Raw genomic sequence first — 57,671 nt, forward strand, 5'->3', positions numbered from 1 at the left:
GATTTTGCCATCAAGAGCGCAAGCGCTTTGATGGGCGGGTGACCACGTACCTTTTGTATAATGGGTCAGCGACTTAGTGTGACGAGCAAGCTTAAACCGGTAGGTGTAGGCGCAGCGAAAGCGAGTCTGAACAGGGCGTTCAGTTCGTCGCATTAGACCCGAAACCGAGTGATCTAGCCATGAGCAGGCTGAAGGTAAGGTAACACTTACTGGAGGGCCGAACCCATAACTGTTGCAATAGTTCGGGATGACTTGTGGCTAGGGGTGAAAGGCCAATCAAACTCGGAAATAGCTGGTTCTCCGCGAAATCTATTTAGGTAGAGCGTCGACCGAATACCCCAGGGGGTAGAGCACTGGATGGGCTAGGGGTCCTCACCGGATTACCAAACCTAACCAAACTCCGAATACCTGGGAGTACTAGTCGGCAGACACACGGCGGGTGCTAACGTCCGTCGTGAAAAGGGAAACAACCCTGACCTACAGCTAAGGTCCCCAAGTTATGGCTAAGTGGGAAAGGATGTGAGGATCCCAAAACAACCAGGATGTTGGCTTAGAAGCAGCCATCATTTAAAGAAAGCGTAACAGCTCACTGGTCTAAATAAGGGTCTTTGCGCCGAAAATGTAACGGGGCTAAAGCCATACACCGAAGCTTAGGGTTCGTGAGCAATCACGAGCGGTAGCGGAGCGTTCTGTAAGCTGATGAAGCCGTACCCGTGAGGGGCGGTGGAGGTATCAGAAGTGCGAATGCTGACATGAGTAACGTAAGGGGAGTGAGAGACTCCCCCGCCGAAAGACCAAGGGTTCCTGCTTAAAGTTAATCTGAGCAGGGTTAGCCGGCCCCTAAGACGAGGCGGAAACGCGTAGTCGATGGGAACCACGTTAATATTCGTGGGCCTGGAGGTAGTGACGGATCACACAAGTTGTCCAATCTTATCGGATTGAAAGGGCAGCGGAGTGGTTCCAGGAAATAGCTCCTCCTTATAGACCGTACCCGAAACCGACACTGGTGGTCTGGTAGAGTATACCAAGGCGCTTGAGAGAACTATGCTGAAGGAACTCGGCAAATTGCACGCGTAACTTCGGAAGAAGCGTGACCCTTTTCTGCGCAAGCAGAGGAGGGTGGCACAGACCAGGGGGTAGCGACTGTTTATCAAAAACACAGGGCTCTGCGAAGCCGCAAGGCGACGTATAGGGTCTGACGCCTGCCCGGTGCTGGAAGGTTAAGAGGAGGGGTGCAAGCTCTGAATCGAAGCCCCAGTAAACGGCGGCCGTAACTATAACGGTCCTAAGGTAGCGAAATTCCTTGTCGGGTAAGTTCCGACCTGCACGAATGGCGTAACGACTTCCCCGCTGTCTCCAGCATAGACTCAGTGAAATTGAATTCCCCGTGAAGATGCGGGGTTCCTGCGGTTAGACGGAAAGACCCCGTGCACCTTTACTATAGCTTTACATTGGCATTCGTAGTGGCATGTGTAGGATAGGTGGTAGGCTTTGAAGCCTGGGCGCCAGCTCAGGTGGAGCCACCCTTGAAATACCACCCTTATTACTATGGATGTCTAACCGCGGCCCGTTATCCGGGTCCGGGACAATGTATGGTGGGTAGTTTGACTGGGGCGGTCGCCTCCTAAAGAGTAACGGAGGCGCGCGATGGTGGGCTCAGAACGGTCGGAAATCGTTCGCTGAGTGCAATGGCATAAGCCTGCCTGACTGCGAGACTGACAAGTCGAGCAGAGACGAAAGTCGGTCATAGTGATCCGGTGGTCCCGCGTGGAAGGGCCATCGCTCAACGGATAAAAGGTACGCCGGGGATAACAGGCTGATGACCCCCAAGAGTCCATATCGACGGGGTTGTTTGGCACCTCGATGTCGACTCATCGCATCCTGGGGCTGGAGCAGGTCCCAAGGGTATGGCTGTTCGCCATTTAAAGCGGTACGTGAGTTGGGTTCAGAACGTCGTGAGACAGTTCGGTCCCTATCTGCCGTGGGTGTAGGAATATTGAAAGGATCTGTCCCTAGTACGAGAGGACCGGGATGGACGGATCTCTGGTGGACCTGTTGTGGCGCCAGCCGCATTGCAGGGTAGCTATATCCGGACGGGATAACCGCTGAAGGCATCTAAGCGGGAAACCCACCTTGAAACGAGTATTCCCTGAGAACCGTGGAAGACGACCACGTTGATAGGCCGGGTGTGGAAGAGCGGCAACGCTTGAAGCTTACCGGTACTAATAGTTCGATCGGCTTGATCGTTCTCATTCCTAATATCCATCTTGTTCTCACTCACGCTTGTTCCGCCCTTCGGGCGGCGCTACGTGGGTGCGGCGCATCGGCGCCGACGGCCGGTCGACCTTGCGAAGCTTCGCTTCGAAGGGCGCCAGACCGAAAGAACAACCAAGGCACAAAGGCGACGATCCTCGGATCGCGCTGCGACGATCCTTTGGATCGCGCTGCGACGATCCTTTGGATCGCGCTTGAACAGCTTCTCGATTTGAACGTGCGTTTTGCCGACCTGGTGGTTATGGCGGAGCGGCTGCACCCGATCCCATTCCGAACTCGGCCGTGAAACGCTCCAGCGCTGATGGTACTTCGTCTCAAGACGCGGGAGAGTAGGTCGCTGCCAGGTCTGCCAAGCGCACGTTCATCTCACATCCGGATCAAGCGGATCCGGATGGAAATCTTCTCCCTACGATTATTGTGATGCATGTCGTAGTCCCAAAACCGCCAGGCACTTTTGGGCGACATGCATAAGGCCCGCCAAACGGGATCATGGGCCGCGCAAGCGGCCCTTTCATTTGGCGGTCTCTTGAAATCGGTAAGCTCAAGCTTACCTCTATCGTTGACGCGGGGTGGAGCAGCCCGGTAGCTCGTCAGGCTCATAACCTGAAGGTCACAGGTTCAAATCCTGTCCCCGCAACCAATTTTGTCATAAATCAATTACCGCCTCGGTCTAACCGGGGCGGTTTTTTGCGTTTAAAAGGACCGTCGCCTGGGGTGTCTAATTAGTCTGGGGTTCTTGGAAGCTTTTCGAACTTTCTGGGTCGCGCCTCAGCCCGAATTGCGGGTGATTATGGATAAAGCGGAACGGTAGATTCGGCTTTATGAGAAGTTGGGAGGCATTGAGCTGTGGAGGCAGCTTCGCGCACTAATCTCGGCCGTAGAGCTCGACTTCGTAGGTTCCTGAAAGCAGACCTTGCCGGCGATCACGCTGGGTCTCGTGGCTGAACAGCCGGGCTCCTGACGCAGTGGTCAGGTTTGGGTCCCAAAGTGCCGCTCGCCTCTGTGAACGGGGATCGAGTTTCACAGCCTTGGCTGCGACTGTGCCGCAAGCGCCGGCTCGCGTGATGGCAGGTTTGTTCGGCGCCTGGCTTGCGCTGGCTCTGTATGCCGCGACCCGCTGGAGCTGCAATCCAGACGCCGATTACCTTCCCGCCGTCACGTGGCAAGCGGGCCCGCCCGGCACCGCCATCAAAGTCATCAATACCGGCATTCTCACAATGAATTGGCCGCTTTTGGAAAGGCAACGAAAATAAACGAAACAAAGTGATGACTGCGAGGAATGAATGGCGGCGGAAACGACAACAAAGGACATGCAATGGATACAGGCGATCCGCGTTGACAGCCTTCCCGTCGGTGACGCGACGCGCATAGAGCACAGCGGAGCGTGCATCGCCATCTTCAATCTCGGCGGCAGATTTACGCGACCGCCGGCGTCTGCACGCACGCACATGCCTTTCTTTCAGAGGGCTACATCGATGGCCAGACGATCGAATGCCCGCTGCATCAGGGACTGTTCCATATCCCAACGGGCACGCCGCTTTCGCCGCCGGTCACCGAGCGGCTGAAGACTTACGAAACCAAGGTGGCGGACGGCTACGTCCACATCCTGGTGCAAGGAGGAGACTACTCTAGAGCAGCGCTCGAAAAAGTGGTCACCGGCTTTTCGAACAAAGCGATGCGCAAACAAGAAGCCTACAGCGGTGCGCGTGATCTCGTTTTCACCCGCACCGCTGTAGGCGCCGGATCAGATCACGAAAAAATCGTCGGCGAGCAGCGTCGGCCAGTTCGTCAGCGTCGCGAGCTGTGTCACGCCACCTGCTGCAATTCCGTTGGAATCGTAGGACAACTCACCCGTAACCTTGTTATAGATGATGTGGTCGTCGGCGTCGTGGGCGCTGGTTCCAGCGAAGAAGTACTCTGGGTCGAGGGCTCCGGTGGCTCCAAGCGCCTGCATTACCGAATTCTGGAGCATGAATGTATCGGCCGTATGGTTGAAATCCGTGATAATGTCGCGGTTGGCCACTGAGAGCGGCGCGCTGAAAACGAAGGAATCGTTGCCGGCGCCACCAGTAAGCTGGTCAATACCCAGGCCGCCCGTTAGTGCATCGTTGCCACCCCGCCCAAGCACGGTATCATTGCCTCGGCCGCCGTCCAGTTTATTGTCGCTGTCGTTGCCGTCGAGCACGTTGTCGAGGGAATTTCCCGTGGCTCCGACGTTGGCGTTTCCGGTCAGACGCAGATTTTCTACCAGCCGGCCGTCGGCCGCCAGTGAGTACGTGACCGAGCTGAAAATCTGGTCGAGGCCCGCTTCGTCGACGACGTTGTCCAGTACATTGTCCACATAATAGGTATCGTTGCCGGAACCGCCATTCAACAGGTCGGCCCCGGTCCCGCCATCGAGCCGGTCCGCCCCATCATAGCCAAATAACCGGTTGTTCCCATTGTTTCCGGTCAGCTCGTTGTCGGAAGAATTGCCTTGGGCGTTGATGTTGGCGAGGTCCATGAGAGTCAGATTTTCGACATGGCTGGGCAGTGAATAGGTGATCGAGCTGAATACCTGGTCGCTGCCCGCCGCGTCGCCCTCGACCACGCGGTCGAGCGCATTGTCAACATAGTAGGTATCGTTGCCGGCGCCGCCCTCCATCTTGTCGATTCCGACTCCGCCGTCGAGCCGATCGGCTCCGGCGCCGCCCAGCAGGGCGTCGTCGCCAGACAAACCGGAGAGCAGGTTCCTGCCGGCGTTGCCGACCAGCGCGTTGTCGAGTTCGTTACCCATCGCGTCGATGTCGGCAACGCCGGTGAGCGTGAGCTGCTCTATTTGCTGGCTGGACAGCGAATACGTCATCGAGGTGATGACCAGATCGATGCCGGCGCCGGCAGACTCAATGACTACGTCGAATGCGTTGTCGACGCGGTAGGTATCGTTGCCGAGACCGCCGGACATTTTGTCGGCACCAGCTCCCCCGTCCAGAACGTCATCAAAATTGCCGCCGTTCAGGACATCCGCCGCATCCGTCCCGGTCAGGTGCTGCTCCATCACGTCCGGCGCGGCATAGGCGCGCACGTAGTCGACGACCATCTTGTACGTGCCGGACGCCTGCTCGACCTCTTTGGGATTCATGGCCAGCGAGACCAGCATATAAAGTGGCGTGCGGAAGGACTCGCTCATTGGAAAGCGACTCAGCTCCTTGCCGTCATAGTACACAGTGATCCAGTCCGTCGTGATCCTCGCGCCGTAGGTGTGAAACGCCCCGTCAAACATCGAACCGGCGAGGCCCGTATAGTTGCCTTTCGAAGCGTGGCTTTCCTTATTGCTCAAATGCACCGCCTGGTGATGACCATCGGGATCGCCGCCATACGCTTCAACGATGTCGACCTCGACGCGTGGCACAGTCTGATCGGGCGACAGCATCCAGAAAGCCGGCCAGGCTCCCGCCCCGCCGTCAAAGGCGGCGCGCATCTCGAAGTACCCGTACTCTTGCGCGAAACCTTGGCCGGCGCTGTTGACCGTTTGCATCGTTCCCGACTGCCAGCCGCCGTCCACCTGCTTCATGGTAATGGTCAGCTGCCCGTCAGAGACGGAGAACGGGTTCGTTGCTCCCTCCGGCGACATGAACGTGGCGGCCCCATAGGGGGCATGCACAGGCGCGAACCACTTGCCGGTGCCGTTGTTCGGCACGACATCCATTGTGTTGAACTCGTCGGAAAAGGAGAGCTTGAAACTGGAGAGGTTCAGCTCCGATCCTTTGTACTGTCCGGTCCAATCGCCAGGAAGAGCAATCGCAGCCATTGATGGGGTCCTCGTTCTCGCAACATTTTCGCGGTTGACCCCCCACCAAGGCTTAATCGTGTAGTGGACACCCATTCCGCCGCAAATGGGGTCAGTACGTCATAGGACTCCTCCAAGGATATTCCCAGGACTTGCAATGTTCGTCCTAAGGCGACCTTCACCGTAGGCATACGTTTGTCAACATTTGTTTAATTCGATATTCGACTGTGGCGGAGGCGGCCTTCAGTCGGGGTATCAAGAGGCTCACGGGCGTCTCGCCAATGGGGTGGCGCGACGGTCGGCGCAGATAGCATGGCCGAACGTCCGTTTTCTCAATCCGATTCGGACCTGCAATCTCGCCTCCGGAATGACCATTAGGGGTCAGGTCACGACGATGCCCCAGCCGGCCTGAATGTCGGCTCTTGAAGATCCACAGTTCAAAACTGCCGGTCAGCTTCCGGCCCCAAAGGCGACATCCGACATTTGCTCTGCAAAGTCCGTTTCTGGCGCCTCTGCGATGTTCGCTGGCACCCCAAGGTGGCAGGCTCCATCGCGCTGTCCGCAGCAGTCGACAACCAAAACAACAGGGAATGCGCGCACGCAGCAGACATCGCGTTTCAGAAACGTTCCGACAAAGATGTCGACGCTGCGGGCCGGGGCTGATCGGCCGCGTGGCGAGGAAGACTTACGGCACGCGTGACTGCAGGGCCGAAAGTCTTGATTGCACTGCGCACAAAAGTAGGCGTCTATGGGCCGTCAAGGAAAGAAGGACGCGCCACCGCAGTGTTGGTACCGACAGACCTGCAACCTGCAGCTGTTGAGACAGTGATCGATCCGTCCCGCAGGCGGCGGCTGATCGACCCTTCCGAGCTTTGGCGATATCGGGAGGTTGTGTTCTTCCTGGCCTGGCGCGATTTCAAGGTTAAATACCGCCAGACTTATCTGGGTGTGCTTTGGGCAATGTTGCAGCCGCTCGTTGCCATGTCGGTCTTTAGCGTCTTCTTTGGCCGACTCGTAGGCATCTCATCAAATGGCGCGCCATACCCACTGTTTGTACTGTGTGGGCTCGTGCCATGGAATTTTTTTTCGCGAGCGGTTGGCAGCATGACGGTCAGTCTTGTCAGCAACCAGGAACTGGTTAGCCGCGTCTATTTCCCGCGTCTGATCATCCCCATGTCCGCTATGGCCACGTGCCTGACTGATATGATAGTCGGCCTCGCTCTTTTGTTCGCCGCGCTGCTTGCATTTGGAAGCTGGCCGGCACCGCAGGTGTTCTTCCTGCCATTGTTCGTGCTCGTCATGGCAGCGTCGGCGACGGGGCTTGGAGTGGCACTATCTGCGATCAATGTCCGCTTTCGCGATGTGGCGTATCTCGTGCCATTCAGCCTCCAGATCGTTCTGTTCATGACCCCTGTTGTCTATCCGGGCAATCTCGTGCCCCAATTCTGGCGGCCGCTCTACAGCCTGAACCCTATGGTCGGGATAGTCGAAGCCGTGCGCTGGAGCGTGCTGGGCACGCCCGCCGATTGGGTAATGATCTCGATATCGACCCTCTCCTCACTGGCCCTTCTCGTTGCCGGACTGGCTATTTTCTCAAAGTCCGAACGCGCGTTTCCGGATCTGATCTAAGCAATGACCGACACAGTGATTCAAGCCACCAATATCTCCAAGGCCTATAGACTGGGCGTGGCGAACGACAGCTTCCCTACCCTGCGGGACGCGCTGGCCAGCGGCGCGAGGCGAGGCCTTCGCTGGAGGCCCGATTTGGCCCGGCGCAACGGTGGAGACGAACGGTTCTGGGCCTTGAGGGACGTCTCCTTCGAGGTGCGCGCAGGCGAAGTCCTTGCCGTGATCGGACCCAACGGCGCGGGAAAGAGCACCATCCTCAAGATACTGGCCCGGATTGTGGAGCCGACTTCCGGTCGCGTCACAATACGCGGACGGCTGGGAGCTTTGCTGGAAGTCGGCACGGGGTTCCATGCGGAGTTGACCGGCCGCGAGAACATCTATCTTAACGGAGCGATACTCGGCATGCGGCGCGCCGAGATTGCCGCCAAACTCCACGAAATCGTGGACTTCTCCGGCGTGGAGCAGTTTCTCGACACGCCTGTGAAGCGCTATTCCAGCGGCATGTACTTGCGGCTCGCCTTTGCCGTGGCGGCGCATGTCGAGCCCGACATCCTTGTCGTAGACGAGGTGTTGGCGGTCGGCGATGCGGCATTCCAGAAGAAGTGCATCGGCAAGGTGGGGCAGATCGCGCGGACTGGCCGCACGGTCGTCTTCGTCAGCCACCAGTTGTCCGTGGTCCAGAAACTCTGCAACCGGGCGATCCTTATCGGCGACGGCACGATCAAGGCAGACGGCCCCACTGCAAAAGTGATCGAAACTTACCTTGGGATGATCACGGACCAGGCCGTAGAGGATCTCGCCATCCGCGCGGTCCGCTCCGGTCGCGGGCAGGTTCGTTTGACTGCGATCGAGATCGAAGGCGATGCGGGCGCCTTGACCTCCGGCCAGCGCGCTTGGTTTCGCTTTCGTGCCGCTGGCGACCAGTCGCTGGTCGATTGTTCTTTCACAATCTACGACGAGTTCGGTGTTGCCGTAACCTCATTCGACTCAGCCGAGCATTCTGACGGCGAGCTCGTCGGCGACAGTTTTGTCTGCGAGTTCCAATCCTTCCTGCTGCGTCCCGGCCGCTATCGCATCAATGCCGCGCTGACATCGCGGGAGGGTGTGCTTGAGGATCACGTCGAGGGTGCGGCGACTTTCGATGTGCAGTCGGGCGTCCTCGGCGGGCGACTGGTCAATGCAGAACCAGGGTACGGTAGCATGACGATGCCCCACCACTGGACCAGGGGAGCGTAGACCGGGATATCGATGAAGATACTGGTGGCCGGCTGGTTCAGTTTCGCACGCGGGCATGCAACGGCCGGTGACCTGTTGTCGCGCGACGTTCTTTGCCGATGGCTCGACGAACGATCCATCGCCTACAATCTGGCGACCGATCCGCCCTTTGCCGGGGGCTTGAACTGGCGACTGGTCGATCCTGGCGACTATTCCCACGTGATCTTCGTTTGCGGTCCGTTTGGCCGCGGCGAATTTGAAGCGGAATTTCTCGGGCATTTCGCGAGATGCCGGCTTATCGGGCTGAACTTGTCGATGGACCTCCCGTTGGATGAATGGAACCCGTTCGATCTGCTGATCGAGCGTGACAGTTCAGCTGGAACCAATCCGGATATAGTCTTCGCCGCGCGGCAGGAACTCCCTCCGGTCGTCGGCGTCTGCTTCGTCGAGGAGCATCCGGGCGCCGAAGTCGCTCGCGCCAACGCGGCGATCGCGAAACTGATCGCAGTTCGCGAACTCGCTGTCGTTGGCATCGACACGCGTCTCGATGTCAATGAGGGTGGTCTGCGCACCCCCGGAGAAGTCGAAGCGCTGATCGCGCGGGTAGACGTCCTTATTACGACGCGCCTGCACGGCCTCGTCCTTGCCCTGAAGAACGGGGTGCCCGCACTTGCAATCGATACGGTGCCGGGCAGTGGCAAGATCACCAAGCAATGCACACGGGTAGGGTGGCCAAGCGTGCTCACGCTGGACCAGATCGACGAGCGGCAATTAGCGCAGGCGCTGGATTTCGCCTTGAGCCCCGAGGCAAGGCGGTTGGCCCGAGCGTGCGCGTCGGGCACCGAGAATCTCCTGCTTCAAACCCGCGAGCGGCTGTTGAACAGCTTGGCTTCTGACCAGGTCGAGGCCTCGTTCCGCTCCCGTCAATTGCCCCAGCAAATGGAAGCGTTCAGGGCCGGCCTTCAGCCAGTCGGCGATTTGCCAGCCGAACGGAACGATGTAGAGACGCCGAGCATGGCCAAGTCGTGGAGAAGCAGGGTTGTCCGGGGAGCTTTCACCATGCTTCGTCGTGGATGAATGAGCCTCGGGGCGATCGCTGACGCACTCACCACTTGGCGGTCACGATCTGCTTGCGGTCCCGTTCATCAACCGGTAGAGGCGAGCAAGTTTTCGTGCAAAGCGATGACGAAGCCGTGCGAGCCGCATTGCGGCTTTCAATGACAACCGATCGGCCTTGTTTCGAAGGGTCGGCTCGCGGGTGTAAGGCGATCGCGCGAGGCGAATTGCGCGATCGAGCTTCGGGTTCCTTATGCCGCTTTTGACAACGTATTCGGCGAGCCAGTCGAGAAAGGGTGCGCGGGCCGGATGCGAGCCCATGCCGTCATAAAGGCCACGCTTGGCCGCATCCGCCGACACCGAGCCGGAGTGCTGCCGGTAACTTGAAAGACAGATTGGTGTGACATAGGCCGGGTAGCGCAAAAGCAGCTTAACCCACAGCACCTGGTCCTCGTAGAGTCGGAACTGTTCCTCAAAGCCGGCGACAAGTTCGATGGCACTCCGGCGCACCAACACGGAACAGGTACAGGGGACGTGGCCGTCCTGCATCAGCAGGAGTCGGCTCAATAGGTGCGGGGGTTGATGCAAACGTCCGGCGAGCCCGTCCGTCGGCTCGATCCAGTCGGGGCGCTCACCGTCTGGATACCACCATCTGGTTGGCCCGAAGATCATTGCGGCTTCCGGGTTGGCATCAGCAGCGGCCAGGACCGTCTCGAGCATCCGCGGTTCGTACAGATCGTCTGCATCCAGGAAGGCGAGCATATCTCCGCTGCCGGCCGCTATTCCGGCATTCCTCGCTGCCGCCGCGCCACGCTTGGATCCGGGAGGCCTGTTCAATACCTTGATCCGAGGATCGGTTGCTACAACGTCATTGGCGATCCTTACACTGTCATCCGTCGAGCCATCGTCGACCAGCAAAAGTTCCCAGTCCGCAACTGTCTGGGCTTGGACGCTAGAGATCGCTTCGCCCAGAAATGCCTCCGCATTGAGGAAGGGGGTTATGATCGTCACTCGCGGCAGGGAAGCCATTGCCGAAGCCATCTCTTGATACTTCGCTCGCTCACCTTGCGGGTCTCGCGCGCAAGCGCTTTCCAGATTGCTGCACGAATGCGGAAAGAGGCGCCCCTATCCGCCATCGTGCGATTTAGCCATTTGAGAAACGTGATACGCGCGGCCCCCTCGGTGCCTGCCTCTGCGCAAGCAACAGAGCAACTTTCAGAATGCTGGCGGTATTTTGCCCAGGCCCGGCCGGACACATACGCGGGCGCGAATGCGAGCGCCTTGGCAAAGAACGTCTGGTCCTCGAACATCAAGCGAAAGCTGTTCTCGAACGCCCCAAGCGTTTCGAATAAGCTTGCACGCATCAGGGCATTGCAAGTTGTCGGTGTCTGGACCTCGTTCTGAAGCAGCAGCTCAAACAGCAGGGGCGGCTCGTATCGGGCGTCTGGTTCGACGCCGAGCGGGTAGTAAAAGTCCGCGCGGTCGGCAGCCTCTTGCCAGCTATGCCAGATCAGAGTCCGGCCATAGATCATGCCTAGCGCCGGATCGCTTTCCATAATGGAGACTTGTTCGGAAAGCTTTTCGGGCAGCCATGTATCGTCTGCGTCGAGAAACGCGACATAGGTGCCGCGCGCCTCCGCCAGCCCACGGTTGCGCGAGGCACTGATACCATGATTGCGGTTGTCGTGATGAGACAATAGCCGCACCTTGCCCGGCAGGCGCTGCTCATAGTCGCGTATGATGACGGCTGACTGGTCGGTCGAACCGTCGTCGACAACGAGAAGTTCCCAGTCGGTCAGGCTTTGGCCTATAATGCTGTCAGCCGCTTCCCGGAGGTATCTCTCGCCGTTGAACACGACGATGATTGCCGTGACGCGCGGCTGTCCGGGTGCATTGTCAGCCATGGCACAGTACCCTACGCCGGAAATCAACCTCTCCCCAATCAGCAACCATGAGGCGCGGCAATCGGAAAGGGTCGACTTTGGACCCAACTTCGCGCGGCAGGGTGGTTACCGCATAGTCCATGCCAGCAGATCTTACCGCATTGGCGGTGCTGTCATCAAAGTCTCCAAAGGGGTACGCAAATCCCACCACCCGCCGTCCTGTAATCTCCTCGCATTGTTTGCGGCTGCCAGAGATCTCGCGTTCAAGATCGTCCTGTTTCAGCAGCGGCAAAGATGGATGCGTGCAGGTGTGAGCGCCGATCGAAACGCCATCGGTGTCGGTGAGCTGGCGCAACTCCTGATGCGTCATGGCGCGATCGCTCTTTCGGGGACCGGCGTCGGTTCGGGCCCATCTTGCCAGCCGCTCCAGCGCCTTCTCGCGTTCCTGCACCTGCAACGGCTTCAGCAGTGCGTGCAAGTCGAAATGGAGCCTCGTGCGGTTGACCGCGTTGCCGGATTGCGCGTGCATAGCGTCCCCCGTTACCCGCCAATCATAGTTTCGGCCTGCGAATTCGATTGCCAGACTGTCCGGGAGGGCAGTCGTCTCCAAAATGATGCGAGATAGAATATCCCACCAGAATACCGCCGGATCGGTAATCGCAGTCGTGGTGACGAAGACGGTGGCAAGACAGTTCATCCGTCGCATGATCGGCACCGCATTTTGAAGGACATCCGCATAGCCGTCGTCGAAGGTGATTGCCGCGGCATTTCTCGGCGGCCGTCCGTCGCAAAGCCGTTGCACCAGCCATTGCAGAGGAACGATATCGCGCGTCTCTCCCAGGATTTCGATCTGGCGCGCAAAATTTTGCGGCGAGACTGAAAGTTCCCAAGGGTCGACGAGCGGTTCTCTGATGCGGTGGTACATCAACACCACTGGCCGATTGAAATGGGCAATTAATCGGCTCCACTGCAGGAATTTGCTGGCAGTTTGACGCATCGCGATGGCGCCGCTCATCGCCTGAAAGCTCGCGCGGCGGCTATCACCGGACAATTGGGGTCATGCACGTCGAGCATGGCCGAATCCAGCTCATGTTCTGCCAAGCCGTAGAGAAAGCCCGTAGCCGAATACGGGTTTCCGTAGTGGCTGACTTCGACGTTCTTGGCTCCGAACCTGTCCGACAGAAGCCGGCGCAGCGCGGCAGGCGTTATCGACCAGAACCAACTGTCGCCCCATTCTCCCCGGTCAATCGGACTGACCCAGGGCACTGTGACCAGGAGCACACCCCCCGGCTTCAATATCCGCCACAGGGTTGCAACCGCAGCAGGCATATCGAAAAGGAGGTGCAGGGTCTGGGTGAGCACGATGCAGTCAAAGGCTTCGGACGGCAGACCGTCGCCTTTCGCCAGATCGCCCACGAAGGTGGTCGACGGGTGGCCGTCATAACGGTTCAGAACTTCACTTGTGGTAACCCGGCTGCCTCCAAAACGTATCGTATAGGCATTGTCGCCGATTTCCAGAACCCTTCCGGATATGTTCGACGAACAGGAGGCGAGGAATGTCTCGATATAGCGGCGGTCGACTGGCCTGCCGCGATCAAAACCGAACTCGGAGCTGAAGGGTGCTGTGCGCTGGAGATCACCGAACCAGACAATCGAGCGGTGCCGACTTGACCAGCGCCTGAAGCGACGCCGAAGCATCATGGCGGTCTGCAATGGCGCTACAAGCGAAACGGCAATCGTGTTGCCGAGTTGATCGGCGAGTGAAGAACGCAACCGAAGCGCGGTTGCGACCTGTCTCAATTGCATGTCCGTATAATAGCACTTCCATTTTTCGACACCCTGACGGTGGGCGGCCGCCCAATCCGGATTGGTCTGCGCGATGTCCCGCTGCCGGCGAAGAACCTTCAGCGCCGCGCGCAACATCATCGGATTGTTGTTCGACATATTCGTTGCGTGCCGACGGTAATCCGCCAGGCATTCCGGAGTGCAGGCCACCTTGTTCGCCCGAGATAGCCGAAGGTAAACGTCGTAGTCCTCGCAAGCCCGAAGTGACCGGTCAAATCCGCCGGCAGCTTCCAATGTCCTGCGGCGATAGAGTACCGTCGCGTGCATTCCAATCAGGTTGTCGGTCAGGAACCCCGCATAGGGGTCCTGGCCCGCCGGCCTCAGCGGCACATTATTCCTGATTGCACCGGTCTCGTCGATGTCGCGGAAGGCGCCGTAGACAAACGCGTAATTCGGATTGTCGCGAAACAAGGCAAGATTGGTGGCGAGCGCCATCGGGCGCAGCCTGTCGTCGGCATCCAGGAAGGCAATGAATTCGCCGCAGGCTGCCGTCATCCCCGTGTTACGTGCAGCGGCCAAACCTTGGTTTTTTTGGCGGATGTAGCGGACGTCGTCATATTGACGAACAACACTTTCGGGATTGTCCGACGACCCATCGTCCACAACGATGATCTCATCCGGCTTTACGGTCTGATTGCGGACGCTGTCGATGGCTTCGGCAAGGAACCGCGCATGATTGTAGGTTGTGATGACAACTGAAACGCTGACTGCAGCCGGGCTGGTGGTCATCTCTCGCCGACTCCGTTTCGACAGGTCGGGTAGCCGGCAAAGGTCAACCAGCCGACCGAACGCCGACATGCTTCCTCGAAGCTGACAGCCGGCTGATATCCGAGTTCATGTTCAGCCTTGCGCCATGGAAGTTTCGTCCGGCACTGGTGCAAAAGCGCACGCTCCTGCGATACCAGGATCGCTGGGCCCATGATCGTGCCGGTCGCATTTTGTCCTGCCTTCTGCCACTCGGCAAAGCCTGCCTTCAGTCCGCTGCGAACAGGTCTTGGCAGGCTTCGGACAAGCCGCCGATATCCTTGGCTTTCCTTCAGCCTTTGTTTCCAGCTCGGAGCAAATGACAATGGCGCCGATGCCGAAATCGCGGTCAGGTCGAACCCCAGCGCCTCGGCGATCGGTCGGCAAAGATCTGCCCAACTGATCTCCTCCCGGTCTCCGATCAGATAGGTTCGCCCAGACGCCTCGGGCACTTCAATGGCAAGCTTGATCGCCTGAATGACATTGTCGACATAGGCGCTGTTGCAAACACCACGACCACCATCCACCAGGTAGGCGGAACCGTTGATGAGCTCGTCGGCAAAACCACCGGTCCAACTGGAACGTGGACCAAAGACAATTCCGGGCCGCAGCACCACCACCTGCACCGCGCCGTCGCGTGATAGTTGCCCGAGATGGCGTTCGGCATGAACCTTCGCATTGTTGTATTCAATCGGCTGATCGCCATGCAGCGCGCTCATTTCGTCCGTCCCAGGTGCGGGCGATTGGCCATGAACGGAAGCGCTGCTGAGATAGACCAGACGAAGCACGCCGGCAGCGGCGGCTGCACGATAGACGGGCTCGATAGCATCGACGATCGTGCGTGTGTCGCCGGCAACTGCATGTACGACGTACTGACAACCCGCAAAAGCTGCGGTGAGAGCCTGGATATCACGCGCATCCGCCAGCATAGCGTCAATCGCAAAGCGAGACAGACTGGCGAAAGCATCCGGCCTGCGAACGATCGGCCTCACATTCGCCCAGCCGGAAAGATACAGCAACTCTACGGTGCGGCAACCTATGAAGCCGTTGGCGCCAAGCACTGCAACGGTGTTGGTCATTGCTTGGTCCCGGCGCGAGCAGCGACGTTGAGCAATTCTTCCGGACCGAGCCAGGGCATGTCCATCAGTTTCCTTCTGGCATAGCATCCTTCGACCAGATCTAGCACATTGCGGCCAGCACTGGCCGGCACGGAGAGCGGAGCCCCATTTCGGACCGCATCCACCAAGCCCGAGATCTGATCGCAAAATGCATCGACAAAATCGCGCGACGGGCCGTCGGCATTGGTGAAGGAAACGACGCCTGTGGTGCGACTTCCATTCAAGGCGACGTTCACAATCTCGGTCTCATTGACTGTCCATGAAATCGAGCCACGTTCGCCCTCAAGCCGGTACAGATTCGGGCGAGCCCAATCGCGGCTCAACCTGACCGTCGCTTCGAAGCCGCCAAAACGGAGCCGGACAAGGCAGTTCGCCTCGACGCCGCCCATTGCGTCATCGGCGTAGTGGATTTCGTCGGGTTCTCCGAACCACCAGGTCAGGAGGTCAAGGCAATGCGTGCCGATATCTTGAAGGACGCCACCACCGGATTCCGCGCAGCTGAAGTAGGTCGTCGAAGCCACCGGCCACTGGAAGGGGCCGCCCTCAAAACAACTGACGCTTCGTAGGCGTCCGATCAATCCGCCCTCCAGCATCGCCTTTATCGACCGCGTCGCCGGGAACTGCCTTCTGACGAGCCCCGTTGCCACATGAAGATCATTGGCCGCCGCTGCCGCGAGGATGCGATCCGCCTCGGAGCTGCTCGCGGCCAGCGGTTTTTCGCACAGAACATTGACCCCGGCTTTTAACGCCTGTGTCGACTGATCAGCGTGATAAGCAGTTGGCGAAGCGATGATCGCAATATCGGCGTGCATAGCCAAAAGGCCGTCGAAACTGCCTGCAACCTTGGCCGAAGGCAGTCGCGCCTGAAGGAGTGCGGCCTGCTTTGCATCTGGATCGAATATTCCCGCGACGGCAATCTGGCCTCTGCTTTGAAGCCGCGAAAGCGCTTCCGCATAGTAAAGCTTTGTGACGGCGCCGCATCCGGCCAAAACGAGCCGGACCGGTTCATCTTCCCGCATTCCTTCAGGCCGCTGCTCGGTTTCAACTAGGATGGACAATCTTGCCTCTCCGCAACGAGCCGCAGCATACGACCAATTGTCTTGAGTGATGGATCGAAGCGGAACGCTTCGCTCATCTGCGCCAAGCATCCAGCCCAGTCGCCGGCGCCGAACAGTCGCCGCGCAGTTTCGAGGGCGCTTAGCGCATAGGTCCGCCGAGCCGATGCTGCGACATCGTCCGCAAGCTCGGTTGGAAGATAGGTCTTGAAAATATCGATCGCCATTCGCGTGTAGGCCATGTCCTCGGCACTTCGGATATGGCGTCCTGTGTTCGATTGGGGATGCATCCGATAAAGTGCAAGGGCCTGCGGTTCGTACCAGACAGGAAACTGAGAAGCGATGCGGACCCACATCTCCCAGTCTTCACTGCATTTTAGCCGCCGGTCGAACGCGCCGAGTTCTTCGTAGACCGCGCGCCGCACCACGATTGATGGCGTCATGATGTGCTGTTCCAGCGCCAGTCGAATCGCCGCATTCTCGAGCCGTCCGGGGCTTGACTGCATTACGGGCGGGATCGACAGCTCCTGCCCCTGGGCGTCTATGAAGATCGCCCGGCAGAATGCGGCGCCCGTACTCGGGTCCGCATCGAAGCCTCGTCCGAGCAATTCGTAGAAGCCGGGGCGGATGGCGTCGTCGCCGTGCAGGAGATGTACAAGTTCGCCCTGGGCACGATCCAAGCAGGTATGGAAGTTGCCGATATGCCCTAGATTTTGCGGCTGGTGGAAAAAACCAACGCGGTTCCCCCCGATTTCGTTCAAGACCCTCTGCGGGTCATCGGAGGAACAGTCGTCAACCACCTCGATTTGCATTTGAGCCGGGCCGGGGTCCTGCGCCAGCACACTTTCCAGCGTTGCGGCAAGAAAGCTGGCGCAGTTATAGGCGGGGATCATCACCGACCATTTCGGGCGAGCGGCCTCCCGTGGCAACGGCGAGATCGGATCGCGATATTCGAAGTCGCGGACCCTCGTCATCTCTTGTGCACCGAGGACTTGAGCAGATGCAGCCCCAAACTGGCAATGTCGCGTTTGGGCATGCCACGTCCGATGCCACCGCCGCGAAGGCTCCGCAGGAAGCACGATCTGGCGGATGGCAAATCTCCTTCTGCCAGATACCGCATTGACCATTCATAGAAGTAGCGGGAGCAACCGCCACGCGCAGAATTTGCCCCTTGCGTATCCATGACCTGCGCCATGCGACGGTAGAATCCTTCGATCGCATCCAGTTTAAGTCGGCTTGGCAGTGCCGACACCAGTCCGCCCGGATGCAGCCGGTAGACACCTGCTACCTCGTCAACAAAAGCGATATCGGCTGTCTTTGCGCAAAGCACATAGAGCGGCCAGTCAGTAATCGGAAAGAAGTCAGCATACCACGACGGCACGTTTCGAACGCACGCGGTTCGCATCATGCCAGCACAAGTTGCGAAAGGATTGCCTTCCCAGATATCCCGTTGCGAGACGATGGGTTTCTGGTCCGCCGGCGTCCACCGTGTCGATGTGACCTCATCGCCGTCTGCTACGACTGCATTATAGAATATTGCGGAGAGTTCCGGGTGCACGTCGAGATGGGCCGCCTGATCTTTCAGCTTGGTCCTGGATGTCCACAGATCGTCGCCGTCGAGAATCGAGACGTAGCGCCCACGCGCCACCCGGAGTCCTCTTGCGACGACTTCGTTCGATCTCACATTACTGGTGGAAAAGATCGCCGCCAGCCTTTCAGGATGGTCGGAAACATATCGCTCGACAATCTCCCGGGTACCGTCGGTCGAAAAGTCTTCACTGATCAGAATCTCGACACCGAAATCGGCCTCTTGCATGAGAGCGCTGTCGATTGCGGCCGCCACGTAGCGTGCGTGATTGTAAGTGACAATAAGGACAGTCACGCGAGCCGTTGATTCATTCACCTTCCGCTCCGCAATGCAGGCCGCCCGCCTTCTCAATGACGCCGACAATTGCCAGCTCTAGACTGCACGGGTTGCCCTCATTTCCGCAATTCCACCGTTGACCTCAAACCAGCGCAAGGTGCGTACGACACCCTCTTCATAGGGCACTTTGCACGACCATCCCGGCAGGATTCTTCGGCACAGGGTCAGATCAGGACACCGGTTGGTCGGATCCTGCGGAGCCAAATCGCCATGAACAATTGTCGTGCCGGGAATCAGGCCTGCAACATACCGCGCGATCTCAAGCACCGAAATCTCCCGGTCGTTTCCTACGTTGACTGCTCCCACATGATTGAAGTTCTCCAGCCAGAACAGCCGTTCGAGTCCATCGACAATATCGTCGACATAACCCCAACTGCGGGTTTGGCGACCATCGCCATGAACGACGATTGGCTTGCCGGCCAACGCATTGGCGATAAAGTTGGAAATAGCACGCCCATCATCGGCCCGGGTACGGGGACCGTAGACGTTAAAGAGTCTGGCAACCCGCACGTCGACACCACGAACGCGGTTGCTCTCGAAGAGGAGCGCCTCGGTGCAGCGCTTGCCTTCGTCGTAGGAAGAGCGCGGGCCCGTACAGTCCACTGACCCCCGATACGTCTCCGGCAGCGGGTTGACCAACGGATTTCCATAAACTTCCGAGGACGACGCAAAGCAAATCCGCCCACCCTTTTTGAGCAGCTTCAAGAGCCGCATAGCGCCAACCAGATTTGCTGAGACAGTACGCTCGGGCTCCTGCATATAGACCGGCGGCGACGCGGGCGACGCAAGATGAAAGATCTCGTCGAATTTGAGATCGGATTGGAAATGCTCCACCTCGGAGCGGACCAGCACTAGGCGTTGATCTCGGATATGGCCAACGTTTTCTGTCCTGCCGGTCCATAGGTTGTCGACCACAACCAGCAGGTCCAAATCGTTTCTTTTGAGAAGCCGGTCGACCAGGTGCGACCCGATGAATCCTGCTCCTCCAGCCAGCAACAGCTTCTTCATCTCATTTCTCGAAGGGGATGTAGGCTGTGCGAATTCGTGTCCTCGTTGGGCGTTGCAAGGGTCCCTTCTTCGGGATGCCGCGTCAAATAGCCTCCGCTTGGTCCAAGCTTCTCGTCCATTGCAGCAAGATTGCTGAGCATCGCGCGGTAGCCGGCTTTCGCGGTGGTGCTCGCAAACTCATCGATAGGGTAGTTCCAAAAATTTCCCCTGATCTCCGAGCTGCGGTCCTCGCTTTCCGGAAGGGGAAGCGCTCGCTTCGCATAGCGCAGGAAAATGGCTGCGAATGCAGCAACGAGTTTCGCGAACTGCACAGGTGACATTCCGGCGCAGTTCCTGGCGACCGCAGCAAACCGACGCGTCATGAGCCCAAGCTTGGCTATCTCGACATCGGTACGGAACATGGCATCCAGCAGGGCAGGCCTCACCGCCTCTGTGCAGCGGGCGAGGACGCTCTCGAGCACCATCCGACGCGAGATGAGCATTCGCACAAAATCTGCCGACATGTTCCCCGGCGTTCGGCGATATCCGACAAGATGCTCCTCAACAACGCCGAAACGGTATTTCGAGGCAATGCTCTGTTGGATGAAGAAGTCCTCGCAACCCTCTGCACCGCCCTCGCGAAGTCGCGAGGAATAGCCACCCATTTCGAAGAGAACGTTGCGCCGAAACATCGCCGAACTGCCGTTGCCGACGAAATTTTGTCCGAGATGCTGCATGAACACCCACCCACTCGGGTGCGTCTGCTTCGACGTGATGATCACCATATCATCGGCGTCAATCGTTCGGTAAAGTGTATAGACAAGCCCAAGATCATTGCCAGCCGCAGCGAAAACACGCAGCTGCTTTTCGAGCTTGGTCGGGTGCCAGAGGTCATCGGCGTCCACAGGTGCTATGAAGACGCCTTTGCTTGCCCTCACCCCCGCGTTCCGCGCCGATGCGACGCCACCATTGTTCTGCCGGAGCAACCTGATGCGCCAGTCGCCATCCGCCAGTCGTCGAACGATCGATGCTGTCCGGTCGGTCGAACCATCGTCAACGATTATTATTTCCATATTCCTATGCGTTTGGGCGAGCACGGACGCCAAGGTACGCTCGATGAATGGTTCTGCGTTGTAGGCAGGGATGATAACCGACACCAGCACATCGGCAGAGTGGTGTGAATTGCCGAACAAATCCCCCATCTCTAGTCGCGCCCGAGCGCACAGAACTGCGATCGCCCTAAGATTGGCCAGTACTGATTTTTGGACGATATCTTGAAAAGATAATCAAGCAGCCCGAAGTTCGCAAAGACCTGAGGGGAGAGTGACGGACTAAGTGTCATCTGAACGCTTCTCCGCTGGTGGGTGCGGGCGCAGGCAAAAACAAAAACGCTTTGCTTTTCAGCATTCTTCGTTTGCTGCTATCCCGCCGCAACGCTAGGCACGGGTGGCCGGGATGGTCGTTCACGGCATATATTAGCCGAAACTACTGTTCGCGCCAAGGAGTTGAAACTGAGGCGGCCATCCACTTCAAGGGCTCTGGCGCGGTCCGACTCCGCAAGGAAGCCAGTCTTGGCTGCTTTCGTCAGAAGACATGAGGGCAGCAGCTTGCTGGCTTTGTCCGGACGCCGAAGCGGGTGATCCAAACCATGCCATCGTTAGTTCGCGACCGCCGGCCCTGGCGGGGCCAGCAGCGTAATTGTGATGGTGTCGCCCGGAGCGAGCAGAGTATCTTCAGTCGCTTCTGTCGTCGCTGCCTTTCCGTCATTGGAATGGGTTATACCGATCGCAACCCGCCGGCCCCCTTCGGCCAAAAGGTCCTCGCGCAGTTGCCTCACGTAGGCGAGTTGTTTGGCCAACGAATCCATCTCAGCTCGCATTTGCGCCATTGCCGCGCGTTCAGTCTGCAAGTCAGCCAACTGGTCAATTCGGCTCTGGTCAGTAAGCTTCTCAAGGCTGCGCTGTAATTGCCCTTGGTCGCGCTCAAGTCGAGCGATCTCAGCGTTGGTTTGCAAAGCGCGGGTCGCTGACAAAAGCAATGCGCGTTGAGCATCGTTGACCCTGTCGATCTGGACCAGACCTTTTTCGAAGAGCTTCTTGAGGCGATCAAGTTCCACCGCATCCGCTGCCGCGCCCGCTTGATCCGTCTTCTGCTGCTCGTTCAGGTAACCCATCCGTTCTGCCCCCTTGGTGATGGCCAACTTGATTGATGCACGCTCCTTCTCCTGATCCGCATAAAGAGCTTCCATTTGCTTCTGCTCCTGCTCCAAGGCTTCGTCGTGACGACGTTCGAGGCTCGGGTCACGTTCTGAACCTGGCACCTCGATCGCCCTGGCGCCGCTCAACTGCGCTTCTATGCGAGCAGCTTTGATTTCGCTTTCTTGATACTTGATACGCACAACGTCGAGGCGGCCGCCAAGGTCCGCTGCTGTCAGTTCAGGGTTTTCGAGCTCACCACGACCGAGCTTATAGCCGCCGCCGGCCGCCACAGCTTGTCGGACAGTCATTCCTGGCCTGAAGACCTGAGTCCCAGGAGTGGCAATGTCCCCGTCGATATAGACGGGCCGGTATTCTTCAATATCAATTATAATCTGATCTGGGTAGAAATTAGTCCAACTCTCAGTGCCGTCGGCGGATCGCTGCGGCAGGGACTTCGGTTTTAGGACATCGATTACCTCCTTGCGGACATCCTCTATTGTCTTGCCAAGAACGTTTAGGGAACCCAGCACCGGCAACACAATAATACCGCTTTGGTCGATCACAGCTCGCTTTTGCATTTCGGGATTGCCTATGACCGCGAAACCGATCACGTCGCCGGTCTGCAGACGATACCCACCGACATTATATTCCCCTCCTAGAGCAAGGCCATTCGACAGATTTGCCCATGCGAACAACAAAAAAATACTTATAGGCCCGGCACAACTGTCGGCCCGCATCCGCTGTTCCTGAACTCGGAATCGACCCCTCAAAGCTTTGTCACTCATGCTCCGTTGCCTGCTAACTGTTCTCAACTACACCGGCCACAGATCGGCAACGATCGCGTTTCGAAACGGCTGGCAGTGATAGACATAACAAACCTACTTCCAACCCTTGCCGCAACCCATTGAATGGATCGAGGTGCGGGAATGAAACGGCAGATCTGCTACTCCATCCTGTCATGAAAATATCGCGTGCGCTGTGCCCATGGTCACAGTGCCTGTCGCCGATATGCCTCAGTTATTCTAATTAAAGCTCGGTACGACGTCGTGCCGACGGAAGAGTTGGACGGGAACCAACCGTTCACCGAGGTTTCGGACAATGGTCGAAACGCGAGCTACATCCGCGAGCGCAAGAAAGGCCTAAGCGGCATTGATCCCCGGGGCGCGGCCGCCATGTCCGCCGAAAGCGTTCTTGGCAAAGGTTGGCGCATATTCGCATCTGCTAACATTTGACCACTCTAGCCGTTCCGATATGTTATGATGGTTAATGGGCTAAGGGTTGGATGGCCAGGAGCGCATCACGCGAGCGACTGCAAGTGGGAAGCGATGTCCTTTTTGCTTTTTTTGCGTGGCTTTATCATAGTACTGTTGGCATTCGCTATCAGTACATATTTGCTTACCGCCTCGCTCTGGAGCACGTTTGTTCAAACGGCAATTTGTGGGATCTTGATACAGATTGGGTATTTTGTTGCGGTCATGCTGATGGTGTGGCGCTCGGTTTCCAAGGAATCCGTGATTGAGAAGGCAGACATCCAGCGGGATGAGTCCGAAAGGGAGCAACTGCGGAGCCACTTAGCGCATAAGGCGGACCAATAGACTTTGGGTGTTTAGTGCAGGACTATCAGCAGGATGACACCCCACACTACGATACAAAATGTGACTGCGGCCTGTCTTATTCGGACACTGGAGAGGCGTTCCGCGAAGCGCCAAAGGCGCCCAGCACTCTTACGGTGCGCCTGTGATCGACGAGGCATTCCAATCGAGATCCCTGTGTCCGGGGATCTCTTGCCCAGATGTTTTGCCATTTGGCAATACGACTCCACTTCTTCGCTTGGTAGGATCGCACGACGCAGCGGAATTGTGGCCAGTCGGAGCACGGCAGGAATTCGCGCCCTTGGGCAAGGGTGGGCTGATGCCCCGTGCTCGGCAGGCGGCGATGCTGAATTTGAAGACATTTGGTCAGATAACGTGGTATTGGTCACTCCCTAGCCGCTGCCAGTCTCATCCCACGGGTTTGAAGGCTTATGCTCCGCGAAGTTGAAAATCGACACCCGGATCCTGCCTTCATATTCGGCGATCCTCAGGCGGGAACGATTGATCTCGAAACACTCGTGGCGGCAGCGCGACGGCAGTTGGGGTTCGTCCTCGCATGCGCGCTCGCAGGCCTTGTGCTGGGGCTGGTTTATCTTCGGGTCGAAGTGCCCTTGTACGAGTCGACGGCCAGAATCCTAATCGACAAGGACCAGCCAGCCGTCGTAACCCAGTTAACAGAAAGCGGAAGCTCCACACAGCTTGACCCGATGATGCTGAGCCAGGTCGAATTGTTGCGTTCCGATCGCATCGGGCTAAAGGTCGTTGACAGCCTCGGTCTTGCTACCGATCGCTCTTTCTTGTCAGCGCCGTATTCGGTGCGCGATATTCTTACAGGATTGGTCGCCCGGGTGGTGCGGTCATTCGTCGGCAGTTCCCAAGAAGATGGGGCGCCAGCAACGGTGAAATCGAGTGCGGCGCCAGCACCCGATCCTCGATGGCAGGCATTTGGCATTCTGGCTGAGAATACAACGGTTGATCGTGTAAGCGGTACTTACATTCTGCAAGTCCAATTTTGGTCGCCTAGAGCCGAAATGGCGCAAAAAATAGCCAGTAAGTATGCCGAAATCTATATCTCTGACCAAGTCGAAGCCAAAGACGAGTCGATTGTCCGAGCCCGCGGGGCATTGGCGGAAGAGCTCGAGACGGTGCGCAAGCGATCGGTCGACGCCGAGCTCGCAGTCCAAAAGTTCCGAACAGACAACACGCTGACCAAGGAAACGCTGGTTACCTTGAGCCAGCTCGAACTTGAGGCGTCCTCTCTCAAGGCGCAATATGAACAGGTCCTGCAGCAGCACCAAGCGAGCCTACAGAACTTGTCGATGGCGTTGACAGAGGCGCGGATTATCTCGGAGGCACCATACCCCAGCAGCCCGAGTTCTCCGAACCGTAGTCTTGTGTTGGCGATCTGCGTCATGCTCGGCGGCATGATTGGCGCCGGCTTGGGCGGAATTCGGGAATACCGGGAGCGCTTTTTCCGTACGACGGCCCAAGTGCGCGATGAGCTCGGACTTGACACGCTCGGAATGATCCCATTGCTGGACGGGAAGCCAATTAGTCGGAACAAGCGTGATCCTGCGGACGGAGAGCCGTCATTCATCGAGGTGGGGAACAGCGCTTTCAGTTGGGTAGAGCAACATCCGCACTCGGAATTCGCCGAAGCGATGCGATCGGTGAAAGTCGCTGTTGATGTCGAGTTACCAAGGAAGAGCACCAAGGCGATTGGCATTGTTTCCTGCCTCCCGGGAGAAGGGAAATCGCTGGTCGCGGCTAATCTTGCATTGGTTCTTGCTATACAGCGTTGTAGGACGCTGTTGATCGATGCTGACATCCACAATCCGGGCTTGTCGCCGATGTTAGCCAATGGTTGGGAACGAGGCCTGGCCAACTTGTTGGCTGGAGACTTCAATGCGAGAGATTTGCTGGCCCATCGATCATTGCCATTGCGGTTCCTGCCCGGAGTGAACCAGAGCCAACAAAAGCTCGCAAAAACGATGCAGCCTATCGAGAAAATGGGCGACTTTCTGCTCAAGGCAGGCTCTACGTTCAATTACGTCGTCGTTGATTTGCCCCCGTCGGCTCCAGTCGCGGATGTGAGGTCGCTTGTCCAGCACCTCGACGGACTTGTCCTAGTTGTTGAATGGGGTGGGACCGCTCGTACATTCGTGCGAGAATGCCTCAACAAAAATCCGATCCTTGCGGAAAAGTGTATAGGCGTTCTGCTTAACAAGGTCGATACGAAAAGAGTCAGGATGTATCAAAAGTTCGGTAGTGCGGAATTTTATAGAGAGCGCTATAGTAAGTATTACAAGATTTAGTTGTGGTGCAAGCAACTAATGATGTTCCCCCCTGCGAGATGCAAGGGAAGGGTGTTGTACGTGCTGGACCAGGCCATCGCAGACGATGTTCGTCGACAGGGATTCGGCAATACATTGTCCATCAGGCTGGAGAAAGTCAGGTCGAGAACCCACGTCGGACGGAGTTCACGTTCAGCGTGGCTTATGCCGGCCCTTAAATTCCGCCACCCAACACCGCCGAAGCGCGGACACGCAAAGCACCCGGCGAATAGGCCTGCAGCATATCCTGTCGTGCCTGTATTCCGATTTTCTTGCGGAGCGTTTCATCGCCCATAAGCATCAGTGCCTGCGTCAGCGCCATCTCGGCTGAGGGAACAGCAAGCTTCAGCATATTCTCTCCATCGATCCCGTAATCCCGGATACCGCCGACGTCGGTCGCGATCACCGGAAGGCCGGCAAGCATCGCCTCGGCGACGGCGATGCAAAACCCTTCCGTATCGGACAGGCTGATGAAGATGTCACGATCACCGGCTAGCTCGTACCAGCGCGCGACATACCCATGGAAGTGCACGCGATCTCCAATGCCGAACTCATCCGCCAAGCGCGAAAGCGCCTGCCGTTCCGGCCCGTCGCCGTAAAGATCGAGGCTTGCAGAAACGCTGCGATCTTGGAGCATTCGGATAGCCTCGATCAGGCGGTCAAAGTTCTTCAGCGGGATAAGCCGTCCGGCAGTAGCAAGGCGCAAGGGTGTGTGAAGCGCGTAATCGCGCTTGTGGCTGGAAGCCTCATGGGAGCAAAACAGAGGCACGATATGCGACCGGCGCTTGCGCGGCAGGAAGTATGCTTGCGTCTCCTGCAGCGTACTTTCGCAGTCAGCCCAGATTTCATCGACGCGCCAGGACAACGCCTTGAGCACAGGGCCATAAACGGCTGCGGCGCGTCGGGAGCGGTAGCGGTAGCGGCTGGTGTGTTCGAATGAAACGCAGTGCACCCAGGGAGCAAACATCGCGGCGAGCCGTCCCAGGAGATTGGCCTGTTTGAGCGACAACGCAACCATATCCGGCCGCCACTCGCGGATGAGGCGCAAAGTTACAAAGAACGTGCCCACGTAGGTGCGAAAGGAAGCCTCTTCACGCTGCGAAGTTAGGATAAGATTGTGCTGTCCGATTTGTGCGGCGATTTCATCGGCAAGTGCCCCCCCACGACCGCGGCAACAGGCGAGAATCTTCAGCTGGTGGCCGTTGAAAAATCCCGCTTGCAGCAACGTGAGCAGCCCGTGCTCGGCGCCACCTGGATCGAATCCGTAGATAAAGTAAAGAATTCGCATGTGATTGTGGATTATCTTGTACCCTCAATAATGCCCGATCGTGTGTAAGGAAACCTCCAACGCTTGTGGTGAGACCGATGATGCGGGTCGGGAGATCTCTCTCAGTTCGTGCAACCGGGTTACAGCAGAAATAGTAGACCACAAATAATCATTCCGATGTGCCCGGGGTAACAGCGACATGTCTCTGAGGCATTTAAATTAAATAAGCTCAATCTGACCGACTGGGATGACTCCCTCCTTCCAAACAAGGAGAAGAGACATAACAGGATTCCGGTGTTCGGCATGCGGCATGCACGCGCCGATGTGTTGGTTGGGCATGGGAACGAACCTAGCAATCTGCTGGGTCCAGCGCGATCGGTGCGGCGATATGAAAGCGCGGGATGCGGAAGCAAAGATCGACATGAGGCACCGGCTGCGGATCGTCCATGTCATTACCCGTCTCATCAATGGCGGTGCTGATGAGAATACAGTCCAATCCTGCAATTGGGCCGCGCAACGAGGACATGATGTTGTCCTGCTGCATGGCGAGGCGGTCCATCCGGAAATCATGGCTAAAGTTGATCCGCGGGTGAAACTCATTGCTGTCCCGGCCTTGACCCGGTCCATTTCGCCCGCCTCCGATCTGAGGGCGTTGTTGGCGCTTACCCGGACAATCCGGGCCCTGAATGCTGACATCGTGCATACGCACACCAGTAAGGCAGGCATTCTCGGACGTTTCGCGGCATGGGCGGCGGGAGTTTCAGCAATCGTTCATGGCGTGCATATCGTGCCTTTTGTCAATGTCGGCTTTGCCGAGCGGTTTGCCTATCTCGCCTTGGAAAAGCTGGCAGCGCCAGTCACCAGTGCGTTCATTAGCGTGAGCGCTGGCATCCGTGACCTGTGCTTGAATGCAGGAATGGGGCGTCCGGACAAACATTATGTCGTCCATTCCGGATTCGATCTCGATCGTTTTCGCCACGCCGGTCCGCCCGATGATTGGCGCGATTTGTTGCGCTTGACACCAGGCGCCCCGCGGCCGCCGGTGCTCTTGATGATAGCAGCATTCGAGCCACGCAAGCGACACACGGAATTTCTGGATGCTTTCAAGAAGGCCGAGGCCCGCTTGCCCGACGCGGTGCTTGTGCTCGCGGGCGACGGCCCGCTTCACTCGGAAGTCGAATCGCGGGCCAAATCGCTCGGGCTAGAGCGCCGAGTTGTCTTTACCGGTTATCGAAGCGACCCCGAGCGGCTGATCGCACTGGCGGATCTCTGCCTGCTCTGCTCCATGCGGGAGGGATTGCCCCGCGTGGTCATGCAATATCTCGCCGGCGGCAAGCCTTGTGTTGTTTGCGATCTGCCGGGTCTTCGCGAAGTGTTGCGTTCTGGGATCAACGGTGTGATTACACCCGCGCACGATTTGGCAGCCATGGCCGACGCCATTGCGGCCCTGCTGGAGGATCGTGAAACGCTGTCTTGCCTCGCCCAAGGTGCCGCGGCGACCGATCTTTCGAACTGGGGCGCCAAGCTGATGGGCAAGCGGATCGATGCCATTTACCGCAAAGTTCTTGACCAGCATCGGGCAAGCAAGGGAGTGTCGACAAGCCGTCCTGCTCGAAATATAGCGCTTCCGCGATGAAGGGGTGAGATATTCCGCTTTACTGCGATCGGTAGGTTATCGGATGGATAGCATTTAAGGCACCGTGCGTTGTTCTAGACAATAAGAGGTTCGGTGCCCTGAAAGGCGATAAAAGAGTGGCACCTTCTCTTTTGCAAGTGGGATGAGTTGTAATCTTGGTGGCCGCCATCGTCTCGAGGAACGTTGTTCGGCGGATGGATATGATTGTAAGAGAAAACTTCCCGCCAGCCGAAGCTCGGGTTCTGCTGGTGCTCCCAACCTATTTTCCTGAGTCATATGGCGGCGCCGAGCATCAGACGCGGCGATTTGCCCGGGTCCTGGTTGAAAGGGGGGTTGCCGTAACCATCATGGCACCCAGATTGTCGCGATCGACGCCGAAGAGGTCCTTCATCGACGGTGTGCCCATCCAGCGCCTTCGCCTGCGCGCGGCGCCCAATCTAGGCGGGCGGCGTATGCTGTCGTTCCTGTCGTGGTGCGGGCAGGTTGCAATTTGGATGCTGCGCCATCGCGGTGAATTCGATGTCGTATACATCATCCATGCCCGACTTCACGCCGTTCCGGCGGCATTGGCAGGAGCCCTCCTGCGCAAACCGGTTATCGCAAAATTGGGCCGGGGCGGACGGTGTTTCGATCTCGACGTTGTGCGGGAAAAGAAAATCATCGGTCGTTGGGCCTCTGCACTGATCAAGCGTCGCGTCACGGCCTTCATCGCCAATAGTCGCCAAATCGCTGCTGATCTGAAGAGACATGGCATCGACGCGCATCGCATTTATATGATCCCCAATGGGATTGAGCTGCCCCGCGAGCAGCGCTGGGAGCCGAGCGCCGATGGCAGCCGACGCTTTATCTGCCTTGGGCGCCTCGACCCCGAAAAATGCCTTGAGCACATGATCGATGCGTTCGCGACACTTCCAGCCGAGGCAAAGGCGCAACTCACTATCCTGGGCGACGGCCAGTGCCGTGCCACTCTTGAGAAACAGGCGGCCCGGCTGGGCCTTTCAGGCAGGGTTATATTCGCCGGCGCGATCGAAGATGTCTTTCCCTTTCTGTGGGAGGCTGACTTCTATCTTTCCACCTCCGCCTCGGAAGGCATGTCAAACGCGCTGCTCGAGGCTATGAGCTGCGGCGTAGTGCCGATCATCACCGATGTTAGCGGTGCGTCCGACATTGTGGAGCATGAGCGCAGCGGCTTTTTGGCTCGCTCGCATGCGGAGTTTTGCGGACTACTCCTTCGCGCGCTTGGCCTGTCGGAAACCAAGCGCGATGAAATGGGACGGCAAGCCGTGAACACCATCACAATGCGCTTCAGCATGGAGAGGGTCGCCCGAGAGCAAATGAGTCTCCACGCCACGCTTATGCAGAGACCATTGCCATGAGCCCGCTTAAGTTTGCCTGCGGGCCGACGTGGCGGACTCTCAAGGCTGATGCCAGCTTTGCTGGCTTTCGTTTTGCTCAAACGAGCGGGTAGAAGATCACATGAGGCTCATCCTTCATATTGGCACGCATAAAACGGGAAGCACTGCGTTACAGCATTTCCTGTCCGCAAATGGAAAAGGGCTGGGCGATCATGGTATATGCTACGCCTCGCCAATTCATGAGTTTAATTTCAACAGCATTGCCAATACGTTTCTAAACGATGGATCGGAGAAATTCCGATATTTCCTTCTCAAGAACCTGGGAAAGGCAGAGCGAAACGGAGCACACACAATCATCGCAAGCTCCGAAAATCTTTATGCTATGGTTCGGTATCTGCGGCGCTTTAAAACCGAGGAAACGAGCGCGGAGGTCCTTGCAAAAGAGCGCCATCTCATCGAGCGGTTGCGCGCCGCAATCCCTGGCCATGTAGAATGCCACGTACTATGCTACGTACGTAGACCCGATCATTATCTCGAATCTCTGTACAATCAAAACGTGAAGCGGGGAGATCTTCTTACCGGCGATGTTATCGACTTTCTCAACGCAATTAATGATATTCTGGACTACCATAGCTATCTATCCATCTGGCGCGACGTCTTTGGGAGCCGCGCCTGTTCGGTACGCACATACGAAGCGGCGCTGCCAAATCTGATCGATGATTTCGTGAGACATGTTCTTGGTATTGGGGATATCTCCGCTTTCACGCAGCCGCATCTTCGTGCAAACGAGCGGCTTAGCCGAGATGTTCTGGAATATAAGCGCGCTAGAAATGAGCATATTCCTTATTCAGAGAGCAAATTGGAGCGTAGGGTATACGCAATGGTAGACAAGAGAATAACAGACACCAACAATAATCACCAATATCTCGCTCCCGACGAAAGGGCCGCTCTTCTTTCCAGGCTGGAACCGTGCATGGAGCGGCTACGAAGGGAATTCGCTCTGCCGCCCTTTCCGCCGTTCAACCTCGAAGCGGCCAAGGCGTCCTGGCAGCCTTATCCGGGACTTTCGCCCGAGAAGAGACGAGAGATCGAATTCCACTATAATGCAGTCCAACGCCTCATCGGCTTCCGTCTGGAACGCCTTCTCATGCGGGGGGCGGCCTTGACGCGCAGGCGGTTGCCATTTCTCTCATGGCTTCTCGATTTTGCGCGCGGCAGCGGAATACGCAGATTGCTACTGGAGGCAACAAGTCGGTTTCAGTGAACCAGTGCTGCCGTGATTGCTTTTCGTTCCCTTGAGCCGTCTGCAGTCAAGTGCATTGTTCTTAGAGTCGAAGCCCGTGAACGAACACCGGAATTTGACACGCGAGGCTGCCCGGGGACTTTCCTGGTCGGGGAGCGCACTGCTGACCCGAACCTTGTTGAATGTCCTGGTCACGGCGGTTCTCGCGCGCCTGCTCTCCCCGCGAGAATACGGCGTTGTCGGCGCTGCGCTGATCGTCGTGGCCATCGCCAATAACATTGCCAATCTTGGTATGTCGCAAGTCGTGATCCAGCGGAGCGATCTCGAAAAGCGCCATATGGGAACAGTGGCATTCCTCTCGCTGCTCATCGCCGCAGGCCTGGCTGTGCTTCAATGGGTGTTCGCAGGCGCGATCGCCGATTTCTTTCGTGTGCCGGAGCTCGAGCTTGTCAGCCGGGTGCTGGCGTTCAGCATGTTCGCAAACGCATTCAATCTCGTGGCCGAGGCGGCTCTCTCTCGGAACTTGAAGTTCAAATTGTCTTCGACTGCGAATTTGGCGGCTTGGATCATCGCCAATGTCGGCTTGGCTATTCCGCTCGCCTATCTTGGACTGAGCTATTGGGCGTTGGTGATCGCCTGCATCGCCCAAGCATTCATCCTTGCAGGAATCTATATGTTTGCGGCTCGACAATACCTCGTCAGGCCAGGCTTCGACTTGCAGTCTTATCGCGATATCCGCAGCCAGAGCCTGGGTTTTTCGCTGACTGGCATATCGACCTTCACCGCAAAATATATCGACAATGTAATTGTCGCTCGGTTGATCGGTACTACAGAGCTTGGCATTTATTCACGATCGTATTATCTGATCGCGATGCCGGCAAATCTGTTCGGAAATCTGAACAAGAGCGTAGTTTTCCCAATCCTTGCGAAGGTTCAGCATGATAAGGCACGGCTACGCAGCGCTCAGCTCAAGGGGTATGCGTTGACTGCTGCGCTCTCTATACCGACTAGCGCGTTTCTGTGCTGTTTTGCAAAAGAGCTTGTTCTGACAGTCCTCGGCCCGAAATGGATGGATGCCGTCGTTCCCATAACGATATTCTCCGCAGCAATTTATTTTCGCTTGGGTTACAGAGTGTGCGGAGCCGTGACGCTCGCGACTGGCCAAAGTTATCGAACGGCCTCCATGGCCCTCATCTACATGGCTTTGGTCGCCTCATTTGCGTTCTTTTCGGCGCCTTACGGCGTTAATGCGGTGGCGTTTGCAGTGTCTGGTGCCATTGCGATTAGCTTCTTTCTGTATGCGGCAATCACTTGTCGGATGACGGGATTGTCAGCTCTGGATTTCGCGCTCGTCCATGTACCGCCCGTCGCGTTCGCCGCTGTCGTGTTCGCCATCGGCTCTTCGGTCAAAATGCTACTCGCCGGATGGCCCGATTATCTTGTGCTCGCGACCGGGCTTTTCGTCACAGGTACATTGTCCGTTGCCATTCTCTATCTGAGAGCGTCGCTCCTCCTCGGGAAATATGGTGTGAAGGTCCTGCAATCCCTGACACCCAGGAAAGCGAAATGGATCAGATTTGCGTAGTCCACGCGACCCGCATTTTTACCGGGTCCCCTACCATCTGGGCGGTCAGCATCTGGTTTCCATCAGGCGCGTTTTGCCGCCTGTCGTCGAGACGACGAAGCGCGGCTCTATGATATGCCGCGGGCAGGCGAGGAGAGAAGCGCAATAGCGGGTAACGGGGGTCCACGGTGGACTCTCGCCCCGAAACCAGAGGCTATTGGCACACGACAATGACCAACCGCATTTCTCGCCGGGATCTGGCGCGGGCCGCATGCGCCGCGCTTGTGCTGACTGCAACCGGTCGCCCGGGACGAGACGCTCGCGCCGCCGGTTCGGAGCCAGGCTCGCAGCCGAAAGCTGATTCCTGGCACCTCGATCTGCCTCCGGAAATGATCGTGAAATCGTGGGTTCAGGAGGATCTAGCCGACGGCGAAGTCGCCTCGTGGCAATCCGGCGGCGTGAAGCCGGTGGCTGCGGTGCAAGCCGAGCCCAGTCTGCGCCCAACAAAGCTTCCGAATAATGGCGGCGTTCTCTTCGAGAAGGGCACGAAACAGGCATTAGCATGGGCGGTCGATAACGATGCCCCGTACCTTCACCGCTGGTGGGTCGTGATTGCCCGGTGCAATTCGGCGGTAAACGCCGATGCCAATAATATTTCCGTTCTTTGCGTCAATGGAGCAGAGGGCGGCTCGCTGCACCGCCAGCCTCGGGTTTGTTTTAAGCCCAGGGCAGCGACATTCGTTTCGCAGCTCCATGACGGCAAGCTCAAGAGCGAGGAAGGACAATGCTCGACGGATTTTGGCGACTGGAATGTCATGGTCGGGTACCGCCGCGGATTCGTGATGCAGGCCGTGGTGAATGGGGTCAAGACAGCCGGTCAGACCATTTATGCATTGGCTTCCAACCGGATGAAATCGCAAAGCTTCATGGGCGACGTGAACGATCCGATGAGGGCCGATGTGGCGATCGACTGCGTCATCATCGGACAAAGCGAACTGGATGACTCGCAGATCGACATGCTGATGGGATGGGGCATGTGGCGCGTCGGCCGGCAATCCGCCTTGCCCGACGATCATCCCTATCGCCAGAGTCCTCCTTCAGCCGTGGACGCGAACAGCAAACCGGCGCGTTACGCATTCGATCCAGCCTTTTGGGCATCCTGGGCAGCCATCGGCAATGAGCGATATGCTCATCGTGGCGAGGCGGCGTCCCCGATCAGCGGTTACACAACGGTTTTTCTTGACGACTTCGATTCCAACACAGTTGTCGACGATTCCCAAGGCGCGCAAGGCAGCATCTGGTACGCGCCGACCCATCTAGCGGGTATCGGTGTTGACGCTGATGCCCAGCGGATCTCGGCGTCGCCCTCCTCATATGTGCACGACCCCGCCAGCCATACGCTGGCGCTCCGGCTCTTAAATAACGGCCGCTGGAGAACAGGTGCGTTCTCATCCGTGAACAACAATGGCCAGGGGCGGTGTTGGGGAAAGGGGATTTTTGAGATCCGCGCCAGACTGCCCAAGATCGCAGCGCCCCGTCCCGGATTTTTTCCTGCCTTTTGGGCGTATGGCAAGGAGCATCTATTCTGGCGGACGCGCAATCGTCTTGAGACGGACTTTTGGGAATATGACGGTCTCAATGGGGCTTATATCAACATCAGCCAGCACGTGCACAAGCCCAGACTCGGCTATGCAGATCCGCAAGTCGCGGCACATGACGTGCACCGGAAAATCGCCGGCTATCAAATCGATCCATCGAATGGCTTCCCCGAGACGATCGACATATACGATGGCGAATTTCATACTTGGTACGCGCAGATCGAGGATGACTACAGCTATTTCGTGATCGACGGCCATGAAGTGGCGCGCGTTCCGACGACGCCGGAACTCACAGCGAAAAAATACATCATGGTGGATTTCGCTTACGACGAAAATAAGGGTCAGGCTCAGCCGGACCCGTCGCAGACTTATGACATGGTCATTGACTATATAAAGGTCCGGCAGACCGAAGCGGATCTGGCTAGGATCCCGCCGGGCTTCACCGCATTGCCGGCCTTCTCGGGCAAAGCGTCACCGGGCCAAGCGCTGACCGTCGCGCCGAACGTGATTGCGTCCCAAATAGAGTATCTCTGGTATCGTGACGGCATTCCGATCGTGGGCGAAACCGGCACAAGCTATGAGCTCAGCTCAAGGGATGTCGGGCATAAGCTTCGCTGCCATGTTCGCGCGGTCTCTGTGCTCGACCAGCCAGAAGCGTGGACCCCGGAAAGCAAGACCGTCCGTTAGGCCGCATCGATTGCGCGCCGTCAGGATCATCATCACTTCCGTCGGACCGGCCTAGTTCGCATTTCCAAGAGATTGCGGTCGGAAACATGGTGCCAGGCTTCCCATCCAGTACGGCATCGCGGTTCCCATTACTCGTGAGACGGCGGGCGGAACGATGACGCCATGGGCTCGAGCAAGGCGATGTCTTTCTCAGCCCGCTGGCATTGATACATCCACAAAGTTCTGTCGCCGGGAAAGAGAACACGCTAAAACAAATGTCGCGCCGCGAAGAGGCTGTGATGCGTTATCTCCTCACATTCGCGATACTGAGCCTCTTCCTGCCAATCAGGCTCGAGACGAGTCTTGTTTTGCTGCGTCCGTTCGAGCTGCTCGTATTGCTAGCGCTCATCACAGGCTTGGCGACGGGGCGTTGGCGAAATTTGGCATTTTCAGCCGGGTTCTTGCTGCTCCTGCCCTTCTTGGGCTGGGACATCGTCTCGGCCTTCAGCGTAGACAGAGAGAACGGATTGCGCGAGCTGCTGCAGATGTCCGCTGTGGGCGCCTTTGCGTTCGCCCTCGCACAGGAGGCCAGACGGCTCGAGACGGACAAGGCCGTCAACATCTTGCTTATCGGCATGGCGATGATCCTCGCCTATACGATCGCCTGGCATGTGGCTCATGGCTATTTGATCGGTTGGAAGCATCTTTACGATCCAAGGCTCGCGTTCACCTTTGTTCCAATTGCGCTCGCGGGACTGCTGATCTTCGTCAACCGGGTCAAGCGGCTTACCCTCTGGATTGTATGGACAGGGATACTTCCCCTGCTCGTGCTATCTGGCGAACGCAAGGCGCTTTTGATCTATCTCTTTCTGACCACTGCGCTTCTGGCGCGGGGACGGCTCGCTGCCATGGTACCGGCGATCGCCGCCGGCTTCATGGGTCTTTTCGTGCTGTCGACCATGGTGGATAACGCCTATGTTGAAAAGCAATCGCAGACCATCCTCCATCCGCTGAGGATGGGGCAATACCAATATCTGGTCGCGACGGGGAAATATGCCCCTGGAGATACGCCGAGCAATGTCCAGCGCGCGTTTGCCTTCACTCTGTCCAGACAGCTCATTTCCGAACATCCACTACTGGGCGTGGGCACGAATCAATTTAAGAATATTGTCGATACGGAGTTCCGCAATCTTCCTGACGAGTTGCGGCTGGAAATACATGGCGAATTTCAACGCATTCTCACCGAGAACGGCATCATTGGGCTCTGCCTTTACATTCTGATATGGCTCGCCGCATGGATTCGGCTAGCCCGTGTTGTAAACTTGGCACTTAATCACGGATTGATCGGAGCGGCCCAGGCACGGCTTCTGCCCCTCGTGCTCCTTGTTCCCTGTGCCGTTTATGTTGGAACTGAAGCCTCCGGCACACGCGCCTTCGTCACGCTGATCCTTGTCTCGCTACTGCCGGAATTGACGCGGCACGGGCTTTGCCTATCATTGCACAAGGCACTGGGGAGGCACCCCACGAGCATGAGGCATCCCCGATTTGATGGGCGCCCCTTGCCAGGAAGCGCGAGATGAGCGTTTCGGTTATCCTGACATGCCACAATGAAGAACACTTCATTGTGCAGGCAGTGGAAAGCGTGATCAATCAGACCGCCTCGAGCCACGTCAAAGAGATCATCATTGTCAATGATGGGTCGACGGACCGCTCAAGGGAAATAATTGCGTCGCTGGCTGATCGCGAGCCGCGCTTACATGTCCTGACGACGGCGGGTATCGGGCCTTCATCAGCAAGGAACCTTGCCATCAAACATGCTACCGGTGATTTTGTTGCAATTCTCGACGGCGATGACTTCTGGGCCGAGGACAAGCTTGAACGTCAATTGGACGTCTTTGGCAATGGCTGCAAGGCAGGCCTCGTTTATGGTGATTTAGTCGACTTTTCCGCTCCAGATCTTTCCGATGCTCTACACGTCGCCGTTGGGCGCTATCGCGCGGATCAAACCGATACGCTGCCGAAATATTTTCTGCTTGATGGGCCGATTGTACCTTCCAGTATCGTTATGCGGCGGGAGGTCGTCGAAGATATCGGGTTGTTCAACGAGACGCTCAGGGTTGGAGAGGATACGGAGTTTTGCATGCGCGTAGCTGAGCGCTGGACATTTCAGCATGTGGCCGGAGCACTCGTCTATAAACGGCGCCATGGCTCGAACACAACCCGCAGGCTCGATGCGCTTCTGCCTGCAGCCGAACACCTCACGCGAGAATGGGTCAGGCGACGGCCGGAGCTCGCGCACCTCGCGCGCCGGCGCAACGCGCGCTTGTATGCAAAAGCTGGCAATGATTGTGTGGCTCAAGGCGAGAAGAAGCGCGGAGCGTGCCTACTCATTCGCGCGATGCGGCACGATCCATGGTCCTGGCGGGTGTACATTTACATTTTTCTTTGCGCCCTGCCGAGGGCCATGGAACCGCAGGTGCGCCGCGCAGCCAAGCTATTGTTCTACCGCGCCATGCGCAAAAGGCCTTGCTGACCCCTCAAGAGCTGGCGGAATGGCGAGAGTTCGAATCATCTCATGCGGCGGTCTGGGAATCTGGAGGCTTCTGTGAGGTCCGCATGCTCGACGGAGCGAGCCGGCTGATTGTCGGACCTCATTGCAAGCCGGATTGAGCGAAGCCGCGGGTCGGTCTGGCGCTATGGGGATTGTAGCCTGGAGGAGCGGTGGGGATTGTCTTGGCCGGGTCGATGAAGAGCGTTCGCGGTTCGACCACAGGGATGGACGGCATGGCGGAAGGCAAAACCGTGATGGCGTGGGTCGTCAGACAGGCAGCAGTGGCCTCTATCGCCGGGCTGGCTGCTTGTGGCTTGGTGCGGTGGGACAAAGGTCTGGGTGCCGGCGCGCATGGCGACGGGTGCCGAACAAGATGATGTGGACGCACCCGGCGTGATCAGGAGGTGTCATTCGGGTTCGGCGGCGCCTAGCCGCATCGCCAGGTGGCGAGCGTGACCATCGCCCCTCCGCAGCATGGGCAGCGATGCGTCAACGTCAGGCGCTCGGCGGCGACAGCGGCGCTTTCGGCACTCGGTTCGCGATTGCTCTGCTGGCTGGCCAGCAGTCGGCGGCACAGGCCGAGCTTGGCGGCGCGATGACCGTTGGCGAGGAAGCCGTAATGACGGATGCGATGGAAGCCGTCGGGCAGCGTGTGCAGGAGGAAGCGGCGGATGAACTCATGGGCATCGAGCGTCATGACCTTCGTCCTGGCGCCATGACGATAATCTCGCCAGCGGAACGCGACGCGATCGTCGACCATGCTGACTAGGCGGGAATTGGCGATGGCGACGCGGTGGGTGTAGCGGCCGAGATAAGCCAGCACCTGTTGCGGCCCGCCGAAGGGCGGCTTGGCATAGACGACCCATTCGAGGCGACGGACTTCGGCGAGCAAGCGGGCGAAGGCATCGGGCTTTGCCAGGTGGGCGAGATCGCCGAAGAAGCCCAGCCAGCCCGCATCATGGCCCACTCGCAGTTCCTCCAGGAAGCGGCGTCGAAACAGGCGCGACAGCACGCGCACGGGTAAAAAGAATCCCGGCCTGCACGAGATCCAGCGTGTGCCGTCGGGCGAGACACCACCGCCCGGCACGATGCAATGCAGGCGGGGATGGTAGGTGAGCGTCTGACCCCAGCTGTGCAGCACTGCGATGAGGCCGATCTCAGCGCCTAAATTTAGATGTCTGGGATCGGCGGCGATCGTGCGCAGCGTCTCGGCCGCCGCCTTGAACAGGATCGTTTAGAGCACCGTCTTGTTGTGGAAGGCGATCGCGGCGACCTCGACCGGCAGCGTGAACACCACGTGGAAGTAGGCGACCGGCAGAAGCTCGTCCTGTCGCGCGGCGAGCCAGTCCCGGCAGGCCTGGCCTTGGCACTTGGGGCAATGCCGGTTGCGGCAGGAATTGTAGGCCACGCGGATCGCCCCGCAGGAGCGGCAGCCCTCGACATGACCGCCCAGTGCGGCGGTCGGCATAGCTCGATCGCGCTCATCGTGCGGCGCTCGACGCGCCCGAGATGGCCGTCATGGGTCTGTCGATACGCCTCGCCATGGCGGCGGAAGATATCCGCCACCTCCTGTCTCGCCGGCATGGGCGGGACCGGATCAGACCGGCGGCACGACCTCGACGTTCAACCGGTCGAGCGGGCTCGTCGTGCGCCGGATTAGGCCGTTCGAGACCCTGGTGTAGCGCGCCGTACTCGACAGGTTGTTGTGGCCGAGCAGAACCTGGATGATGCGGATGTCGGTGCCGTTCTCCAGAAGATGCGTGGCGAAGCTGTGCCTGAGCGTGTGGACAGTCACCCGCTTGTCGATGCCGGCGGCCGCACGCGCCGAGCGACAGGCCGAATACAACACCTGCACATCGATAGGGCGATCGGCGCCGCGCCCGGGAAACAACCAGTCCTGCGGCTTCGCCAGCCGCCAGTAAATCCGCAGGATGCGCAGAAGCTGCGCCGACAGCATCACGGTGCGGTCCTGGCCGCCCTTGCCGTGCTCGACCCGAATGACACCGCGTCCGCTGTCGATGTCGCCGACCTTTAGGCCGACAGTCTCCGAGGCGCGAAGGCCAGCAGCGTAGGCTGTCGTCAGGGCCGTGCGCGTCTTCAGGCTCGGCACAGCCTCCAGGAACCTGACCACCTCGTCGGCGCTCAACACAACTGGCAGCGTGCGTGGTAAGCGGGCGTAGGCAATGCGCTCCGGGATCTCGGCACGGCCCAACGTCACGCCGTAGAAGAACCGTAGCGCGCACACCGTCTGGTTCAGCGCCGGCCACGAAATCCCCGTTGAGACCAGATGCACCTGGAAGGCGCGCACGTCCTCAAGGCTAAGCCGGTCAGGGGAGCGGCCAAAGTAGCGCGAAAACTTCGCCACCGCATGCACGTAGGATCGCTGGGTGGCCGGCGACAGATTGCGGATCGTCATGTCCTCGATCATGCGCCGGCGAAGAGGGCTCAACTCGACCATCTCATTGCTCCTGTTCTCGAGATTGCGCTTCAACAGCCGCAATCCTTCAAAACAGAAGCGTCACCCGCAAACCGATCCGCCAAATGCCGCGTTAGCGGCTTCGTTCAATCCTTCAATACCGATTATTCTGTACCCGCGTCGGAAGGACCATAACACAGGCGAAATCCGAGCTCCCTGATGCGCAAGCGGCTGACTATCCGGTGGGGCGTGGTCAACCCGCACTGATCGATTTCTCTTGCAGTCTCGTGCATGCCGATGTCCTGACGGCAAGCGGCATCTCGCTCATAAAGAGGCTGACCGAACTGGCCGAGGATCACCAAGGAACGGCTATTCGGAACTGCGAATCTCAGCGCGCGAAACGTTGTCAGCTTTCGCGATCACATTTCTCGCCTGGCAAGTGACCCCTCAGTGCTCATGATTGGCGCCGCGATCAGGGGTGCGGGGACCAAGAGCCTTTATGAGACCGAGGCCGTTCGACGGATTGCGTTCGCCATCTACCCGTCCGTTCATGGTCGAGACCACTGCACATGCTCAAGGCCGGGCGGAAGGGACGTCTGGGCCGTCGCCTCGGACGACCGCGGGCATGGCGGCGGCAGTCGCCTGGCTTGGCCTGGAACTTCCGGGAAGCGTGACCCTGGCCCGCTCCATACGCCTGCAGCAAGGCTAGCGCCGGCAAGTCCGTCGCTCTCGGCCCGGCTGCACAGACGACGTCTTCTATGGCCGGTTCAGACATCAGAAAATGGAAATCGTGGACTTCAATGCCCTCTCCCCGATAGGATGGCAAACTGTACGTGATGTCCCTGAACGCCTGTTCGCGATGTCTCCGGAGGCTGACCCGAGAAGCATCTTGGCTTCGCCATAGCCGAAGCGTGAAGGTAGGCTTGTGGATGCGGCTTCTTTATATACATTCTGCACAAGTCCCGTCGCTGGCCGCCAATGCGGTACAAGTCGCAAAGATGTGTCATGCATTTCGGGTTGCGGGTGCGGAGGTCCTCCTGGCCGTTCCACGCGCCTCCATGAATAGAAAAGATCATTATGAAAAGATCGCGCGCGAATACGGATTGGACACCGAGTTCCCATTCCGCGTTCTCCCAGTGCCCTTTTGGCCTGTGCCCGGAAGGGAGCTTTTTTTTGCGACGTTGGCGCTTTTTGCTGCGGTCTGGCTGCAGCCGCATGTGATCTTTACACGCTCGGCTACCGTAGCGCTTGTTTCTGCGGGACTCTTCAGGTTCGCGACCGTTTTTGAACTTCACGATCCGATTGGCAGCTTGAGCGGCCGTCAGCGCCAGCGCCTTTCCAAACTGATAGGCCTAGTGGCATTCCGCATGCTGGTCGTCACAACGCAACGTCTGCGGGACAACAGCATCTGCCTTTTTCCTCAACATGCGGGAAAATTTTTCATCGCGCCCAACGGAGCGGATCCGGTTCCACCGAATGCGGAGAAATGCAGCCTCACCGGCACGTTCAAGGTTGGCTATGTCGGGCATCTGTATAAGGGAAAGGGCATGGAGATAATAAGCGCTATTGCGCCTCGATGCGGCTGGGCGACCTTTCATATCGTCGGGGGAACACCTGACGACATAGGAAATTGGGCATCGAAGCTAGCCCATTGCCCGAACATCGTGTTTCACGGCCACGTCCCCCACGCCGCGACATATGCCTACTTGGCTGAAATGGATGTTGTAATCGCGCCCTATCTCAGAGATGTGCAGGGCCAAGGCGGCGGTAGCAATATCGCTGAGGGAATGTCGCCGCTTAAGCTCTTCGAATATATGGCGCATGGTAAACCCATAGTATCCTCTGACCTGCCAGCTATCCGTGAAGTCTTGAGCGATAGCGTCAACGGCGTCCTCGTGTCGCCAGACAACCCGTCCGACTGGGTCAAAGCCCTTCAGCGCCTGCGCAAAGGCAAGGTGTTTCGGGATCAGCTTGGCCGACAGGCGAAGGCGGACTTTCTGGCCAAGTACAGCCGCATCGCACGCGCAACCAACATCCTAAAGGAAATCGAGAGCAGGGTGCCGTCAAGCAAAAGCTCATAGGGCTGCGCAGTTTCTCTTATTGAAGGCGGAGCGCCGTCAGCAGGCCCTTCCCGAGGTCAGGACAAAAGGGTTCCCTGCGTCGGCCGTGCGCGCGCATCGTTGCCCAGCGGGCAGAAAAAGTCGGGGCAAGAGCAGGCCATTAGTCGATCCCGAGGCGAAGCAACCACCAAAATCGACGCCCAGACCGATGGACTATTCCCGCTGGCCGACGGCCGGGTTGCCGACTGCACGGCGCAGGCAATCCCTTTCGGGTGGGTGCCGGGCGACGCCGATCCTGTACGCCAACAAGGGTCATGACAACGACGCCATTCGCCGGCAGCGTCGGGGTCTTGGGCACCTTCGCCAACAATTCCACTGAAGGGCGGACTGGTGAAGGGCGGACTGGAAATGGAACGGCAAAGATCATAGAGATCCGGCGACTGGACCGGCGCGAACCCGAATTCTGAGTCTCGACGTACTCATTCGCCGTCGGAATCGCTCCCACCATCGAAAATAATACTGTGCGTACAATCGAAAGGATGGACTACAAATGTCCATGGCTAAGAAGCTGCTATAGATCAATAAACATCGTGATCAGAAAGCATCAGTAAAGCGGTTGTCCAAACTATCTTAAGATCGAGGCGCACGCTCCAGGACTTTATGTACCACAGGTCATGCTCAACGCGCTTTTCCATCCTCCACAGCTCCCTCGTTTCCCCTCGAAAGCCATTGATCTGAGCCCAGCCTGTCAAACCGGGTTTCACACGATGGCGATAAGCATAGCTCGCAATAATCTTGCTATAGGAATCGTCATGGGCGACGGCGTGGGGTCGCGGCCCCACCAGCGACATTTCCCCCCGAAGCACATTGAACAACTGCGGCAGCTCGTCGATGTTTGACCGGCGCAATACTCGGCCAAGTCGGGTAACCCGCCCATCATTACGCTGAGCTTGGCGAATTTCCGCACCGTTCTCCTGCACGGTCATGGATCGGAACTTGTAAATATTGAACCGCTTGCCACAAAAACCCCGCCGCGTCTGCAGGAATAGCACTGGGCGACCGCTCTCGATCGCTATGGCACATGCGACTATGGCCATCAACGGAAATAGGAACAGCAGAAGGAGTGATGCAAAGGCAACGTCGAACAACCGCTTCAGCAGGCGTTCGCCAGGCGTCAAAGGCGCGCGCTGGACTTCGAAGGCTCGCTGCCGGCCGGTGTGGAGCGGGGATCCGGCCAGAATCTTATCTGTGTAGGCATCGGCGAAAAGGTAGATCGGCAGCGGGAGGCGGGATGTTTCGTCCAGGATGCGTTCGATCAACGTCTGCTGGTCCCAAGAGCAAAAGAGATAAACTGCCTCATACTGGCCATTACGGAACGCAGCCTGTGCGGCCGCGACGGCGGCACGCACCGATGGCGCTGCGATGGTGCCGTCCCGGTTCTCAATGTTCGAAACACCGCAAACCGCGATGCCCTGTTGCCCGAGCTTGCCGATTATCCCCTGTTCTATTCCAGGAACGCCAACATAAAACAGATAAGCTGTGCGCAAGACGAGCTTCTCAGCGGTCAGAAGCCGTTTGAGCGCACGCGCTAAAACAATGTGGCCAGGCAGCAGGATTGGGAATCCGACCGCAAACGCCAGGGTCAAGGAGCCGCGCGAGAATGTCGATGTAGTCTTCGTGAGAAAAGCGAGCCAGAGAATTGAAAAGAAAACGAACAGCCACCCGGTGGAGAGTGTTTTGATCATGCGGTGATCGTCCAGGATGCCACTAACCGTGTAGGCGCCTCTGGCGGCAATGAACGCGACAAGCAGTATGCCGGCGGTAACGCTTAGATAAATCGTCTCCCAAATATCTGGCGGGTTCACACCGAGGTGCCTATGATAGACCTCATTTGAGGCAAGAAGGACCGTCTCTCCAAGGAGGAAATCGGCAGTTGCAAGAAACACGAAAACTGCTCCCACGGGGAGCCGGAGCGGTTCCGTGCTCCGGTTCAAGAATGCACGCGACGCCTGGGTTGGTGCATGCCGCATCGAGACAGATCCCGGATCTTGTTGTGTCCGCACCCATTCTTGGGTGATGGCACACATGCCATCCCGCAAGAATGGGTTGTCCCCGCCGGCTTCCAATCGATCAAATTTGATTAAAACGCCCTCAGAGGCATGTCGCTGTTACCCCGGGCACAGCGGGGTGACTATTTTCCGATATGCTAATCTGCTAATGTTGTTGGCTTGCGCGATTGCGCGAGAACGGCTTGGAATTCGGATTCGTTCTAAGAGCTGACTAAGGCAACGCTTTAGGGGACCGGGGCGCTTACCCTCTAGGGGCAGGAGCCATGGCAGTGAATAGTAATGAGTTTCGGATCAGACAGCTCTGTGAAATATGTCTATTTCGGCAATTTGGGCAAGACATTCTTGGCGAATTGGCCAAAGTGGCTATCGTTCGAAGGATTCCCAAGAACAAAGTTTTAACTCACCTTGGCGATGTACCGCGTTATGTTTACTACATAATCCAAGGAAAAATTCGACTTAGCGCTCCGCTTCCGGACGGTCGGGAATTCATCTTTTCAGATCTTGGCCCGGGTAACACTTTCGACCTGACTAGATTGTTCAGCAGGCGCCCGAGCAACATGAACGCTGCTTCAATTGTTGACAGCGACTTGCTCCAAATCGAAGTAGCCTTCATGGCTAGGATCTTCGAAAAACACCCCGATCTCGCACTAAAGGTGATTCCGCATTTGTGCGAAGCAACGCACGAAGCGCAAGAGCGGGTGATCCACACTGCGGCCAGTGCCTTATCCACTCGACTGGCGACCACGCTCTTGCGATTGACAGAGAGCCCGCGCGGAATGACTTCAATGGATAGAATTGATATTTCGCAGACCGACCTGGCGGCAATGGTCCCGGCTTCTCGAGCGAAAGTCAATCGTTGCCTTAGAGAATGGGAACGGCGCTATTTGACCCAATACGACCACGGCTCGTTGACGATCCTCAATCGCGCCGGTTTAGCGGCTGTTGCTCTTGGCGAGGCCGCCTTTGATCGTCCAATGATACATATCGCACATGATCGGGCGTCTCCATGGCATGCTCCTGGGAGACACTGAACGGGTCGGCCCGCACCCTTGGCAAAGTCTTTCTCTCAGCGTCGTAGGTCGCCCCACCGGACACCAAAGTGAGCGCAAAACAGCAAGCTTTGCAGAGTCGGGGCCGCCATCCGGCTTCGCTTGCGTGTCCCCGCAACCAGATACCAAAAACGGCCCGCCTCCCGCGGGCCGTTTTCGTTTGGCGCCCGACGTTCTTTCAAGCTCGACTCGGCAGCACTTTGCAGCGATGGTCGCTCAACGCCGCGCTGCCGCAGGTCTGGCCGCTCGGCTAGAGCGTTTCAGCGATTCATAGAATCGCCGAACCGCCCTAAGTATTTGTTTTTACGCAATTCCCGACGGAAAACTGTTACACACTTTTCCTGGAATTGCTCCAACGCACAGGGAGCACAGAATGCGGCAGGCGCTGATCGTATGGGGTGGCTGGGAAGGACATGAACCCGAGGCCGGGGCGCGTGCCGTCAAGGCAATGCTCGAGGAGGAGGGCTTTGCCGTCCGTGTGGAGAACACGACCGCGGCGTTCGCCGATCCGGCGATCGCCGAGCTCAGCCTGATCGTGCCGATCTACACCATGTCCAAGCTCGCCAAGGCCGAAGAAGCCAACCTGACCAAGGCGGTCGAAAGCGGCGTCGGCCTCGGCGGCTATCATGGCGGCATGGGCGACGCGTTCCGCGAATCGACGGACTACCAGTTCATGTGCGGCGGGCAGTGGGTCGCGCATCCCGGCAACATCATCGACTATCGGGTCAACATCGTGCGGCGCGACGATCCGATCGTGCAGGGCATCGACGACTTCGCCTACCGCTCCGAGCAGTATTACATGCATGTCGATCCCTCGAACGAAGTGCTGGCGACCACCACCTTCTCGGGCGAACACGCGCCGTGGATCGACGGCGTGGTCATGCCGGTGGTCTGGAAGCGCCGGCACGGCAAGGGACGAGTGTTCTATTCCTCGCTCGGCCATGTGGCCAAGGAATTCGAAGTGCCGCAGATGCGCACGATCCTGCGTCGCGGATTGGTGTGGGCGGCGCGCTGATCTCGTAGCCCCAGGCCGATCGCCGCGCGGCGATGCCAGCCGCGCCTACGGCCGGTCGCGGAACAAGAATGCCGGAAGGCATGCATCCTCCCACGTTTTGGCGATCATAACAGATCATATGAATGAGAGATTTACATAAGACCTGGCCTTTCATACAACAGCCGGCAGCAACATGCTCTATCGGGAGAGGATTGCGTGGAAACCATCGTTCCTTCGGACGCAATCGGCTGGATGCCTTCGATCGACCAGGGCGGGGCAAGCGTGCACAACGCCGTCGTCAGCGTGCTGGGCAGCCGCATCCTGGGCGGGGACTATGCTCCCGGCGCCGCCCTGCCGCGCGAGGACGAACTGTGCGCCATGCTGGGCGTCAGCCGCACTTCGGTCCGGGAAGCGGTCAAGGTGCTGTCGGCGAAAGGCCTTGTCGAGGCCAGGCGGCGCGCCGGCGTGCGCGTGCTGCCGCGCGACAGCTGGCGGCTGCTCGACCCGGTTGTGCTCGGCTGGCACCCCTCCATCCAGGATGACGAGGAGCTCGTTTCCGGCCTGCTGGAAGCGCGCCGAATTTTCGAGCCCGCGGCGGCCGAACTTGCGGCAAGGCGCGCCAGCGCCGCCGACCTCGCCGAGATCGAGCGCGCCGTGGTCGGCATGCGCGAAAACATCCCGGGCGACCTCAACGCCGTCTGCCAGGCGGATCTTGCCTTCCACAAGGGCGTCATCGCCGCCAGCCACAACGTCGTGCTCAAGGGGCTGGTGGGCATGCTGGAGGCGGCCCTGCGGGCCACGTTCCTCGTCACCAACCCGCTGATGGAAGCGCAGTCGCGCGCGCTGTCGGCGCATGTCGCGGTGCTGGAGGCGATCCGCATCCGCGATACCGCCGGCGCCCGTGGCGCGATGAACAGGCTGCTCGACATCGCCGCCGACGATCTTCACGCCAAGGGCTGACGTTTCCGCCTTGACGCCATTTTTGATCGTATGATATTCGCATTTCATATGATCTAAATGCCGCTTGGGAGGAGTTTGCGCTTGAGGATCGTGGCCATCACCACGCGCGTCGTGAACGCGGATATGCGCAACTGGGTATTCGTGCGCGTCGAGACCGACCAGCCGGGCCTCTACGGCTGGGGCGAGGCGACGCTGGAGTGGAAGACCCAAGCCGTCGTCGGCGCCGTCAACGACCTGGCGCCGCTTCTGATCGGGCGCGATCCGCGCGACATCGAGCAGGCGGTGCGCATCCTCAAGAAGCATTCGTTCTGGCGGCTCGGCGTCATCGGCATGTCGGCTGTTTCCGGCATCGAGCTGGCGCTCTGGGACATTTTCGGCAAATGGCTCGATCAGCCGGTCTGGCGGCTCACCGGCGGCAAGGTGCGCGACCGGGTCAAGGTCTATACCCATCTCGGCCTCGGCGACATGCACGCCGTTTACGAGACACTCGATACCGAGCCGCTGGTGCAGCGCGCCTCCGAGGTGGTGGCGAGGGGCTATCGCGCGCTGAAGGCCGTCTTCATTCCCTACAGCCACTATCACGCGCCGCTCGTCGAGGTCGATAAGGTCGGCCGCCTCATGGAGGCGCTGCGCAAGACGGTCGGGCCGGAGGTCGAGATCATGGTCGACTTCCACGGTCGTCCCGCCTCGGCCTCAACCGCGCTCGCTTATATCGACGCGCTGGCGCCCTATCGGCCGATGTTCGTCGAGGAACCGCTGCCGCCGGGCGAAACCGGCGCACTGGCGCAGCTCGCCGCCAGGTCGCGCGTGCCGATCGCTACCGGCGAGCGGCTGATCGACCGTCCCGAGTTCGACGAGCTTTTCCGGGCAAGGGCGGTCGACATCGTTCAGCCCGACATCTGCCACTGCGGCGGCCTGCTCGAGGCCAAGAAGATCGCCGCGATGGCCGAGGCGGTCTCCGTCGGCGTCGCGCCGCACAATCCGCTCGGCCCGATCGCGGGCGCCGCCGCCCTGCATTTCGCCGTCTCCACGCCCAACCACCTGATCCAGGAGGAGATGGTCGGCGCCGTGCCCTGGTATTTCGAAGTGGTGAAGGGGCCGATCCGCATGGTCGACGGCTGCTGGCAGGTGCCGGACGCGCCGGGACTCGGCGTCGAGGTTGACGAGGCGATCGCCGCCCGGCATCCGTACAAGCCCGAAGTCATGCACACCACCAACGCCGTGCTTGCCGACGGCACCATCGTGGACTGGTGAGGATGGCCGGTCGTCTCAAGGAAAAGGTGGTCGTCATCACCGGTGCCGGGCGCGGCATCGGCGAGGCGACGGCGCGCGCGATGGCGGCGGAGGGTGCTGCGATCGTCGTGGCGGAAAAGGACGCGGCGACTGGAAGAAGCGTCGCCGCGTCCCTGGCCGAAAGCGGCGCGCGGTCGCTGTTCGTCGAGACCGACGTCGCGGACAGCAAGTCCTGTGAAGCGACGGCCGAACGGACGCTCGCCGCCTTCGGACGGATCGACGTGCTCGTCGCCAATGCCGGCATCAACGTGTTCCACGAGCCGCTGGAAACCAGCGAGGAGGAATGGCGGCGCTGCTTTGCCGTCGATCTCGACGGTGTGTGGTATTCGGCGCGCGCGGTGCTGCCGGCGATGCGGGCCCGGAAGCAGGGCTCGATCGTCGCCATCGCCTCCTGCCATTCCTTCGCGATCATCCCGTCGACCTTTCCCTATCCTGTCGCCAAGCACGGCCTGCTCGGCCTGGTGCGCTCTCTCGGCATCCAGTACGCGCCCGAAGGCATTCGCGTGAACGCCATCGCGCCGGGCTACATCGAGACGCAGATCGCGGTCGACTACTGGAACACGTTTCCGGACCCGCAGGCAGAGCGCCAGCGCACGTACGACCTGCATCCGCCGCGCCGGATCGGCCGGCCGGAGGAGGTGGCGATGACCGCTGTCTTCCTCGGCTCCGACGAGGCGCCATTCATCAACGCGGCCTGCATCGTCATCGATGGCGGGCGCTCGGTTCTCTATCACGAATGAGGTTTCGCGCCGGCGGCCGGTCGCCGGCAGATGTTTTCAAGCAGGTCAGGTCCCGCCGGCCGGGATCGATTGGGAGGAAGCCAATGAAAAGCATGATCAAGGTGTGCCTTGCGGTTGCGGCGACCGCCGCCGTCGCGTTCACGGTCCACGGCGCCGGCGCGCAGGACAAGATGAAGTTCGGCTACATCAACAAGATGGGCGACCATCCCTGGTTCGTGCGCGAGGTGAAGGGCGCCAAGGACAAGGCCGCCGAGCTCGGCGTCGACCTGCTTGTCCAGGACGTCCAGTTCGACGCCAACCTCGCCGTCACCACCTTCGATACCTATGTCGGCGACGGCGTCAAGGGCATCGCCGTGGTGGTGCCGGACCGCTCGCTCGGCCCGGTCGTCGCCGACAAGGCGAAGGCCGCCAAGATCGGCCTGATCGCGGTCGACGACGACATCGCTTTCGCCGACGGCACGCCGGTCGCCTATGTCGGCATGAACGCGCTCAACATCGGCAAGCAGGTCGGCGCCGAGATCGCCCGGATCGCCAAGGCCGAAGGCTGGGACAAGGACCTCTCCAAGGTGCGCGTCGGCTCGATCGAGGACCAGAAGGCCGACACCTGCATGCGCCGCAACAAGGGCGCGGAGGAAGCGCTGGTGGCGGCGATTCCGGAGATCAAGTCGCGCATCGTCTCGATCCCCTACGACAACACCATGGTCAATTCGATCGACGTTGTCTCGACGACGCTGACCGCCAATCCCGACGCCGAGAAGTGGGTCTTCTATTCCTGCAACGACGACGGCGTCCTCGGCGGCGTGCGCGCCACCGAGAATGCCGGCATGAAGCCGGAGAACGTCATCGGCATCGGCATCGACGGCTCGCGCTCGTGCGAGGCTTTCGGCGCCGGCAAGCCTTCCGGCTTCCGCGGCACGATGTGGCTGGACAGCGCCAAGCATGGCGCGGCGGCGATCCAGGCGCTCTACGACCAGGCCACCGGCAAGGAGATGCAGAAGGACTATTTCCAGGACGCCACGCTGATCAGCGGCGAGAACTTCGCCAAGTTCAAGGACACGCTCGGTTGCAAGTCCTAGGCCTTCTTTCTGCCTCATGGTCGGCGGCCCGATGGCGCGCGGCTTCACACGGAGCCGCGCGCCAATGACCGCGCCCATCGTTTCCGTCGAAGGCGTCAGCAAGCGCTTCGGCGCCGTGCAGGCTTTGCGCGACGTATCGGTTGCCTTCAACGCCGGCGAGATTACGGCGCTCATCGGCGAGAACGGCGCCGGCAAGTCGACGCTGATGCGGGTGCTGGAGGGCGAGCATCGCCCGGATGGCGGCCGGGTGCTGGTCGACGGCCAGCCGGTGCAGCTCAGCTCGCCGCGCGTCGCGCACAGCGCGGGCATCCGGGTCATCCATCAGGAGCCGGAGATCATCCAGGAACTGACGGTGGCGGAGAACATCTTCATCGGCGACATCAAGGCGCGCGGCGGGCTGTTCCTCGACCGCGCCGATCTTGAGCGGCGCAGCCTCGAGCTGCTCGGCACTTTCGGCGTGGTCGACGTGCTTTCGCCAGGGCAGCGGTGCCATGGCCTCAGTCCGGCGCTCAGGCAGCTCATCGAGATCATGCGGGCGCTGCGGCCGGGTGCGCGGCTGCTCGCCTTCGACGAACCGACCTCGTCGCTCACGGAGGACGAGGCGCAGCGGCTGTTCCGCGTCATCCGGCGGCTCAAGGCCGACGGCGTCGCGGTGATCTACATCTCGCACCGGCTGCGCGAGATCATCGAGCTTGCCGACCGCTGCGTGGTGATGCGCGACGGCAGCCGCGTCGCCGACGAGCCGATCGCCGCACTCGACGAGCAGCGCATGGTGCGGCTGATGGTCGGCCGGCCGGTGAGCGACCTGTTCAACCGAAAGGAACGCGCGCTGGGGCCGGTCCGGCTGGCGCTCGATGGCGTCACCACGCGCCGCGTCGAAGAGATCAGCTTCGAGGTGCGGGCGGGCGAGATCGTCGGGCTTGGCGGCCTGGTCGGCGCCGGGCGCACGGAAGTGGCCCGCGCCATCGTCGGCCTCGATCCGTTGCTGTCGGGACAGATGACCGTCGGCGGCCGGCCTTACAGGCCGCGCGAGCCAGCCGACGCGGTGGGCGCGGGCATCGGCCTGGTGCCGGAGGACCGCAAGCAGGAAGCGCTGCTTCTCATGCAGGCGGTGCGCGACAATGTCAGCCTCGTGGTGCCCGACAAGGTGTCGCGCTACGGCTTCTTCAGCCGCAGGCGCGAACGCGCGCTGGTCGCCCGTCATGTCACCGAGCTCAGGGTCAAGACGCCATCGATCGAGCAGGCGGTCGGCAAGCTTTCCGGCGGCAACCAGCAGAAGGTCGTCTTCGCGCGCTGGCAGGCGCGCGGGCCGGCGGTGCTCATCCTCGACGAGCCGACGCGCGGCATCGATGTCGGGGCCAAGGCGGAGATCTACAGACTCATCGAAAGCCTCGCCGACCAGGGTCTCGCCATCCTGCTCATCTCCTCGGAGATGCCGGAGCTGCTCGGCCTCGCGGATCGCGTCCTGGTCATGCAGAGCGGACGCATGAACGGCGAGCTGCCGTGGCGGGAGGCGAGCGAAGAGGCCGTGCTGGCGCTGGCGATGCGCTCGGGCAAAGAGACAATCGAAAGGAGGGTATCGTGACCGATACCGCGACCGCCGGCCGCGAGCGCGCGCCGGCAAGTCTGTTCGGCCGCATCGGCGCGCAGAACATCAGCCTGCTGATCGCGCTGGTCGTGCTGCTGGCGATCTTCGGCGCGCTGAGGCCCGACGTCTTCTTCACGCCGCGCAACCTCATCAATATCGGGCTCGCGGTCACCATCCTCGGCATCCTCGCCATGGCGCAGACCGTCGTCATCGTGTCGGGCGGGCTCGACATCTCGGTCGGATCGATCGTGGGCCTGAGCACCATGGTGCTCGCCGTCGCCGCCCAGGAGACCGGCTCGATCCCGGCCGGCATCCTCGCCGGCCTGCTCGCCGGACTTGTCGCCGGCGCCGTCAACGGGCTGATCATCGTCTACGGGCCGGTCAACGCGGTGATCGCGACGCTTGGAACCATGTCTGCCTTCCGCGGCCTCGCCTATCTGATGAACAACGGCAACTCCATTCCAATCACCGGCGACAGCCTGCGCGCGCTCGGCATCGGCACGCTGTTCGGCCTGCCCTTCGCGATCTGGCTGCTGATCGCCGCGATGGTGGCGTTCATCGTCTTCACCCGCGAGACGGTCGTCGGCCGCAACATCTATGCGCTCGGCGGCAACCCGACGGTGGCGCGGCTCGCCGGCATCCCGATCCGCCGCTACCAGATCTCGATCTATGCGATGAGCGGCTTCGCCGCGGCGGTGGCAGGCCTGGTACTGGCCAGCCGCACCATGTCCGGGCAGCCGGCATCCGGCAGCCAGGGGCTGGAGCTCGAGGCCATCACCGCCGCGATCCTCGGCGGCTGCGCGCTGCAGGGCGGCAAGGGCACGATCGTGGGCGCCATGTTAGGGGTGCTGATCATCGGCGTCCTCAACAACGGCATGATCCTGACCAGCGTGCCGACCTTCTACCAGTTGCTCGCCAAGGGCGCGCTGCTGATCCTGGCGGTCATCGTCCAGGAGCGTCAGCGGGCGCGGTCGGGAGAGTAGCCCGCAGCCGGTCTTTCAGCTTAAACGCTTTCGAGATAGGTCTCGATCTCGAAGTCGCTGACGTTGAGCGCGAAGGTGTTCAGCTCCTGGCGCTTGCACGCGATGAAGGCGTCGCGCAGCACGGCCGGGAAGATTTCGGCGACGCGCGCGCCGGTCTCGAAGGCGGCGATCGCCGAGGCCCAGTCTGGCGGCAGCTTGGCAAGCGCCAACCCCTGTCCTTCGCCGCCGGTCGGCTCGCCAGGGGACAATTCCTTCTCGATGCCGATCAGGGCGGCGCCGAGGATCGCCGCCAGCACCAGATAGGGGTTGGCGTCGGCGCCGGAGACGCGATGCTCGATGCGGCGCGCGGCCGAAGGACCGCCGGGAATGCGGATCGCCACCATGCGGTTCTCGTAGCCCCAGGCGACGGCGGTCGGCGCATAGGAGCGCGGCCGCAGCCGCCGGTAGGAATTGAAATGCGGCGCGAACACCAGCGTGCTTTCGGCCATGGCGGCAAGCAAGCCGCCGACCGCGTGGCGCATGGTCTCCGAGCCCTGGTCGCTGCCGTCGTCGAAGACGTTGCGGCCTTCCTTGTCGACGACGCTGAAATGCACATGGAGGCCGTTGCCGGCGCGCTCGCCGTAGGGCTTGGCCATGAAGCAGGCGGCGAAGCCGTGCTTGCGGGCGATGCCCTTGACGGTGCGCTTGAAGAGCACGGCGTCGTCCGCGGCGCGCAAGGCATCCGGAACATGGTTGAGGTTGATCTCGAACTGGCCGACGCCGTTCTCGGCGATCGCCGTGTCGACGGGAATGCCCTGCATGCGGCAGGCTTCATAGACGTCGTGGATGAAGGCCTCGAAATCGTCGATCTCGTCGATCGACAGCGCCGCGTCGGAATCGAGGCGCCGGCCGGTGATCGGCGAGACGGGGCCGACGGGCCGGTGCGACGTCGGGTCGACGAGGTAGAATTCGAGCTCGGTGGCGGTGACCGGCGTCAGACCAAGTGCTGCGTAGCGGTCGAGGATGCGGGCGAGCGCACGCCGCGGATCGCCGAGATAGGGCGCGCCGGCATCGTCCGCCAGCCAGAGCGGCAGAAGGGCCGTCGGATGCGCCGTCCAGTCGACGGGCAGGATGCCGCGTCCCGTCCACTGGCAAAGCCCGTCGGCATCGCCGGTCGAGAACACCTGCGCGTTGCCTTCGATGTCCTCGCCCCAGATGTCGAGCCCGATAGCCGAATAGGGCATGCGCAGCTTGCCTTCGAGCGCCTTGCGCGCCTGCTCGACCGGGATGCGCTTGCCGCGCATGATGCCGTTGAGGTCGCACACCGCGGCCCGTAGGCTCTGGATATCGCTCCTGCTTTCAAGCCAGTTCAAAACGTCCGCAACTGCATCGCCCAATTTCCAGCCCCTGTTTTTTCGGTAGCCATTTCGGCTACGCTACCCATTTTTCAGCTTGTGAGTTCGTGAAGGCCGCCCTGGAGATTTGCGGGCTTGTTTCCTTCATTTTTTCAATTCACTAGCTGGAATATCGGGCGGCATTTCAGGTCCAAATTGTGCGATCTGCGATCGCAACGTAGCAACAAGCATCACGAAAGCCAAGCGCATTCGATCCGCCTTCATCTGAGCCACCCACGATGGCACGGGTGCGCCGGTAGCAGCGGCCCGCCGGCTAATGCCGCAGTTCCGGGAATTTCACCTGGCCGAGGATGTGCCTCGCACCCTCGTCGATGTCGCGCACGATGGCGGCGCGGGCCCGCTCGCCGTCCTGGGCCTCGATCGCCGCCACGACCTCTTCGTGGTAGTCGATACCCAGGATGCCGGCGAGATCGTCCTCGAAGCCGATGCGCAGGTTGCGCAGGAAAGGCCCGACCTGCATCCACACCGTCTCGATCAGGAAGATCATCTGCTCATTGCCGCAATGGCGGTAGATCGAGAATTTGAAGTCGTGGTTCTTGCGCAGATAGTCGTCGATGTCGCCGCTGCGGGCGGCCTGGGTGAGCTCGGCGCAATGACGCCGGATGGCGCGCAGATTGTTGCCGTTGATGAGTCTTGTCGCGAGCTCGGTGGCCGAGCCTTCCAGGGCCGTGCGCACATCGGTCAGCTGGTGGAAACGATCCGCCGAGATCATGGGCACCTCGACGCTGCCGTTCGGCATCGGGCTCAGCGCTCTCAGCGCCTGCAGCCGCATGAAGGCGCTGCGCACCGGCATGTCGCTAGTGCCGAGCTCCTTGGCGAGCTTGCGCGAGGTCAGCTTCTGGCCCGGCCGGAGCTGACCCGACATCAGCGCCCGCACCAGTTCCAGATAGACTTTCTCATGCAGGGGTACTGTGTCGAGGGCAGTCAGTCCGAATTGTGTTTTGTCGGCCATTGGCTATGCGCTGCTTCGTCCATCCCTGAGATCCGTTCCGTCACGCAATCTGCCGCAGGGATACTTATCCGGCGATTTCGAGCCGCACGATAGACGGTTAACGCGCCGCCGCAAGGGCGGCCAGGGTTGCATCCCGGCCAGCAAGGCGCGCCGCGGCCTCCAAATCGGAGGGCTTTGTCGTTCAGCTGGACGAAAGGCCCCCCAGCCGTCGTTGCGCTTCGCGGGTGCTGGCGATGAAACTGCGCCAGCCGCCGTAGGCCGAGATGTCCGTCGCCGCCGACAGGCCGGCGCTCTCGGCCAGGAAACCCTTCGCCGACGTGCCGTCGTCGAGTTCGATGGTGCCGATGCCGAGGGGTGGCGGGATGGCTGCGACGAAACGGCCGAAGGCGTCGGCGCAAAGGCGCCACACCTCGATCTCGATGGCCGTGCCGTCATTGCCGACCCGGACAAGACCCGGTTTGGGCGGGGTCTGGCCGGCGAGCTCATAGAGCTTGTAGCAAGGGGCCGTCCGCGCCGACCTGCAGAAGCGTGCGCCGGCCTCCTTCAATTGGCCGTTCAGCGGCATGCCCGAAAGATGCGCGCCGACCACCACCAGTTCGATCGTGCCATCCTCGGTCGGTGCGCCGACAGGCCGCGCGTTCGACTGCCGCCATCCGGTCGCCCCGAGGGTGAGGCCGCTCGCGGCATGGAGATCGCGCGCGAGGGACGCGACAAGGCCGTCCCTGCCGGCGGGCGCGAGCAGGGTCACACTCATCGGCAGACCATCGTTGCGCGCGCCGGCCGGCACGGCTATGCCGCACATGTCGAGCAGATTGACGAAATTGGTGTAGATGCCCAGGCGGCTGTTGGTCACGATCGGATCGGCGAGCACGGCATCGACGCTGTAGTGGGTCGGCGCGGTCGGCACGCAGAAGAGATCGACGGTAGCGATAACCGGGGCGAGCCGCGCCTTGCAGGCCTGCAAGGCATAGAGCCCGCGGAAAGCGTCGGCGGCCGACAGGTTCCTGGCGCCGCCGATGATCTTGCGCGTCACCGGATGGAGGGCTGCTTCATTCGCCTCGAAGAAATCGCGGATCGCCGCATAGCGCTCCGCCACCCAGGCGCCTTCGTAGAGAAGATCGGCCGTGGCGTAGAAGTCGCCGAACGGGATCTCGACGAGCTTGGCGCCGAGCGCCTGCAGGGCGACAAGAGCGGCCTCGAAACCGGCCTGCATCGAGGCGTCGCCGAAGAATTTCAGGTCGGCCTTTGCCGGGATGCCGACATTCAGCATCGGCGGGCGCGGCGCGAGCGGCTGGACGGCGATGTCGCGCGAATAGGGATCGGCCGCGTCGCGCGCGGCTGCCGCCGAGAACACCGCATAGGCATCGTCGACCGTCAGCGCGAAGACCGAGACGCAGTCGAGCGTGCGGCAGGCCGGCACCACGCCTGTCGCGGACAGCGCGCCGACGGTCGGCTTCAGTCCGACGATGTTGTTGAGGCCGGCCGGGATGCGTCCGGAGCCGGCGGTGTCGGTGCCGAGCGCGAAGGAGACGACGCCGCGCGCCGTCGCCACCGCCGAGCCGGAAGAGGAGCCGCCCGGCACCATTTTCGGATCGATCGCATTGCGCGGGATCGGCCAGGGCGTGCGCACGCCGACGAGGCCGGTGGCGAACTGGTCGAGATTGGTCTTGCCGACGACCAGGGCTCCCGCGGCCTTCAAGCGCGCCACGACCGTGGCGTCCTTGTCCGGCGTGTAGGCGTATTCGGCGCAGGCGGCCGTGGTCGGCATGCCGGCGACGTCGATATTGTCCTTGACGGCGAAGGGGATGCCCCACAGCGGTTTCGCATCCGGGTCGAACCGGCCGAGCGCCTCGGCCTCGGCCAGCATCTCGGCTCGCGCCGCAAGGTGGATGAAGATGCCAGGATCGCCAGCCGCCGCGATGCGGGCAAACACCGTATCGATCACCTCGGCAACGCCCGCGCCAGCCCGGTAGGCCGCGTGCAGGCTGCCGATGTCGAAATGGATGTCGCTCATTTCGTCTCTCCCAGGATGATCACCGGCAGGTCCCACTGGATCAGCACGACGCAGCCCTCCTTGGCCCATACCGAGTGCTCCGTGCCGACCGGATTGAGGATCACGCTGCCCGCCGGATAGTCGCCGTTCTCGTCGCTCTGGGTGCCTTCCAGCACGACGATGGTCTCCAGTCCGGCATGGCGGTGGCGCGGCACGCCGGCGCCGGGCTGATAGCGAAGCACCGCGACGGACGGTTCGGCCGGCCCGCCCCTGAGCAGCCAATGCGCGGCGACGCCGTCGCGGAAAGGTTCGAACGCCAGCTCGCGCCAGCCGCCGCCGATGAGGCCGGCAAAGGCAAGATTAGGCATTCGCAATTCCCTCGAGGACCTGATCGGTGGTCGCCGTCCAGCCGACAATTGCGCCCTGCGCCCTGATCATGGCGAGCGCGGCCGCCTTGAATTCGGGAAAATAGCTTTCCGTCGCATCTTCGGCGACCAGGCATTCAAAGCCGCGGTCGTTGGCCTCGCGCACCGTCGTCTGCACGCAGACTTCGGTCGTCACGCCGGCAAAGACCAGTTGCCTTGCGCCGAGCCGCTTCAGGT

Annotated in this window: 43 protein-coding genes, 1 tRNA gene, 2 rRNA genes and 1 pseudogene (2 of these 47 cut by a window edge); 25 read left to right on the plus strand and 22 right to left on the minus strand. The window is 59.8% G+C overall.

Going from position 1 to position 57,671, the window contains the following annotated elements:
* From EN874_RS12740 to EN874_RS12755, 4 genes are all read left to right on the plus strand, one after another.
* Positions 1-2,247 (plus strand): 23S ribosomal RNA (locus EN874_RS12740); it begins 620 nt to the left of the window's first position.
* Positions 2,248-2,505: 258 nt separating this feature from the next.
* Positions 2,506-2,620: ribosomal RNA gene (rrf, locus tag EN874_RS12745) — 5S ribosomal RNA — on the plus strand.
* A gap of 217 nt (positions 2,621-2,837) precedes the next feature.
* Positions 2,838-2,914: transfer RNA gene (locus tag EN874_RS12750), tRNA-Met, on the plus strand.
* A 424-nt stretch (positions 2,915-3,338) separates the two neighbouring features.
* On the plus strand, positions 3,339-3,527 hold the full coding sequence (locus EN874_RS12755; RefSeq protein WP_127425052.1) for a hypothetical protein: 189 nt from the start codon (positions 3,339-3,341) through the stop codon (positions 3,525-3,527).
* Between the two features lie 491 nt (positions 3,528-4,018).
* Here EN874_RS12755 and EN874_RS12765 read toward each other — a convergent pair whose 3' ends face one another.
* Complete coding sequence (locus tag EN874_RS12765; protein ID WP_168247465.1) at positions 4,019-6,064, minus strand: family 16 glycosylhydrolase; 2,046 nt, start codon at positions 6,062-6,064, stop codon at positions 4,019-4,021.
* 696 nt (positions 6,065-6,760) lie between these two features.
* Between EN874_RS12765 and EN874_RS12770 the strand changes: the two genes are divergently transcribed.
* The 3 genes from EN874_RS12770 to EN874_RS12780 are packed head-to-tail and all read left to right on the plus strand — an operon-like array spanning position 6,761 to position 9,964.
* Positions 6,761-7,672, plus strand: a complete 912-nt coding sequence (locus EN874_RS12770; protein WP_168247466.1) for an ABC transporter permease — start codon at positions 6,761-6,763, stop codon at positions 7,670-7,672.
* 3 nt (positions 7,673-7,675) lie between these two features.
* Positions 7,676-8,908, plus strand: a complete 1,233-nt coding sequence (locus EN874_RS12775; RefSeq protein WP_127425056.1) for an ABC transporter ATP-binding protein — start codon at positions 7,676-7,678, stop codon at positions 8,906-8,908.
* A 12-nt stretch (positions 8,909-8,920) separates the two neighbouring features.
* Positions 8,921-9,964, plus strand: a complete 1,044-nt coding sequence (locus tag EN874_RS12780; protein WP_127425057.1) for a polysaccharide pyruvyl transferase family protein — start codon at positions 8,921-8,923, stop codon at positions 9,962-9,964.
* A 42-nt stretch (positions 9,965-10,006) separates the two neighbouring features.
* On the opposite strand, the gene EN874_RS12785 is transcribed toward EN874_RS12780, so the two are convergent.
* From EN874_RS12785 to EN874_RS12835, 11 genes are all read right to left on the minus strand, one after another.
* Entirely contained in the window at positions 10,007-10,972 is a 966-nt protein-coding gene (locus EN874_RS12785) for a glycosyltransferase (protein WP_168247467.1), read from the minus strand.
* Positions 10,951-11,847 carry a glycosyltransferase family A protein gene (locus tag EN874_RS12790; RefSeq protein WP_127425059.1) on the minus strand — a complete coding sequence of 299 codons (897 nt, stop codon included), beginning with the start codon at positions 11,845-11,847 and terminating at the stop codon, positions 10,951-10,953. Before EN874_RS12790 ends, EN874_RS12785 begins: the two co-directional genes overlap by 22 nt.
* Positions 11,840-12,841, minus strand: coding sequence for a polysaccharide deacetylase family protein (locus tag EN874_RS12795; protein WP_127425060.1), 1,002 nt, complete (start codon positions 12,839-12,841; stop codon positions 11,840-11,842). Before EN874_RS12795 ends, EN874_RS12790 begins: the two co-directional genes overlap by 8 nt.
* Positions 12,838-14,400 carry a glycosyltransferase gene (locus EN874_RS12800; protein WP_168247468.1) on the minus strand — a complete coding sequence of 521 codons (1,563 nt, stop codon included), beginning with the start codon at positions 14,398-14,400 and terminating at the stop codon, positions 12,838-12,840. Before EN874_RS12800 ends, EN874_RS12795 begins: the two co-directional genes overlap by 4 nt.
* Entirely contained in the window at positions 14,397-15,494 is a 1,098-nt protein-coding gene (locus EN874_RS12805) for an NAD-dependent epimerase/dehydratase family protein (protein WP_168247469.1), read from the minus strand. Before EN874_RS12805 ends, EN874_RS12800 begins: the two co-directional genes overlap by 4 nt.
* Positions 15,491-16,591 (minus strand): Gfo/Idh/MocA family oxidoreductase, encoded by a 1,101-nt coding sequence (locus tag EN874_RS12810; protein ID WP_168247470.1) that lies wholly within the window; start codon positions 16,589-16,591, stop codon positions 15,491-15,493. The genes EN874_RS12805 and EN874_RS12810 overlap by 4 nt, the downstream gene beginning before the upstream one ends.
* Positions 16,579-17,562 carry a glycosyltransferase gene (locus tag EN874_RS12815; RefSeq protein WP_168247471.1) on the minus strand — a complete coding sequence of 328 codons (984 nt, stop codon included), beginning with the start codon at positions 17,560-17,562 and terminating at the stop codon, positions 16,579-16,581. The genes EN874_RS12810 and EN874_RS12815 overlap by 13 nt, the downstream gene beginning before the upstream one ends.
* The gene (locus tag EN874_RS12820; RefSeq protein WP_168247472.1) at positions 17,559-18,491 is read right to left on the minus strand and encodes a glycosyltransferase; all 933 of its coding nucleotides are present in this window, start codon (positions 18,489-18,491) and stop codon (positions 17,559-17,561) included. The genes EN874_RS12815 and EN874_RS12820 overlap by 4 nt, the downstream gene beginning before the upstream one ends.
* A gap of 57 nt (positions 18,492-18,548) precedes the next feature.
* On the minus strand, positions 18,549-19,520 hold the full coding sequence (locus EN874_RS12825; RefSeq protein WP_127425066.1) for an NAD-dependent epimerase/dehydratase family protein: 972 nt from the start codon (positions 19,518-19,520) through the stop codon (positions 18,549-18,551).
* Positions 19,517-20,701, minus strand: a complete 1,185-nt coding sequence (locus EN874_RS12830; protein ID WP_127425067.1) for a glycosyltransferase family 2 protein — start codon at positions 20,699-20,701, stop codon at positions 19,517-19,519. Before EN874_RS12830 ends, EN874_RS12825 begins: the two co-directional genes overlap by 4 nt.
* 455 nt (positions 20,702-21,156) lie before the next feature.
* The gene (locus EN874_RS12835) at positions 21,157-22,434 is read right to left on the minus strand and encodes a polysaccharide biosynthesis/export family protein (RefSeq protein WP_168247473.1); all 1,278 of its coding nucleotides are present in this window, start codon (positions 22,432-22,434) and stop codon (positions 21,157-21,159) included.
* A 588-nt stretch (positions 22,435-23,022) separates the two neighbouring features.
* Here EN874_RS12835 and EN874_RS12840 point away from each other — a divergent pair.
* Both EN874_RS12840 and EN874_RS12845 read left to right on the plus strand, forming a co-directional pair.
* Positions 23,023-23,292, plus strand: coding sequence for an exopolysaccharide production repressor protein (locus tag EN874_RS12840; protein ID WP_127425069.1), 270 nt, complete (start codon positions 23,023-23,025; stop codon positions 23,290-23,292).
* Between the two features lie 428 nt (positions 23,293-23,720).
* Positions 23,721-25,604 carry a Wzz/FepE/Etk N-terminal domain-containing protein gene (locus EN874_RS12845; RefSeq protein WP_127425070.1) on the plus strand — a complete coding sequence of 628 codons (1,884 nt, stop codon included), beginning with the start codon at positions 23,721-23,723 and terminating at the stop codon, positions 25,602-25,604.
* 193 nt (positions 25,605-25,797) lie between these two features.
* On the opposite strand, the gene EN874_RS12850 is transcribed toward EN874_RS12845, so the two are convergent.
* Together EN874_RS12850 and EN874_RS34375 are read right to left on the minus strand one after the other, a co-directional pair.
* Complete coding sequence (locus EN874_RS12850; protein ID WP_127425071.1) at positions 25,798-26,910, minus strand: glycosyltransferase; 1,113 nt, start codon at positions 26,908-26,910, stop codon at positions 25,798-25,800.
* 328 nt (positions 26,911-27,238) lie between these two features.
* The gene (locus tag EN874_RS34375) at positions 27,239-27,448 is read right to left on the minus strand and encodes a hypothetical protein (RefSeq protein ID WP_245513573.1); all 210 of its coding nucleotides are present in this window, start codon (positions 27,446-27,448) and stop codon (positions 27,239-27,241) included.
* Here EN874_RS34375 and EN874_RS12855 point away from each other — a divergent pair.
* From EN874_RS12855 to EN874_RS12885, 7 genes are all read left to right on the plus strand, one after another.
* Entirely contained in the window at positions 27,353-28,525 is a 1,173-nt protein-coding gene (locus EN874_RS12855; RefSeq protein ID WP_245513563.1) for a glycosyltransferase, read from the plus strand. The genes EN874_RS34375 and EN874_RS12855 overlap by 96 nt on opposite strands.
* A 158-nt stretch (positions 28,526-28,683) precedes the next feature.
* Positions 28,684-29,901, plus strand: coding sequence for a glycosyltransferase (locus EN874_RS12860; RefSeq protein ID WP_245513564.1), 1,218 nt, complete (start codon positions 28,684-28,686; stop codon positions 29,899-29,901).
* 100 nt (positions 29,902-30,001) lie between these two features.
* A complete protein-coding gene (locus EN874_RS12865) occupies positions 30,002-31,144 on the plus strand; it encodes a hypothetical protein (protein ID WP_127425074.1) in 1,143 nt (380 codons plus the stop codon).
* Positions 31,145-31,220: 76 nt separating this feature from the next.
* Positions 31,221-32,708, plus strand: coding sequence for a lipopolysaccharide biosynthesis protein (locus tag EN874_RS12870; RefSeq protein WP_168247475.1), 1,488 nt, complete (start codon positions 31,221-31,223; stop codon positions 32,706-32,708).
* Positions 32,709-32,917: 209 nt separating this feature from the next.
* A complete protein-coding gene (locus EN874_RS12875; protein WP_127425076.1) occupies positions 32,918-34,972 on the plus strand; it encodes a hypothetical protein in 2,055 nt (684 codons plus the stop codon).
* A gap of 278 nt (positions 34,973-35,250) precedes the next feature.
* Positions 35,251-36,531 carry an O-antigen ligase family protein gene (locus EN874_RS12880; protein WP_168247476.1) on the plus strand — a complete coding sequence of 427 codons (1,281 nt, stop codon included), beginning with the start codon at positions 35,251-35,253 and terminating at the stop codon, positions 36,529-36,531.
* Positions 36,528-37,484: a glycosyltransferase family 2 protein gene (locus tag EN874_RS12885; protein WP_127425078.1), complete on the plus strand. Its 957-nt coding sequence runs from the start codon at positions 36,528-36,530 to the stop codon at positions 37,482-37,484. The genes EN874_RS12880 and EN874_RS12885 overlap by 4 nt, the downstream gene beginning before the upstream one ends.
* A 445-nt stretch (positions 37,485-37,929) precedes the next feature.
* Here EN874_RS12885 and EN874_RS12890 read toward each other — a convergent pair.
* Together EN874_RS12890 and EN874_RS12895 are read right to left on the minus strand one after the other, a co-directional pair.
* A pseudogene (locus EN874_RS12890) lies at positions 37,930-39,086 on the minus strand (IS91 family transposase).
* Positions 39,087-39,099: 13 nt separating this feature from the next.
* Positions 39,100-39,960, minus strand: coding sequence for a site-specific integrase (locus EN874_RS12895; protein ID WP_127425446.1), 861 nt, complete (start codon positions 39,958-39,960; stop codon positions 39,100-39,102).
* 887 nt (positions 39,961-40,847) lie between these two features.
* On the opposite strand from EN874_RS12895, the gene EN874_RS12900 reads away from it, so the two are divergent.
* The gene (locus tag EN874_RS12900; protein ID WP_168247477.1) at positions 40,848-41,999 is read left to right on the plus strand and encodes a glycosyltransferase; all 1,152 of its coding nucleotides are present in this window, start codon (positions 40,848-40,850) and stop codon (positions 41,997-41,999) included.
* Between the two features lie 557 nt (positions 42,000-42,556).
* Here EN874_RS12900 and EN874_RS12905 read toward each other — a convergent pair.
* Positions 42,557-43,924 (minus strand): exopolysaccharide biosynthesis polyprenyl glycosylphosphotransferase, encoded by a 1,368-nt coding sequence (locus tag EN874_RS12905; protein ID WP_168247478.1) that lies wholly within the window; start codon positions 43,922-43,924, stop codon positions 42,557-42,559.
* Positions 43,925-44,310: 386 nt separating this feature from the next.
* Between EN874_RS12905 and EN874_RS12910 the strand changes: the two genes are divergently transcribed.
* The 8 genes from EN874_RS12910 (at position 44,311) to EN874_RS12950 (ending at position 52,730) form a co-directional block, all read left to right on the plus strand.
* The gene (locus EN874_RS12910) at positions 44,311-45,078 is read left to right on the plus strand and encodes a Crp/Fnr family transcriptional regulator (RefSeq protein WP_127425081.1); all 768 of its coding nucleotides are present in this window, start codon (positions 44,311-44,313) and stop codon (positions 45,076-45,078) included.
* Between the two features lie 391 nt (positions 45,079-45,469).
* On the plus strand, positions 45,470-46,111 hold the full coding sequence (locus EN874_RS12920; RefSeq protein WP_127425083.1) for a ThuA domain-containing protein: 642 nt from the start codon (positions 45,470-45,472) through the stop codon (positions 46,109-46,111).
* 195 nt (positions 46,112-46,306) lie between these two features.
* On the plus strand, positions 46,307-47,050 hold the full coding sequence (locus EN874_RS12925; RefSeq protein WP_127425084.1) for a FadR/GntR family transcriptional regulator: 744 nt from the start codon (positions 46,307-46,309) through the stop codon (positions 47,048-47,050).
* A gap of 90 nt (positions 47,051-47,140) precedes the next feature.
* Positions 47,141-48,304, plus strand: a complete 1,164-nt coding sequence (dgoD, locus tag EN874_RS12930) for a galactonate dehydratase (RefSeq protein WP_245513565.1) — start codon at positions 47,141-47,143, stop codon at positions 48,302-48,304.
* A gap of 2 nt (positions 48,305-48,306) precedes the next feature.
* On the plus strand, positions 48,307-49,083 hold the full coding sequence (locus tag EN874_RS12935) for an SDR family oxidoreductase (protein WP_127425086.1): 777 nt from the start codon (positions 48,307-48,309) through the stop codon (positions 49,081-49,083).
* An 83-nt stretch (positions 49,084-49,166) separates the two neighbouring features.
* Positions 49,167-50,159: a substrate-binding domain-containing protein gene (locus EN874_RS12940; RefSeq protein ID WP_245513552.1), complete on the plus strand. Its 993-nt coding sequence runs from the start codon at positions 49,167-49,169 to the stop codon at positions 50,157-50,159.
* Between the two features lie 64 nt (positions 50,160-50,223).
* Positions 50,224-51,744 (plus strand): sugar ABC transporter ATP-binding protein, encoded by a 1,521-nt coding sequence (locus EN874_RS12945; protein ID WP_127425087.1) that lies wholly within the window; start codon positions 50,224-50,226, stop codon positions 51,742-51,744.
* Positions 51,741-52,730, plus strand: coding sequence for an ABC transporter permease (locus tag EN874_RS12950; RefSeq protein WP_127425088.1), 990 nt, complete (start codon positions 51,741-51,743; stop codon positions 52,728-52,730). Before EN874_RS12945 ends, EN874_RS12950 begins: the two co-directional genes overlap by 4 nt.
* Before the next feature lie 20 nt (positions 52,731-52,750).
* Here EN874_RS12950 and EN874_RS12955 read toward each other — a convergent pair whose 3' ends face one another.
* The 5 genes from EN874_RS12955 to EN874_RS12975 form a co-directional block, all read right to left on the minus strand.
* Complete coding sequence (locus EN874_RS12955) at positions 52,751-54,106, minus strand: glutamine synthetase family protein (RefSeq protein ID WP_127425089.1); 1,356 nt, start codon at positions 54,104-54,106, stop codon at positions 52,751-52,753.
* Positions 54,107-54,377: 271 nt separating this feature from the next.
* A complete protein-coding gene (locus EN874_RS12960) occupies positions 54,378-55,076 on the minus strand; it encodes a GntR family transcriptional regulator (protein ID WP_127425090.1) in 699 nt (232 codons plus the stop codon).
* A 181-nt stretch (positions 55,077-55,257) separates the two neighbouring features.
* Positions 55,258-57,090 (minus strand): allophanate hydrolase, encoded by a 1,833-nt coding sequence (atzF, locus tag EN874_RS12965; RefSeq protein WP_127425091.1) that lies wholly within the window; start codon positions 57,088-57,090, stop codon positions 55,258-55,260.
* Positions 57,087-57,437, minus strand: coding sequence for a cupin domain-containing protein (locus tag EN874_RS12970; protein ID WP_127425092.1), 351 nt, complete (start codon positions 57,435-57,437; stop codon positions 57,087-57,089). Before EN874_RS12970 ends, atzF begins: the two co-directional genes overlap by 4 nt.
* Positions 57,430-57,671: the end of an isochorismatase family cysteine hydrolase gene (locus EN874_RS12975; protein WP_127425093.1), read on the minus strand. The gene runs 427 nt beyond the window's last position; the window shows 242 of its 669 coding nt (coding positions 428-669); the start codon falls outside the window, past its right edge; its stop codon occupies positions 57,430-57,432. The genes EN874_RS12970 and EN874_RS12975 overlap by 8 nt, the downstream gene beginning before the upstream one ends.

It is taken from the genome of Mesorhizobium sp. M1D.F.Ca.ET.231.01.1.1 (assembly GCF_003999155.2).
In the GTDB taxonomy this organism is placed as follows: Bacteria; Pseudomonadota; Alphaproteobacteria; order Rhizobiales; family Rhizobiaceae; genus Mesorhizobium.

What these genes read in the sequence shown, in the direction of transcription:
- EN874_RS12755 (WP_127425052.1), top strand. Translation starts at nt 3,339, where the DNA reads ATGGCAGGTTTGTTCGGCGCCTGGCTTGCGCTGGCTCTGTATGCCGCG.
- EN874_RS12765 (WP_168247465.1), bottom strand. Translation starts at nt 6,064, where the DNA reads ATGGCTGCGATTGCTCTTCCTGGCGATTGGACCGGACAGTACAAAGGA.
- EN874_RS12775 (WP_127425056.1), top strand. Translation starts at nt 7,676, where the DNA reads ATGACCGACACAGTGATTCAAGCCACCAATATCTCCAAGGCCTATAGA.
- EN874_RS12780 (WP_127425057.1), top strand. Translation starts at nt 8,921, where the DNA reads ATGAAGATACTGGTGGCCGGCTGGTTCAGTTTCGCACGCGGGCATGCA.
- EN874_RS12785 (WP_168247467.1), bottom strand. Translation starts at nt 10,972, where the DNA reads ATGGCTTCCCTGCCGCGAGTGACGATCATAACCCCCTTCCTCAATGCG.
- EN874_RS12790 (WP_127425059.1), bottom strand. Translation starts at nt 11,847, where the DNA reads ATGGCTGACAATGCACCCGGACAGCCGCGCGTCACGGCAATCATCGTC.
- EN874_RS12795 (WP_127425060.1), bottom strand. Translation starts at nt 12,841, where the DNA reads ATGAGCGGCGCCATCGCGATGCGTCAAACTGCCAGCAAATTCCTGCAG.
- EN874_RS12800 (WP_168247468.1), bottom strand. Translation starts at nt 14,400, where the DNA reads ATGACCACCAGCCCGGCTGCAGTCAGCGTTTCAGTTGTCATCACAACC.
- EN874_RS12805 (WP_168247469.1), bottom strand. Translation starts at nt 15,494, where the DNA reads ATGACCAACACCGTTGCAGTGCTTGGCGCCAACGGCTTCATAGGTTGC.
- EN874_RS12815 (WP_168247471.1), bottom strand. Translation starts at nt 17,562, where the DNA reads ATGACGAGGGTCCGCGACTTCGAATATCGCGATCCGATCTCGCCGTTG.
- EN874_RS12825 (WP_127425066.1), bottom strand. Translation starts at nt 19,520, where the DNA reads ATGAAGAAGCTGTTGCTGGCTGGAGGAGCAGGATTCATCGGGTCGCAC.
- EN874_RS12830 (WP_127425067.1), bottom strand. Translation starts at nt 20,701, where the DNA reads ATGGGGGATTTGTTCGGCAATTCACACCACTCTGCCGATGTGCTGGTG.
- EN874_RS12835 (WP_168247473.1), bottom strand. Translation starts at nt 22,434, where the DNA reads ATGCGGGCCGACAGTTGTGCCGGGCCTATAAGTATTTTTTTGTTGTTC.
- EN874_RS12840 (WP_127425069.1), top strand. Translation starts at nt 23,023, where the DNA reads ATGTCCTTTTTGCTTTTTTTGCGTGGCTTTATCATAGTACTGTTGGCA.
- EN874_RS12845 (WP_127425070.1), top strand. Translation starts at nt 23,721, where the DNA reads ATGCTCCGCGAAGTTGAAAATCGACACCCGGATCCTGCCTTCATATTC.
- EN874_RS12850 (WP_127425071.1), bottom strand. Translation starts at nt 26,910, where the DNA reads ATGCGAATTCTTTACTTTATCTACGGATTCGATCCAGGTGGCGCCGAG.
- EN874_RS34375 (WP_245513573.1), bottom strand. Translation starts at nt 27,448, where the DNA reads ATGGACCGCCTCGCCATGCAGCAGGACAACATCATGTCCTCGTTGCGC.
- EN874_RS12865 (WP_127425074.1), top strand. Translation starts at nt 30,002, where the DNA reads ATGAGGCTCATCCTTCATATTGGCACGCATAAAACGGGAAGCACTGCG.
- EN874_RS12875 (WP_127425076.1), top strand. Translation starts at nt 32,918, where the DNA reads ATGACCAACCGCATTTCTCGCCGGGATCTGGCGCGGGCCGCATGCGCC.
- EN874_RS12880 (WP_168247476.1), top strand. Translation starts at nt 35,251, where the DNA reads ATGCGTTATCTCCTCACATTCGCGATACTGAGCCTCTTCCTGCCAATC.
- EN874_RS12885 (WP_127425078.1), top strand. Translation starts at nt 36,528, where the DNA reads ATGAGCGTTTCGGTTATCCTGACATGCCACAATGAAGAACACTTCATT.
- EN874_RS12895 (WP_127425446.1), bottom strand. Translation starts at nt 39,960, where the DNA reads ATGGTCGAGTTGAGCCCTCTTCGCCGGCGCATGATCGAGGACATGACG.
- EN874_RS12900 (WP_168247477.1), top strand. Translation starts at nt 40,848, where the DNA reads ATGCGGCTTCTTTATATACATTCTGCACAAGTCCCGTCGCTGGCCGCC.
- EN874_RS12910 (WP_127425081.1), top strand. Translation starts at nt 44,311, where the DNA reads ATGGCAGTGAATAGTAATGAGTTTCGGATCAGACAGCTCTGTGAAATA.
- EN874_RS12920 (WP_127425083.1), top strand. Translation starts at nt 45,470, where the DNA reads ATGCGGCAGGCGCTGATCGTATGGGGTGGCTGGGAAGGACATGAACCC.
- EN874_RS12935 (WP_127425086.1), top strand. Translation starts at nt 48,307, where the DNA reads ATGGCCGGTCGTCTCAAGGAAAAGGTGGTCGTCATCACCGGTGCCGGG.
- EN874_RS12940 (WP_245513552.1), top strand. Translation starts at nt 49,167, where the DNA reads ATGAAAAGCATGATCAAGGTGTGCCTTGCGGTTGCGGCGACCGCCGCC.
- EN874_RS12945 (WP_127425087.1), top strand. Translation starts at nt 50,224, where the DNA reads ATGACCGCGCCCATCGTTTCCGTCGAAGGCGTCAGCAAGCGCTTCGGC.
- EN874_RS12960 (WP_127425090.1), bottom strand. Translation starts at nt 55,076, where the DNA reads ATGGCCGACAAAACACAATTCGGACTGACTGCCCTCGACACAGTACCC.
- atzF (WP_127425091.1), bottom strand. Translation starts at nt 57,090, where the DNA reads ATGAGCGACATCCATTTCGACATCGGCAGCCTGCACGCGGCCTACCGG.
- EN874_RS12970 (WP_127425092.1), bottom strand. Translation starts at nt 57,437, where the DNA reads ATGCCTAATCTTGCCTTTGCCGGCCTCATCGGCGGCGGCTGGCGCGAG.